The sequence below is a fragment of the Micromonospora violae genome (genome assembly GCF_004217135.1).
Taxonomy (GTDB): domain Bacteria; phylum Actinomycetota; class Actinomycetes; order Mycobacteriales; family Micromonosporaceae; genus Micromonospora; species Micromonospora violae.
The window spans coordinates 1,033,440-1,091,110 of the sequence record NZ_SHKK01000001.1 but is presented as its reverse complement, the minus strand read 5'-3'; the positions used below and the strand labels follow the sequence as shown (position 1 = coordinate 1,091,110).

Below are 57,671 nucleotides of genomic sequence, written 5' to 3'. Positions count from 1 at the left end.
ACAGCTGGCGAATCCGGGTCACCTCGGCATCACGTCCGAGTAGGCCGTGGCGCGCGTCCACGTTCGAGGCAATCATTTGCACGACCTCCCCGCGAAGACCATATCCCGACGCAAAGCCAATCACATCCGGGAACTTGTTCGTTCGCGCGCGCGATGACCGGCTTGATCCCCGCTGCACCTGGTACGGGCGTTCGAGGTGCCGCTGATCGCGGGCGACGCCAAGTTCCACGCCGGGTATGCGGACGGCGGTGGCGCGTACCTGTTCGCATTGTGTGGCCTGGCGGTGCTGCCCGCAGTGCCGTCCCTCGCGCTGATCCGGGAGACGGCCGGAGCGTTACGCCTGCTCGGCCTTGGCCAGTTCGGCGAGCTGGTCGAAGGTTCGGACGAGGTAAGCGCGCCGCTGTTCCTTGTGGTCGGGTGTGGGCTCCAGGTCGTCGATGGCCCCTTCCCAGACGGTCAGGAACTTGGTTCTCCAGTCGGCGATGGTGTCCGGGTCGGGCAGGTTGGCCCCGACGTAGTTCTGTTGCGCAATGAGGTGGAGCAGCTCGAGATTGCAGGGCACGGCGACGCCCCAGTACTCGTCGGGCTCGATCTCGACGGGGTCGCCGGACATCGCCTCGGCGACTTCGGCGATGAGTCGGTCGGTCAAGATCCCCAGATGGTCGGCCGCGGTGTCGTTGTCGAAGTTGCCGTTGCCCCAGCTTCCCATTGGCCCTCCGCCTGTCGTGCTCGCTTGTCCTGCGGATTGAACCAGGTCGGTACGACCTGTGGCAGTGGCGGAGTGGGGGCCCGCCCCTGGCCGCCTTGATCACCGGCGCACCGGCCGCCGTAATCCTGCCTCAGGCGATCGTCTCGGTCGTCGGGATGATGGTGTGAGCGCGGCGCCGGCGCGCTGTCGCACCGCCCGAACCATGGGCACGCCGAACCAGTGCTGGGTCGATCGGTGCGCACGCGAGAGATCCGCGTCGGAACTCCGTCGTCTCGCTTCTGCGATCATGCTCTTCATGCGGGACGAGAACCTTGTGGGATTCTGGGACAGCAGTCCGTACGACTACGGTGCGATGGAGTCGAGCTGGGTCTGTCTTCGGCGTGACGGCACTGGCTGGACGGCGGTCGCCAACACCGGCAGCGCTGCGGTGAGTCAACTCACCTGGGATTGCCCCCGCGACGGCGAGGTCGAGCTGCGGTACACCTGGACAGCCTCCGGGAGGTGGGCTGCCGGCACCCCGTTCATCCTCGCCGAGATCGACGAGCAGGGCCCGTACGGCGAAGTGGTGCGTACGCGATATTCGGTCGGCACCGAGACGCCGCCGATGGAGGATGCGCCAGTCACCGCCCTGCACCTGGACGAGGATGTCGAGTTCGTCCGCCGCTTCGCGCTCGCGAGCCGGGAGGCCGATCAGGCGGGCCCGGCAGCTACGCCGGCAGCCGAGGATTGAGCGGGACCGGCCAGGTTCTGACCGCCTGCTTGGGGTCATTGGCACCCGTCAAGCAGCGCGGCGACGAAGGCCCTCGGCTCGATGCTGTTGGCCGGTCGCTGACCTGACCGTCACAAGCTCATCCATCGCGCTAAGTGCTGACTCCTCGACGCCCGAGTTGAGTGCCCTCGGCCATTCCGATTGGCGAATGTGTTCGAGTTAGCGTTGCCGCATGGACACAGGGGCCGGCGCGATTGCCGCAGGAGTGCCGGACCCCGCCGACCTTCGTCGGCGGGTCGCCCGCGGCCGCGGTCTGATCGTCGTCCTCGACGAGACCGTCACGATGCCGGCTGCCACGGCCGCTGCGCGGGCGTTACGGGTTGCGCTCCAGCCCGATATGACCGTCTTCGCCTCCGCGGGACGCCAGGGGTCGATCCTCACTGTGCTGCAGCTCGTCAGCGACTCGGAAGCCGCTGCCGTACGCACGGCTCTGGAGAACCTTGTCGCCGAGTTCCGCCGGGTAGCAGCCGCGCTCGTCGCGGAGATGGAAGCTGGTTCGTCACCTGCGAGCGACATCGACGCGGATCCCCCGGAGTCTGTGCGATATCACGACGCGACCTGGTACCTGTACCCGCACGGAGAGCACTGCCAGTTCGATAATGCAGTGAGCGGCGAGGTCGTCGAGGCCAACATCTATGCCCCCGACCTCGTCGATCCGTACTTCCTGTTGCTGTACGCGAAGACCTCCGGCCGGCATGACGCTGTCGTTGATGCCTGCGCGGAGGGTTTCCACGATATGTGTCGTCTACTCGATCACGCTGGAATTGCCTACGGCTAATGGCATGGTCGACCGTCTGTCTGGAGCGCGCTCGACGCCAGCTGCACATCATGGCCACCGTCCAGCTACGCAACCCCACCGAGGGACGCGCCTACTTCGACCGCAAGAATGCCTCCGGCGAGACATCGATGGAAGTGATGCGCGCCCTGAAACGACGCCTGTCCGACATCGTCTACCAGTGCATGACCGACGACGCCACAGCCGCCATGGCAGCGGGCCCGGGAGGACAACGGGGAACGGCAACTGGCTCCAGCGCGAGCACGCCCACGATCACCGCACTTTGTCAACGGCTACTTGTTTCATTGACCTGCGACCGTGGCCCGGCCAGGCTTCGGTCGAGGCGCCCGGGCTGTGGCTCTCATTTGGCCTGCGCGGCCCGGGCGTCGCCCCAGGGCGGGGAGAGGCTCAAGAGGGGTCTGCTCGGCTCGAAGTAGCGTTGCCCTCCCGGCTCGACAACCCAGGTGGATCGAGCATCGGAGGACGCGGTGAGTGGCACGTCAGATCGTGTGGTCATCGGGATGGACCCGCACAAGCGCTCTGCCACGATCGAGGTCATGGCCGGCGACGAGACCATCGTCGGCGGCGGCCGGTTCGACACCGACCGCAACGGCTACGCGGCGATGAGGGAGTACGCCAACCAATGGCCGAACCGGATCTGGGCGATCGAGGGCTGCCAAGGGATAAGCCGGCACATCGCCAGCCGGCTCCTGGCCGACGGCGAGCAGGTCGTCGACGTCCCGCCGAGGCTGTCGGCCAGGGCGCGGGTGTTCGCCACCGGGCAGGGCCGCAAGACCGACGCCACCGACGCCCACTCCATCGCGCTGGTCGGCGCCCGCATGGCCGGGCTGCGCCCGGTGGTCAACGACGAGCAGCTCGCACTGCTGCGGATCCTGGTCGACCGGCGTCGCTCCCTCGGCGTCGACCAAACCCGGACGGTGTCCAGCTGCACCAACTGCTGCTGGAACTGATTCCCGGCGGAGCGAAGAAGAACCTGTCCGCCGCCCAGGCCAAGGCACTGCTGGCCGCGGTCCGGCCCCGTGACGCGGTCGGCAAGGCTCGACGGCGGGTCGCCGCGGAGCTGATCGGTGACCTCGAACGGATCTACCGGCGCTCCAAGGAGGCAGACAAAGAGCTAAAGCCGGCCGGTGACAGCCATCCCGGAGCAGTAGACGCCTGACCACTTCGACCTCTACTGGGAGTTCACACCGCACCGCCCGACCGCATCACCGCAGTTCAACGCTCTCGTCTCTGTCCGGCGTCGGTGAGCACTTCGGTCGCGGTGAGCTCTTCGCCAACCTGCGCCCAATCTGCTCCCAGTTGCACGGCCAAACCAACCAATGGCTTTATACCGCCAGGACCTGCGCACACTTCCCTGCCAGGCCACATAGGGCACCGTCGACTGCTGCCCAAAACCGCAGAGGTACGCTAACCGCACGCTGGATCAGATGCCGAGCGCTGCCCGCAGCCGGTGAACGCGGTAGACGGCCATGGGGTTGGCGCCCACGTCGTTCCAGGGCCATCGGGTCACCCGGCCCCGCATCAAGGCAAGGTGTGGCCTGGCCGATTTCCGGTCGCCTATGACGCTGAACCAGGCGGCGGCATAGTTGTGAGCGAGTATCTCGCCGGGCCGCTCGCAGCTTGCCAGGTTCATCCGAGTCGACGCCTGCCGGGTGCGTTCGAGAGCGTCGACGTCCTTCCGCAGGGGCGTGCCGGTGTTGTCGCGGCGCCAGCGTTCGAAATTTGCGATGTGGATCAACGCGTGAGTCGGGGAACCGATGGGATGGCCGTCGGTCCACTCCCGCGCGCACTGTGCCGTGAAGGCGGCGGAATATCCCCAGTGCGGAGTGACGGACATGACTGCTTGATAGTGCCCGCGAAAGTGGTAGGGACTGCGCTTGGCCAGCTCCTCGCGGTGTTCGCCGGTACGCTCCGGGCCGATCTCCAGCCCTCGCGCCAGCTGCAGTAGCCACACCCAGGGCGATGCGTCCGCAGGCGCCAGCGCGGCCGACGCCTGCAGCAGCTCCTGGGCACAGTGCAGACCGTGGTGGAAGCTCGACATCTGCTCGCTGCGGGTGTAGCGGGCAAGAGCCCCGCCGCGTAACAGCCAAGCCCGTTCGACTTCCAGCGCGCCCCGCAGCAGGTACGCGGTAGCGTCTGCTCCGAGCGAGGCGATGTACTGCTCGAACTGGGCCGGGACAACGGCCTTCCATCGCCCGATCAAGGTCTGCACGGCAACTTCGACGCGGTCTGACCGATCTTCGTCATCGGATACGCCGGCCGTGATCGCATCCATCAGGCCGGGCCAATCACCACCGCGGGCCGCGGTACGCACCGCCAGCAACTCAGGTCGGCCGTATGTGATGTCGAGTGCCATGTCACCTTGCCCCAGGTAGATCCACGCCCGGGATCGTGCCACATCGAACGTAGGCCGCCGAGGCCCTACCGGGCTGATTGGGGTGGGTCCGATCGAGGCGGGCGGCGGCCGTTTTTACTTCTTGCGCTAGAGACGACCCTGGTCGGCACGAGCGCGTCGTTGAGAATGCCGGTGCGGAGGAGCTTGGAGAAGAGGGGCCACACCCGCCCGCTGATGGTCGGCGCGGGCATGGGCGCGGCGTTGCGGCCGTCGAGCCAGCTGTGGACGGTTGGTTGAGCGACGCCGAGTTTCGCGGCGGTGGCGCGTTCGGACATGCCGGCGGCGGCTGCGGCGATAACCCGCCGCCAGCAGCGATGCTCCCGGTGGCGACGCCTCGACCCCGGCCGGCAAGCCCTGCTCGCCCTGGCCCACCTACGCAACGGCGACACCTGACCCGCCTGGCCGCCGGATTCGAGATCGGCGTCACGACGGCCTGGCGTTATGTCCGCGAGGCCATCGATCTGCTCGCCGCGACCGCCGACGACCTGGCCACGGCCATGACCAGGATCCGGCTGCTCGCCTACGCCATCCTCGACGGCACCCTGATCCCGATCGACCGGGTCGCCAACCAGAAGCCGTACTACTCCGGAAAACACAAGCGTCACGGAGTGAACGTTCAGGTCATCGCCGACGCGGCCGGGCGTCTCGTCTGGGCCTCGGCCGCGCTGCCCGGCTCGACGCACGACCTGACCGCCGCCCGCACCCACGGCATCATCAACGCCCTGACCAGCGCCGACGTGATGACCTTCGCGGACAAGGGCCACCAAGGCACCCACGGCAGCATGCGCACCCCGTTCAATCGGCGCCGCTTCCGACCGAAGCTGTCACGCCGACAGAAGACGGTCAACCGGGCCCACGCGAAGATCCACGCCCGAGGCGAACGCGCAATCGCCACACTCAAGACCTGGAAAAGCCTGGTCAAGCTGCGCTGCTGCCCACGCCGAGCGACCGCGATCATGCAGGCCATCCTCGTCCTGCACCACGTCGAAGCCCACCGCTACGCAGGATGAAAATGGCTCCTTGTAGGACCCGAGCGCCTTCCGCGCCCGGCTACGCGAGGTACTTCACCGGGGATCAACACTTCCCAAGATCACGGTTAGGCGTCGGGTCCGATCGGGCCGTTGACCCACCGGCGGTTCTCCCGTGTGCTGTGCGCCGGCAGCACACCCGAATCGAGGGGGCACGACAATGGAATCCACGGCTTCGGGACCGGAACCCGTTACGCCGTCGGGACCACGCCGACGTCGGCGATGGTTGGCGGTCGCGCTCACCGGGCTGCTGCTCGCCGGGGCCGCCGGGGTGACGGCCTGGCGGACGATCGCCACCCGCTCACCGGCCTCCGCCGAAGCCCCCACCCTGGAATCGGGCCCGGAACTCCTCTCCGGGCTGCCCGACCGGCTGCTGCCACCGCCCACCCCGACCGTCCTGCCCACCGACCGGGCCGTCGGACGGGGAGCCCTCCTCTACCAAATCCGCGACCCCAACAGCTTCACCGCGGCGAGCGGCGAATTACCTCAACTGCCGACCTACCTGGTGACCGCGACCGGTGACCAATTCAGCGTCGGGCCGACCACCATGGGCGAAGTCAATCAGGCGCTCTCCCCCGACGGGCAGTGGTTAGCCCAACGCCGAGACCGCCAATGGTGGATCCGCGACCTCACCGGCACCACCGACCTGGCCGTCCCGCCCGGATACGAGGTACGGCAATGGTCGTCCGACGGACAAACGATGCTGCTCGGGCAAAGCACCCGCACCAGCGAGACCTTCACGACATTCACCCTGCCCACCGGGGAGCTACACCCGCTTGCGTTACCCGCGATGCCACCCCGCCGAATGCTCGCATTCATCGACGGACGCGAAGTAGCCACCACCGAGTTCGCCCTCGGCCCGAACCACCAACCGCGCAGCCAACTCACCATCACGATCCAGGACATCGACGGCCGCAACGCCCGCTCGGTGTCGATCCCCACCACCCAACAGGCAGGACCCGGCGACATCCGCGACGCACTCGTCCCGCTCGTACGCGGCGGAGGCGATCCGCCGACCGTATGGGCTCTCGTCGCCCCTCAGGAAGACGGCCCAGCCAGCCAACCGCAGAAAGCGTCTGCGGCGCTTCCCATGACGCTGGTCGGAGTCGATCTGCGGTCCGGCAAACCAGCCGGCCGCATCGACCTCGTAACGCCCCAGGGCGACGAGGGCGAGGAATTCATCGGCCTCGCCGGCACCGCAGTCCTCCTGCAACGCTGGACCGCAGACGCCGTTGAACTGGTCGCCGCCAATCCGGCCACCGGCCAGCGTCGCGTGCTGACCTCACTACCCGACTACACGAAGGTGATCCTCCCCGGCGACTAACAACTCGAAGTCGGCGCCAGCAAATGACGGCGCAGCCAAGGGTAAGGAAGGAATCGTGGATCTAACACCCCATCCGCAGGCGGCCGAAAACCAATCCAACGAGCCCTATGGGATGCCCTGGGCCCGTCCGCCGCAATGACCCTTCACGCCGCACCACGGTGCACGTTCACCATCGGCGGTTCATGCCGCGCTGAACGGACGTCTCCACCACCGAGGCGTGCCGCGGCGTAGTCGGCGAGCCGGCTCGCTCGTAGTAAGCTCCACGACCGACGCAACCTCCGCTTAGGGCGTGTCCTGCCGATCTTGTAGTGGTTGATCGTTGACGATGTGCCGGTGGTGCGTCGTGGTGAGTTGACCGACGAGGCGTGGGCGATGATCGCGGCGCTGCTGCCGGAGCCGGGCGGAGCGCGTGGGCGGTGGCGGGATCACCGGCAGGTCATCAACGGGATCTTGTGGAAGCTGCGCACGGGTGCGCCGTGGCGGGACCTGCCGGAACGCTTCGGGCCGTGGAAGAACTGCCACGAACGGCTGCGTCGCTGGACGGCCGATGGGACGTGGGATCGGGTCCTGGCCGCGGCGCAGGTTCATGACGACGGCACACCGGTGCAGTGGACGATCAGCATCGACTCGTCGATCGTGCGGGCGCACCAGCATGCCGCTGGTGCCCGCAAAAAAGGGGCTCTGCGACAAGTGCGGCGACGCCTGGTGCGCAAGATGGTGAGGCCATCGGCCGGTCCCGAGGTGGGCTGAGCACGAAGATCCACCTCGCCGTCGACGGACGTGGCCGACCGCTGTCGATCCTGCTCACCCCCGGCCAGGCCGGCGACAACCCGCAACTGCTGGCCCTGCTCGACGCCATCCGGATCAACGAACCCGGCCCCGGCCGACCCCGCAAACGCCCCGACGTGCTGATCGCCGACAAGGACTACGCGCACGACTCGACCCGCCGGGCGCTGCGGCAACGCGGGATTCGGCACGTCATTCCGGAACGGTCGGACCAGATGGCCCGTAGGGCTGCCATGGGCAGCGCCGGCGGCCGACCACCAACCTTCGACAAGGTGGTCTACAAGAAGCGCAACGTGGTGGAGCGCTGCTTCAACCGCCTCAAGCAGTGGCGTGACCTGGCCACCCGCTACGCCAAACGTGCATCCCTCTACCGAGCCGGCCTGGTCCTGATCGCCGCGATCATGTGGCTTCCATGATCGTCACTATCTAGACTGAGTCGATGACGGACGAGAACCTGACGCTGCCTGCGGTGCTCGTCGAGGCACACACGGCGGGGTTCTTCCACGAGCACAGTGGGCATGACTTCGATCCGTACGACACGTTCATGGGGTCGGGCGAAATGATCGAGTGGTGGCAGAACTGGACGAACGACCCTATGGCCGGCGCTCCTCCATTCCGCGCCTTCGGCCAGGACGGCACCGGTGGCCTAGCCGCCTTCTGGCTCCGCAACCCAGGCCACCCTCTCGACCGCCAATCCGTCGTGTTCTTGGGCTCTGAAGGCGAGTACACCCTCATCGCGCGCGACCTTGGCGACTACCTGTGGCTGCTGGCGAACGGCGTCGGCCCGCTCGAGACGGTCGACGGCATCGAGCGCGTGCCCGAGCCCATCCCAGCGTTGACGACAATCGCACAGCGGCACACCGGCTCCGCCCGACGGTCGACCACTGAGGTGATCGCCGCCGCGCAAGCCCAGTTCCCCGCCTTTGAGGCACTGCTCAACGCGCACGCACCGGCGGAGTAACCCTGGAGTGTGACCTGTCAATGATGGAAGTCGGGTCCTCATGATCGGCAGGACAGGCCCTAGTACGGCAGCCTCCGTTTGAGATCTTGCTGGTGAAGCGGGGTGGACGCGAGGCGGCCACCGCGTGATCGTCTGTGCGTTGTGGACACATCATCAGATCTTGCGGTGGCCGCGTGGCATAGCGTAGCGGTTGGTCGGTGGGAGGGGGTGCTGGCCGAGGTGCTGGGCTGCTTCGCGGGCCGGTTTGGGCGGGTGGAGCCGCGTCGTGCGGCGGGGCAGTTCGTGACCGGGCTGCTGGCTGACCTTGAGGTCAAGACGTGTTGGCAGTTGGCGGAGGAGGCCGGGCATGCCCGGCCGGATGCGATGCAGCGATTGTTGTACCGGGCGGTGTGGGACGCCGATGCTGTGCGCGACGACCTGCGGCAGCTGATCACCGCCCGGTTCGGTGCTCCGGACGCGGTCCTGGTCGTCGACGACACCGGGGACCTGAAGAAGGGCGTGCACACGGTCGGGGTGCAACGCCAGTACACCGGCACCGCGGGGCGCATCGAGAACAGCCAGGTCGGGGTGTTCCTCGGCTACGCCGGCGTCGATGGGCACGCGCTGATCGACCGGCGGGTGTATCTGCCGGCGTCGTGGACCGACGACCGGGACCGCTGCCGAGCCGCTGGCGTGCCCGACGAGGTCGAGTTCGCCACCAAGCCCGAGCTGGCCGCCGAGATGATCACCGCCGCACTGGTCGCCGGAGTGCCGGCCGGGTGGGCCGCCGCGGACGAGGCCTACGGCAACAGCAGTGTCTTTCGCGCTGGCCTGCGCGAACACGAGATCGGCTATGTCCTGGCGGTGTCCCGCAGTCACCTGGTGCCGCTCGACGGCGGTAAGGCCCGGGTCCGGGCCGACCGGATCGCCGCTGACCTGCCGGCCTCGGCGTGGCAGCGCCGCTCAGCCGGCGCCGGGTCGAAAGGGCCGCGCTTCTACGACTGGGCCTGGCTCGATGACGTGTGCACCGACGCTGACCCCGACGACGGCGGCCGACACAGCCTTTTGATCAGAAAGAACACCACCACCGGTGAGCTGGCCTTCTACCGCTGCTGGACCCCACGCCCGGCCACTCTCGCCCAGCTCGTGCGGGTCGCGGGCATCCGCTGGACCGTCGAAGAAGCCTTTCAGGCAGCCAAGGGCCAAGTCGGCCTGGACCAGCACCAGGTCCGCCGCTGGGACTCCTGGCACCGCTTCACCACCCTCGCCCTGGCAGCCCTCGCCGTCCTGACGATCTGCGCCGCCGACGCGACCGACGACTCAACCGACAGCCGGCTGATCAAGCTGACCGTCAACGAGATCCGCCGCCTGATCAACGCCTGCCTCATCCGCCCGATCACCGATCTCGCCCACCGTTTGCACTGGTCAAGCTGGCGACGCCAGCACCAAGCCCGAGCCCGACAAGCCCACTACACACGCCGCCTCAACCTCGAACTTCAACCATGATCCCGAACGGCGGCTGCCGTACTAGGAGCCAGGCACTCGTGGGGAACGAGGGGAATTTGAACCCACGAAGACCTCTCGCCGAGCCTCGTTCGGGACTTGTCATTGCTTGTCAAAACCCCTTGTTACCGACAGTAACCGAACCAAGCTTGTCATTGCTTGGCGAAAGTGGTCGCTGAGCTGCGAAGACACCGCCAGGCGCTCATCACTCCTTGTCACCCTTCGTCAATGATTGGGCGGGGTTTTCGGGGGGTAAACGGGGGTGCCACACAGAATCCCGCCAGGTCTGATCGCCCCCGCTGGCCCTGCCACCGTGTGGCGCCTCACGGCATGGGTGCTGACCGAATCTGTGGCAGCCCTTCCTCGGTCAGCGCGACCGTCAGCGGAACCTCACGTGGCGGTGCGCTTTCGATGCTGTCCCGCAACGACCGGTGGACAGGGCACTCGCACGACGGATGCAGCGGATCCGGACATCGGGCAAGAGCAGCGTTCAGCTGTTGAACTCCGTCAACGGGGACCGGCCACGACCAGTTCATGTCCCATGGCTCCTCCCAGGGTTGGTGGAAGCAGTCATGATCGAAGTGCACGAGAAGCCCGGCCTCGCACAATGGACAGGCGGACAGGCTGGTCCAGCCGTAGGTGACCTGGTGCCCGGGAGTACCGTGCGGAACGCCCCAACTGCCGATACGAACAACGGTGCGCTGGTCCACTCGGCAGGCGACGCAGATACGCATGGCTAACCCTCCTCCGCCGTCTGACGACATCCACCGCAGAGATCGACGCAATCACGGACCCCCGGTTGCAGCAGGCCGATGGCTAGGGATCAACGCAGTACTCCGCGGCCGGGGGCGTCCGACGGTTCGCCGAGACCACCCTGCCGATCCATTGGGAAGGACTGAGTTGCATCCCCCGGGGCTTGAGCTGGCAGATCCGGCCACCAGCCAATTCGCTCGGGGCCATGCTCTCCATCCTCGGTGGATAGCCGGTCGAGGCGACGATCGCGTAGCCGTCGTTGACGCTCACCACGAGCACCGAGCGTTCCGTCTTTGCGCCAGCGTCTCCGAGGTTCATCCGCGTCAGACCGTCCACCACACGTCCGACGGCGATCCGGGACAAGCTGTAGCGGGGCCATCCGGACTCGGCGAGCCCTTCCTCGACGACCAGAGCCACGAGCACGATGATCGCGACGATCGCGATGCCCTGGCGACGCCGCGCCAGCCGCCGCCTGGCCCAGATCCACCCGAGACTCACCAGGAAGGCGATGAGCTGCAACAGCAGGTAGTTCAACGGAACGAAGATCGCGAAGCCGGCGGCGAGGCCGGCCGCCGCCCAGTTGGTGGCACGGAGGCTCCAGCCCAGCCAGCCGCGTTGCCGGGCAAGGTAGACAAGCGACGCCGCGATGGTCGGCAGGAACAGCGGCAGCAGCAGAGCCGTTAGGCCGAGCGGGTTCCCCTCCTGCACGATCGAACGGAGGAGGACGTGCTGACCGGTCAACGACAGCAGGAGCAGCACCAGCAGCAGCGGAAGCGCCGTCAGCACGGCCGGCATCAGGTCGTCAGCCACACTCGCCCGATCCGGGCCGTAGCTGACGGTACTGCTGCTGTTGCTGATGCTGCTGTCGACATACACGTCGCCGGCGGCGTGGACGTGCATCGTCCTGGACGCGTCCCCGCCCGCCTGAGCCGTGGATCCGGCTCGGCGGCGCCTGCGCCGTGGCCTGGGAGCTGGCATCACGCGAAGGTACCGAGCTTCGCCGGCAAGGTTCCTGGGGTCTGCTGCACCTATAGGTGACAGTTTCAGTCACGCGGCCTGACTGGCCGGTGGGGTCATGATGGTCTCGTACTCGATAGGGGTCAACCGGGACAGCGGTCGTTGGCGTCGACGGCGGTGGTAGGTCCGTTCGATCCAGGTCACGATCGCGGTCCTCAGCTGCTGGCGGGTCGTCCAGGTTCGGCGGTCGAGGACGTTGTTCTGCAGCAGGCCGAAGAAGGATTCCATGGCGGCGTTGTCGCCGGCGGGCGCCGGCGCGGGGTTGATGGTCGGCTGAAGTGCCTGGCATGATCTAGGCATGATCAAGAGAATCGAGTCCTCCGTCCGCCGGTGAGCGTGACACCCGAGCCTGGACTGCTCGGACCCCACATGTCGTTATTTGATCATGCGTTGCGGATGCATCGCGAGGAACCCGACGCGCCGCTTTGCCGTGACGGTGAGCCGTACCCGGATGATGGACAACACCGAGGTCGGAAGCATCCTCGCGAGCCGGAGGATCGGCGCCGCGGCGGTGCTGATGTCGCCGCCGTTTTAGACATGCATTTCGCCGATCCGTTCGCTGTTCCAGGCGATCTTGCCGGAGCGTTCCATGACATCTATGTTCCGATTCATCCCAATGAACACATCATGGCTGCGGCCTGCAGGGTGGACGCTGAACGTGTTCGAGCGACCGGTCGATGGCTTGTCCAGCACGCGACCGATCGCTGCGCTGCGACTGTTGGCCTGGCGTTGCTGACCACCGTATGGGATGACGAAGACATCGAGTTGATCAAAACGATCGGGTTGTTGTCGAACCGCTTCGGCCCACTGGCCGCCCGCGCGCTCGAACGGCGGTCGTGGCGCGGCGGCTCGGACGCATTGCTGTGGCTAGCCGAGCGGGTCACGGGCTGGGGACGGGTCTATGTCGTGGAGTCCCTGTGCACGATCGGCAGCACCGCAGCGCGTCCCTGGCTGCTGCGACGCGCCTGTGATGGCGACTACCTCAACCGCTACTTCGCCGGAAAGGTCGCCGCTGCGGCGCACCTGCAAGAGGCGATCACCGCGGCGAATCCTGACAGCGAGTTGGTCGATCACACCGGCCTGCTGCTGACCATCATGGCTGACAGCGGCGGCACGGGCATCACGCTCGAGCACTACCCGCCCGCATCCGCCGTTCTAGAGGCCCACTGCGAACATGCCGGCCGCCTAGAGCCGTCGGTAGAGCGTTTCGTCATCGCCGCGCAACTGGCTGAGCACTTGCGACATTCAGCGGCGGAACGAATAGCTTGGCCCGAGGGCGGACGAGAGCGCATTCTGAGCGGCTACCTTTCCCTGCTCGATCGCGACGACTGGTGCACGGTCGCTCGCGCTGGGCTGGCCGCTGGCGACCCCCGTGTTACCTGGCTTGTCGAAGCGCTGGCACCAAGCCTTGGGCTTCGAGCGTTCACCGTGAACGACGAGTAGCGTCCGGAGGGAAAGCCGGCGGGGAGCACGTTCGCGGTCTCCTGCCAGCCTGCCCCCGGCCGTCCTCCTGATGGTCTTGTGGTAGTTCGCTCCGGATGACGGGCCACTGGTCCTGGCGTTGATCTTGGCCGCGTCTTGCACACGAAGGTCAGACGCACTGATGTGGGGCTACAAGCGGGCGCAGGCCGCCCGCAAGCGCAAGCTACCGCTGTTGAGTCCTTCGGGCTCGCCAAAGAGGCCACCGTTCAGGAAGCCCTGCTCAGAGGTTCGCCAGTGGGATCTGGATCTCAGCTCACGGGATCCGTACCGACGCCACCGCGACGACAGCCAGAGCAGTGCATCGATGCAGACTGGCCCCGTGATTGGTGCCCCGTCGGGGCTGTGACCAACAGTTGGCATGATGGGCCCGTGACCGAGCCGGTGTTTCGATACCACCCTGACCCCTTAGCCACGGGCTCGGCGATGCCGATTGAGCACGAATGCAGCGTCTGCGGTCAACTTCGGCAAGTTCGCTACCGGGGACCGATCTACGGCGGACAACCCGAGACGCTTTGCCTGCACTGCATCTACTCCGGGGAGGCTTCCAGGGCACTCGGCGTCGTTGCCGTCGCCACGGATGGCAGCGACATCCTGGACATGCCTGCCGAGTTCAGCGACGCGGTCGACGTGCCTGACGACGTGCCGCACCACGTCATCGAAGAGATCACTCGCCGGACCCCTGGCTTCACCGGTTGGCAGCAAGAGTCATGGCTCTACCACTGCCGCGATGGCGCGGCTTTTCTCGGCCCGGCTGGGTACCGCGATGTCGAACCTCATCCGGACGCCCTGAACATGCTTCGGGCGAGCCACCGACAACTGGGCTGGTCACCCGAGGAAACCGAAGAGTTCCTGCACCGGCTCGATCGCAACGGTGAGCCCACCGCGTATCTGTTCCAATGCCTGCACTGCGGGACTCACCTCGCGTCCTGGGATATCGGCTAACCGCGGCTTATCGCCGAGACGCAGACGCACTCTCTTCGGCAAAACCGTGAGCGGCTGATCATGTTCCGGAGGCCATGTAAGCGGCGAGGATGTAGTTGGGATGCCGGTCGAGGTTCTTGCGGGCCCGGTCATAGCGCATGGTGGTCCGTGGGTCGGCGTGGCGGGCGGCGATCTGCACGTCGCGGAGGCTGACGCCAGCGTCGAGCATGGTCGTCACGAACGTGTGCCGCAGCATGTGGGGGTGCATCCTCGGCATCCGGATGCCCGCTGTGTGGGCGAGGTGCTTGAGTCTGCGGGTGGCGGCGTGCCGGTCCATCCTCCGACCATGGGTGTTGCGCAGGATCGGCCCGGCGGTGCGGTCGTCGACGGCCTGGTCGATAGCCCGAGCGACCGCGGGTGGTAGCGGGACGAGGACGACCTTGCCGCCCTTGCCACGTACGCGTAGGACCCGGTGACCGTGTTCCTCACCGAGTTCGGCGATGTTCGATCCGCAGGCTTCGAAGATCCGTAGCCCGAGCAGGCCCAGGAGCGCGACCAAGGCGAAGTCGTTCGGGTTCGAGGACTTCCGGGCGGTGGTGATCATGGCTTCGAACTGCAGGTGCCCCAGTCCGAGGGTCGGTGACTCGGACGGCACCGTGGGCCGGCGGACGTAATCGGCTGGCGAGTGCTCCAGGATGGCGTCGATGACGCAGACCCGATAGAACCCCACCACGACCGACAGCCGGCGGGATACCGTCGATGGCTGGTACCGGCGGACGTCTTGTAGCCAGCGCACGTACCGCTCGATGTCCACCCGCGCCGCCGCCAGCGGGTCCAGGTCGTGGTCGGCGCACCAGCGGAGGAAGACCCGTAGGTCGGAGTCAGTGTGGACGCGAGTCTGGCCACGGTAACGGCCCAGGAAAGCGGACACCGCGGCGCGCACAATGAGTTGATCGGTCAGTACGACAGGAGAAGCGGAAGCAGGCGAGGTAGTCATACATCACCGTGCGTCACCACCGGCGATGAACACCAGCCCACCTGGAGCGGCAGATCAGTGCGTCTCGCCGGCGCTGCCGAGGTGGAGCGGCAGGACTGCGGCAGTTGTCACGGCCAGGTCGCGGTCGAAAACCTCATCCCGCGGGACGAACACCATTGCGCGGCCCTCGCCGACCACCACATTCTGTTGCCGAGCATCGGTCCTGCCGCGGAAGACGTGAACAGTCACCGTGTGCGGGAAGCCGGCCTCGTACGGGCGTGGGCCGCTCCACAACGCACGCAACTCACCCGTTCTCAGGCCCGTCTCCTCCAATAACTCCCGGTGCGCCGCCTGTTCAGGCGTCTCGCCCGGCTCGACATGACCACCCGGCAGGCTCCACTGGTTCGGAGAAGCCGAAGTTTGATCATCGCGATGCTGCAGGAGTACCGCCTCCGAGGAATTGACGAGGAGCACCAGCGCAACTTCATAGGTGGCCATGACGAGATCGTCCCAGGCCCGCCGCCACGCAGCGCATTCATCGCGGCCATGAGCGGATGCTCAGGGTCAGAAACGCTTGAGCGGCTGCTCGCGACTGGTGCCCGGGTCGGCAGGCATGAGTGGTGTCGGTTGGCCGTGAGACCGCATCAACGCAGGTCAAACCCTCATCTCTGTCCGGCGTCGGTGAACACTTCGGGCGCGGTGACCGCTTCGCCAACCTGCACCCAATCTGCTCCCAGTTGCAAGCCCCGGCCGACCGATGGCTCCTTACCGCCTTGACCTGCGTACACCACCCCGCCAGGCGAGGTGGAGCGTCGTCGATTGCGGCGCAGAAGCGCGGAGCACTCCGCGGTGAAACAGGGCGCTGCACCCACTCTGACCTGCAGAAACGAGAAGCCGCAGGTGGGGCCAGGTGCAGTTGAGGGCCACTGTGCGCTGTCGGATGCAGTTCAACGCCGTTCAGGACACCTGTCTGCTCTCACCCTGCTCCCCCAATCCTGGGCGCGCGGCCGTGTCGTCCGGGCACCCTGAGGCTTCGCTCCGGCAGGTCTTCATCGAGCAGCACGCGGCCGACGTTTAGTCAGCGCGACCGGGCGCCGAGGCGCAGCGCGCACGGTCGGCGGCAGATGAGTGAACCGTGGAGTCGGCGGTGTTGCGAGCCCAACCTACGGGCCGGGATATTCGGCGTGCACCTCGCCGCCGAACAGCCGCCAGTAGAAGTCGTTCATCCGTGCCGCTGCGGGAGCATGTCGGGCGAGGATCTTCGCCACGGCCACGGGCACGCCGTGCGGAATGTCGCCGCTCGCGCATCGGTGCACGTACGAGTTGCGGGCGACGGGGCCGCCGCTAGCTGGCACTGGCACTCCGCACACGGTGGTGACCAGCCAGTTCACCAGCCCCATCGCCGCGTACCCGGCATCGTGGCCGACGTGGGACCCGACGAAGTCGCGCTCAGCGCCGGAGAGGTCGAACCGGGGCGATGTGGCCAGCCCGAAATCGACGAGGTAGATCCGACCACCATCGGAGCGCATATTGCCGAAGTGCCCGTCCATATGCAGCAGCTGGCGGTTACGCAGGAACGCCACAACTTCGGACAGTTGCTTTTCGGCCGTCTCTGCTCTGCCGACCGGATCTTCGTTTAGCCAGTCAAGCAGCGGATAGGGGACGTACTCGAAAAACTGCACGAGGCTGGAGGTCGCGCTGGCCAACTCCTCGAAGCGGCTACGCACGGCCGGAGTGCCGCCGAGCCGGGCGACAGCCGCGTCGATGTCGAGGTGCTCGGACGCTATCGGTGGACGGCCGGGTAGCACTCGCCAGTGGTGCAGCAGTGGAAACGCGTCCGTCTCACACGCCAGGACTCCCTCGGTAACAATCAGGTTCGCTGCCAGCTCACGCCAAACGCCGAAACTCGGCCCGCCAATGCCGTACTGACAGTAGGATGGCAGGTTGGACAGGTTCGCCGTGCTGTGCGGATTGGCCAGTTCCCGGTCGGTGATCGGGATCCGCTTGGCGAATACCGGCACGCCGTCAATGTCGAGCATGACGCACTCGCCGCCCACTCCCACAGCTATGGTGGGCGCGACGTCGAGAAACGCCGCCAGCTCGGCGTCGCTGCGGGCGGCGAGCGAGGCGGAAATACGGTCATGGCGGGAACGCCGGGCGGCCAACATCTCGCCCATCATGCCAGCAGGCTGTGACCGCTCCACCGCGACCAGTTCAAGCATTCGGGGATGTAGCCCTTCGTTCTAAAGTCTTTCGGCATCCGCACATCGGCATGACCGGACGGCTTCGGCACCACTGCCGATTACTTACCGCGACGCCCCATTCGGCATGGTCGAGTGTGTCAGCTCATCCACTACCGTCCGGCCTGTGGCAGCAATAGCAGCGGGAGTGTTTCGTCGGACGCCGATCGAGCGGTCAGACCAACGGGTCGCATGGGACCGGACAGACCAGGCCTTCTTCGCTGCCGGAGCCTGTCACATCCTCGCCTGGGTCTGCCGGGAATCCTATCCCGAAAGGTCCATCGAGATAGCTGGGGTGTGCCTCCCGGGTCAGCGGCAGGTCTTCCATACTTACGCCGCCTGGGACGGCTGGGCGTTCGACCACTCAGGCTGGAATCCCGAACCACAACTGCTGGCGGTCAACACGGACTTCGAAGGCCAACCGCTCACGCGCCTCAAGATCACCGAAGGTCTCGCTGATTTCTGCCAGAAGCACCACCACCGTATGCCGAACCAGTACTGGCGTGACCCGCGCCCCCGTGCGCGGGACTACATCGGCCGATACATCCCACCCTGGGCATAGCCCTACCCGGCACTCGCACCAGCAACGCACATCCGCCGAGCGGGCACCGGCTGTTGACGCGCCCGGTCAGCGGCAGACCAGTGCGCCGGTGGGAGCCATCGCGCTGATCCTGCGGCGACGGTGAAGAATCTGCGCGTGGATGTTGCCGAACTGCTCCGTCGAGCTGCGGCCATGGTCCCGGCGGACGTGGTCAACGAGGCCGGCGTGACGGTGATGGACGTACGCGAGTACCTCGACCACGACGAGTGGGAGATCGCGCTCGACCTCCTTGCAGACCTCCACACGGGTTGGCGACCGCCGACCGCTTGGTGGGATCTACTGATCGACAGTGCCGAGCTGATGTGGCTCCCCGACGCCGCCGCGTGGTGCCACTGGGGCCGCTGGGAGAGCATCCACGGAACTGTCCGCGCCGAGTTGCGGCTCCTGTCGGCCACCGAAGGTGGCCGACGCTCGTGTTTTGACCGTTCTGTGGGCAGGGTGGTTTGGCGGTGTGGTGGGGGTGTGTTCGTGGTGGTGTGGGTGAGGGCTGTCATTTGCCCTTGTGGACGGCGTTTTTGCGGATGATCGGGTAGCGGGTTCGGCGTTTGCGGCGTTTCCCGGCGGGGCGGCCGGGTCCGGGGTGTCCGGGTTTCGGGTTGCCTGGTGGTTGCCAGGCGTTGCGCAGAGCGGGCGAAACCTGCCGGCGTGTCTGGCCGGGGGTCGGGCTGGTGGTGGTGGCGGGTTCCCAGGGCAGTCGGTGGTGGGTGATGTGGGTGCGGGCGCAGAACAGGTGTAGGTAGGCGTAGGCGTGCAGGCGTAGCCAGGTGGTCAGGGTGCCGGGCTGGCGGGGGTGGAAGTCCGGGGCCTGGGCGGTGCTCTTGAGATATCGGAAGTAGTGCTCGATGTCGAAGCGGGCCAGGTAGGTCATGACCAGGGTGAGTAGGTCGCGGCGGCGGCCGGAGTACCAGAGAGCGAGGTCGCCGGCGCGGCGGCTGGGGCGCAGGTGTTGGACCCGGGCGAGGAGCACGCTGCCCTCGACGATCGGGAGGGTGCCCTGGCCGGTGAAGCCCCGGCTGGCGCGGGTGAGTTTGGGATGGACCTGATGCCAGGCCCGGACGGTGACGGTGCCGTAGATACCGACCGGGCCGCTGACACCGGTATCCGGGGGTAGGCCGGGCTCGCGCAGAGCGAGGCGGAACCCGTGCCGGCGGGGCCGGCCTCCGAGGGGGTGAGCGGCCCGGCGTTCGGGCCGGGTCCACATGGTCTGCGAAGTCGCCAGCCTGACTAGCACGTCCGCGGGAATCCCGCGCTCGCGCAGCAGATGGGTGATCCGGGCCGCGGGATAACCGGAGTCCAGCAGAAACAGTGACGGATCGGCCGGGCGGGCGCCGTCCTGGGCGCAGACTCGGGTGATGTGGTCCACGGTGACCTCCACCAGATCGTCGTCGGAGGCGATCCGGTCGGCCAGCACCGGCACGACCCACGAGTCCGGAGTCAGAGACAGCCGCACGACATGCTGATACCGCCACCCCGTCTTGATCAGCGCCGTGCCGCGGGGCCCGCCGGGGGTGTACTGCGGCTGCCGGTCCGGGCTGGTGGCTGCGGTCGGCCGCGGCCACGCGGTGGTGTCAACGGCATACACCCGCGGCAGACCGGACCGCGTGGCGATCTCGCACGCCGCCCGTAACGCCCGGCCGGTGTCGATCTCGCCGTCACGTAACGCCCGGTACGCCGCAGCGTGCCCGGTGACCGTGCTCAGCGATAGATGCGCCGGGCAACCACACCGGCCCTGATCAGCGGCCAACTCGTCGACCAGCGAGAACAACGTCCGTGACCGGGACGCGAGAACGCCCTCGTACAACTCCCGCCGCCACGCATCCAACAAGATCCGGCCCAGCTCGCTGTCACCGGCACCGGTAGCCGTTACGCTTCTCATCGAGGACCCTGCCCATTGATGATCTTTGTGTGAGAACTCAGATCATGGACAGGGTCCTCCCCATTCCGCTAGACCTCGACCACCACGAATCCCCTCGATGGTCAAAACACGAGTGTCGGCCACCGAAGGTGGCCGACGAACACCGATCCCGGGCAAGGGCATCCTCCGACCGCTGTGGAACCTCGGCCGGCGTACGGCCGCGGGCGGTCCCGATCTGCTCGTGGCACGTGTCTGGGTGGAGTCCGCGCCAGCGTTGCCACCCGGCGCAACCGGGTCGGTCCGCCTGGGCCCGCTGTCCCCCGCCCTCTGGCGTCACCTGCAGCCGGGCATGACGATCACCATGCACGAGGGCCGACCCGCGGTAGGAACGGCCACCATCACCGAGGTGTCGATTGCGCGTTGACATCGGCGATGAGCGGACGCTGCCTCCTGTCATCGCGGGCAAGATCCGGTCCGTCGCTGTATCCCCGAGGTACTGATGAGGTACCGGGACGAGCGCGGTGCCGGCAACCAGAAACGATCTGAGCGGCAGGAAGCTCCGACTGCGAGGCAATCGGTGCAGCGGAGGTCGATCGCGGCGGCCCGGCAGGAGGGCGGAGGCCAGCACGGTGGCGGTTTCGACGGTTTACCGGAGTGCCGACGCGCAGACGGTACGAGGTCCAGCCAACGGACCGGGCCGTCCGGACGGCTATCCGTGACTGGCAGCGGCCGATCCCCGGTAAGCCTGGACCACGGCACAGCGGCGATCTGCCGGACGTCGTTGACCTGATGCTCGCCACCGGTGCCCGCATCGGCGAGATCCTCGCCCTGCGGTGGGAGGACCTCGACCTCGTCGCCGTACGCCCCACCCTGACGATCTGCGGCACGCTCGTCTCCGTCAAAGGCCAGGGCTTCTTCCGCCAACCCTGGACCAAAAGCGACGCCGGCTGGCGGATGGTCGTCCTCCCCCGGTTCGCCGTCGGCATGATCATGGCCCGCAAGCTCGTCACCGCCGACAACCCCCACGACGCGATCTTCGCCTCCCGACGCGGCACCTGGCTCTCACCCAACAACGTCCGCCGCCAGTGGCGCGAAGCCCGCGCCGACACCGACCTCGCCTGGGTAACCCCCACACCTTCCGCAAAACCGTCGCCACCCTCATCGAAGAAGAGACAGACACGAAAAGCGCCGCAGCACAGCTCGGACACTCCAGCGAGGAAGTCACCGCCACCTACTACATCGCCAAACCCGCCCAAGCCCCCGACGTCTCCGACATCCTCGAGCGACTCGGCACCGACCACGGGACGCGGCAAGATCCCCCAGCCGGCTTGCCCAACGATGCACAGGGATGACGAACCTGGTTACCGACCCCCGGTAAACGGGGGGTTTTCGGGGGACGGCTCAAAACCATATAGACAAACTTAAAGCCCTGACCAGCGTTTCCGCTGGTCAGGGCTTTTTGTCTGTCGGGACGGCCGGATTCGAACCGACGACCCCTTGACCCCCAGGACGCTTCGCCACACGTCCACACACGTCACGCACGCTTTCCCCAAGATCAGGTCGTGCGGTCGACGTCGTGCCGCGCACCATCGCGCAGGCCGTGTGGTCCCTACTTGGTCCCCGGGAGGCTGACACGCTCGATGACCGCAGCGCACGGTTGAGGAAGTGTGGATACGGCCGGGGGTCGTTCGGCAATGACCTGGCTTGACCTGCGCCGGCCATGCTGGCTCCCACGTCCAGGGGCTGATCGCCGTTGACCCTCGGCTCCCCCTATCGAGCACGCAACGGGCACGCCGCGATCCCCTGCCTTGCGTAAAGACCGCGCGCCCGGTCGGCTGGCGTCCGTGATGGTGGCTGACCTGCATCGGGAGTCGACGGCTGCCGCCCTCCGCCGGCAGCCGTCGACCGGCCTGGCTGTAGAAATGGCTGTACGGTGGCGCTGCCGCCGGAGCGGCTGCGGCATCATTAACGGATGAGCGAGCCCGAGATGCAGGTGCGAGCACGGGTGCGGCACGAGCCTGACCGCTCATACGCCGTACTGGTCGAGGGTCCGGACGGCGAGGTGGAGGTAGGCTGCACGGGCAAGACGGCAGATCTCTGGGCACTGGCCCAAGCCGGTGCAGCTCGTCTGTTCGGTGAAAACCTTGGCGCGGACAACCTCACCCTGCACGTCCCGCAACCGCCCTACGGCCAGGACGGGCAGTGGGTTCGTATCAGCGCCGTGGCGAACCGGGATGACCCCTCAGAGAGCGCCGACATCGGCGTCCTGGCGCAGGCGCACTGGTTCGGCCACGAAGGCGCCTGGTTCGTGACAGTCACCGGTACGGGTACCGGCATCGTTCCGAGCGAGCACCTGGACTTCGAACCGGTTGTCACGGATGAAGAAGTGGCGGCGTTCCACACCTATATCACCGCTACGGCCGCAAGCTGAGGCCGTGCGACCTGCCCGCGGCGCCATCCCCGAAGCCTGAGCGCTCCCACCGGAGGCAGCCTGGGAACCCCGCCGGTGGGTGCGGACCGCCGCGCCGGCCGCCAGCAGGCCGAGCGCGAGCGGTCGCGATCCGCCGCGCTCGCGCGGCGCTTGACTACAGCGAGAGAAGAATTCGGCAATCAACCGCACTGGGCGCTGAAGCTTGACCAGCGGTCAAGCAACGCTAAGCACGCTCCAACTTGACTGATCTTGGTCCCCACAACGGCGAAAGGGCCGACCCAATTTCCGGATCAGCCCTTTGACCTGCGTCGGGACGGCCGGATTCGAACCGACGACCCCTTGACCCCCAGTCAAGTGCGCTACCAAGCTGCGCCACGTCCCGCCCCCGCGTGGTTTCCCCCGCGGCAGCCGATACAGCTTAGCGCAGCAGCTTCGCCCCCTCCGCACAGGCCCCACCGGCACCGCGAGGCAGCCGAACCACCGCACACCCCCTAGAGCGTCCTAGGAGGGTGGGGTAGAAGAAATGCCGGATGGGCGGGAGGGCCCATCCGGCATTTCAACAGAACAGGGTGGGTCAGCCGTGCGCCTTGCCTCGGCCGCCGGGGCCGAGCTTCTTGCGCGGGCGGACGGAGATCTCGATCGGGCTGCCCTCGTACCCGAATTCCTCGCGGAGCTTGCGCTCGACGAAGCGCTGGTAGCCGGCGTCCAGTGGGCCGGTGGTGAAGAGCACGAACCGTGGCGGCGCCACACCGGCCTGCGTGGCGAACAGGATCCGTGGCGCGCGTCCACCGCGTACCGGGTGGGGGGTGGCCTGCACCAGCGCGGTCAGCCACTGGTTGAGGTGCGCGGTCGGCACGCGGGTTTCCCAGCTGGCCAGCGCCTTGTTCAGGGCCGGGGCGAGCTTGTCCACGGCGCGGCCGGTCATCGCCGACAGGTTCAGCCGGATCGCCCAGGGGATGCGGCGCAACTCCCGGTCGATCTCCTTGTCCAGGTAGTAGCGGCGGTCGGCGTCGACCAGGTCCCACTTGTTGAACGCGATGACCAGGGCCCGACCCGACTCGGTCACCATCGACAGGATCCGCTGGTCCTGCTCGCTGATCGGTTCGCTGGAGTCCAGCAGCACCACGGCCACCTCGGCGGCCTCGATGGCGCCGGCGGTCCGCAGGCTGGCGTAGTACTCGGTGCCGCTGGCCTTGCCGACCCGCTTGCGCAGCCCGGCCGTGTCGACCAGTTGCCAGGTCTGACCACCGATCTCGACCAGGCTGTCGACCGGGTCCACTGTGGTGCCGGCAACCGAGTCGACGACTGCCCGCTCCTCGCCGGAGAACCGGTTGAGCAGGCTGGACTTGCCGACGTTGGGCCGGCCGACCAGCGCCACCCGGCGCGGTCCGCGCGGACGGTTCTCCACGATCGCCGGTGCCTCCGGCAGCGCGCCGAGGATGGCGTCGAGCAGGTCGCCGGAGCCGCGTCCGTGCAGCGCGGACACCGGGAACGGCTCACCAAGGCCGAGTGACCACAGCGAGGTGGCCTCCATCTCGATGGAGTTGTTGTCCGCCTTGTTGGCCACCAGGATCACCGGCTTGGCGCTGCGCCGCAGCATCTTCACCGCGGCCTCGTCCACGTCGGTGGAGCCCACCATCGCGTCGACGACGAAGAGCACCACGTCGGCGGTGACGACCGCCGTCTCGGCCTGCGCCGCGATGGCCGCGGCCCGGTCCTTCGCGTCCGGCTCCCAGCCGCCGGTGTCGACCACGGTGAACGCCCGGCCGTTCCACTGCGCGTCGTACGGGACCCGGTCGCGGGTCACGCCAGGGACGTCCTCGACGACCGCCTGCCGGCGGCCGATGATCCGGTTGACCAACGTCGACTTGCCCACGTTGGGACGACCGACCACGGCCACCACCGGCTGCGGGCCGGCCTGTTCCTCAACGGCGACGTCGGGCTCACGCAGCTCGACCCACCCACCGCCATCGCTACTCATGCCACTCCTCCGCTTCGCTCCGGAGCGTCATGAGACACCACGGCACTGCACCACATGATTCGCTCGCTCATGCCACGCCCCGCTCGGTGAGCAGCTCGCGCATCCGCGCCACGACCTCGTCGATGCCCAGCTCGGTGGTGTCCAGCACCACCGCGTCGGGCGCCTGGGCCAGTGGGTTGACCTTGCGGGTGGAGTCGAGACGGTCCCGCCGGGCCAGGTCGGCAGCGGTGGCCGCTACGTCGGCGGCGTCCTCGGCGCTGCGCCGGGCGGCACGGGCCGCCTCGGAGGCGGTCAGGAAGACCTTCAGGTCGGCGTCCGGCGCGACGACGGAGCCGATGTCCCGCCCCTCGACCACCATCCGACCAGCGTTGGCGATCATCTCGCGCTGCCGGCTGACGAGCAGCTCACGGACGGCCGGCACGGCGGCGACGGCGGAGACCGCTCCGGTCACCTCAGCACCGCGGATCTCCGCGTCCACGCCGACACCGTCGACGGTCACGCCGTACCCCTGCGGGTCGGTGCCGATGCGCAGATCGGCCTCGCCGGCGACCTTCGCCACCGACGCGGCGTCGGTGAGGTCCACGCCGGAGCGCAGCACGGCCCACGTGATCGCCCGGTACATCGCCCCGGTGTCCAGGTAGCGCGCACCGATGGCGGCGGCGAGCCGCCGCGACACGGTGGACTTCCCCGAACCGGACGGCCCGTCCACAGCGACCACACATCGTCCGAACCGTACGTTTTCCTGCACCGTGTCCTCCTCAGCCCGTACCTCACGGATCGCCCGGTGAGCTGGCGCCGCAAGCGGTTGTTCAATCGTCATCAATCATGCCCGGGTCGTCTGGCGAACCCGTGCGCGACGCCGCTGGAGGCGACCCACGCCACCCGGGCGACCGCGTCCCGGCCGTCGGTGGAGCCTACCGGCTGCCGTACCCCGAACTCGGGGGTCAGTCACCCACCGCCTGGAACAGGGCCGCGACCTCCGCGTTGGTCAGGCGCCGCAGACGCCCGGTGCGCAGGTCGCCCAACCGGATCGGACCGATGGAGGTACGCACCAGACGGGTGACCGGGTGCCCGACCTCGTCCATCAACCGCCGGACGATGTGCTTGCGCCCTTCGTGCAGGCTCAGCTCCACCTGGGCGCTCTTGCCCAGGGTGCCGACCACCTTGAACGAGTCGACCTTGACCGGCCCGTCCTCCAGCTCGACGCCCGCGAGGAGCCGCTTGCTCAGGTTGCGCGGGATCGGCCCGACCACCTCGGCCAGGTACGTCTTCAGCACCTCGTACGAGGGGTGCATGAGCTTGTGCGCGAGGGTGCCGTCGTTGGTGAGCAGCAGCAGGCCCTCGCTGTCCGCGTCGAGCCGCCCGACGTGGTACACCCGCTGGTCCAGCCGCCTGCCGATGAAGTCGGCCAGCTCGTTGCGGCCCTTGTCGTCCGCCATGGTGGTGACCACCCCGCGCGGCTTGTTCATCGCCACGTAGACCAGCCGGGTGTCGACCTGGAGGCGCTCTCCGTCGACGTGGATCACGGCCTTGGCCGGGTCGACCTTGTCGCCGAGCTTGGCGACCCGCCCGTCCACCGTGACCCGGCGGCGGAAGATCAGATCCTCGCAGGCGCGTCGGGAACCCACGCCGGCGGCGGCGAGCACCTTCTGCAGGCGCTCAGCCCCCTCGAACACGGGGGCGTTGGGTTTGGGGGCACGGTTATCGGGTCGCATCAGCAAGCTCTTCTACGTCGTCGGGCAGGAAGGGTGCGAGGGGCGGCAGCTCGTCGACGGTGTTCAGCCCGAGCTTCTCCAGGAACAACGTGGTGGTCCGGTAGAGGAACGCCCCGCTGTCCTGTTCGGTGCCGCACTCCTCGACGAGGCCACGGGTAACCAGCGTACGGATGACTCCGTCGCAGTTCACACCCCGGATGGCTGAGATTCGCGAACGGGTCACCGGCTGCTTGTAGGCGACCACGGCGAGCGTCTCCAGCGCCGCCTGGGTCAGCCGCACGGACTGCCCGTCCAGCACGAACCGCTCAACGTACGTAGCGTATTCCGGCCGGGTGTACAGCCGCCACCCGCCGGCCGCCCGGCGCAGCTCGAACCCGTGCCCGGCCGCGGTGTAGCCGGCGGCGATCTCGTCGAGCATCGGCCCGACCCGCTCGGCGGGCTGCTCCAGCACCTGGGCGAGGACCAGCTCGCTGACCGGCTCGTCGACGACCAGCAGGATCGCCTCCAACGCGCCGCGCAGCTCGGCGTCGGACAGGTCGGGCGCGGGCTCCGGCGTGGCCGTCGCCCGCCGCCGCCCCGCCGGCTGTCTCCGGGGTACGTCCCCAGCGCCGCCCGACTCCCCCGCCGTGTCCTCCGTCACCGCGCCGACGTCCGGCCCCGCCCGATCCGGCGTCAACGCGCCGAGATCCGGTCCGGCCGTGGGCGGCGTCACCGCACCCAGGTCCGGTCCCACCCGGTCCGGCGGCGCCGCGCCGGGTTCCCGCTCGGCCGTGGGCGGCGTCACCGCACCGAACTCCGTCGCCGCAGGGTCCACCTCGCCCGAGGCCACCCCGTCCGGGTCTGGCTCAGAGGGGCCCAGGTCCGGTTCGCCGGGGCCGGCGGCGGATTCGGCGTCCGGTCGGGGCGGTGCCGCTCGGGGTTCGTCGGTGTCCGGTGCCGGCTCGTCCGGCGACGCGGACGGGTCAGCGGCGGGCGGGCGAGGGCGGGCCCAGGGGGGCACCCAGGCGGCGGCCTGGTCGGCCAGCGAATCCCGGCGTTCCTCGTCACTCATCCCGCGCACCCTCCGTCGTCTCCGTCCCGTCCGGCCCGCCGGCCTCCCCCACCGACCCGAACCCAATGCCCGCCGGTTCAGGCGCAATCCGCGCCGGCGCGGGCCCACCCGCCGCCGGCGCAACCGCAACCCCCGCCGGCTCCGGGTCGTCGGCCGGGGTTCCGGCGTACTCGTCGACGTGCAGCTCGGTGTCGCCGTCGGCCGGGCCGGTCCAGCGGACGGTCAGCTCCTCCAGGGCCTGCTCCTGCACGAAGGAGACCAGACCCTCCCGGTACAGCTCCAGCAGGGCGAGGAACCGGGCCACCACCTCCAGGGTGGCCTCGCAGTCGGCGCAGAGCAGCGAGAACGTGGCCGTGCCGGCCCGGCGCAGCCGGGCGGTGAGGATGGCCGCGTGTTCCCGGACACTGACCCGGACCATGTGCACGTGGGCGATGGAGACCTCCGGCACCGGCTTCGGGGTCATCGCCTTCACGGCCAGCTTCAGCAGCCGCTGGGGGCCGATGCCGAGCACCAGGTCGGGCAGCGCCTCGGCGTAGCGGGGCTCCAGGCTGACCGCGCGCGGGTAACGCCGGCCACCGACGGCTTCCAGCTCGGCGATGTGCGCCGCCGCCTCCTTGTACGCCTTGTACTGCAACAGGCGGGCGAAGAGCAGGTCCCGTGCCTCCAGCAGGGCGAGGTCCGCCTCGTCCTCCACATCGGCGGCGGGCAGCAGCCGGGCCGCCTTCAAGTCGAGCAGGGTCGCGGCGATGAGCAGGAACTCGCTGGCCTCGTCCAGGTCCCAGTTGTCGCCCATGGCCCGGATGTAGGCGATGAACTCGTCGGTGACCGTGTGCAGGGCCACCTCGGTGACGTCGAGTTTGTGCTTGCCGATCAGTTGCAGCAGCAGGTCGAACGGGCCGGTGAAGTTGGCCAGCCGAACCGTGAACCCGGTGGCAGCGGGGTCGGCGGGCTGCACACCGTCGACCACGGCCGCGGCGGCGGTCTCGGGTGGGTCGAGGGGTGGCGCGGTCACCGGACGACCGTAGTCCACGAGGCGGGCACCGGGCGTTCCGGCTACCGCTCCGACTGGGCGGCGATCACCTCGCGGGCCAGCTGACGGTAGTTACGTGCCCCGGAGGACGCCGGGTCCATCGTCGTGATGGGGGCACCGGCCACGGTGGACTCGGGGAACTTCACCGTCTTGGTGATGACCGTCTGGTAGACCTTGTCGCCGAACGCCTCCACCACCCGCTGCAACACCTGGCGGCAGTGCGTGGTGCGGCTGTCGTACATGGTGGCGAGGATGCCTTCGAGTTCCAGGTCGAAGTTGAGCCGCTCGCGGACCTTGTCGATGGTGTCCAGCAGCAGCGCCACACCGCGCAGGCTGAAAAACTCGCATTCGAGGGGGATGAGCACACCGTGCGCGACGGTCAGCGCGTTGATCGCCAGCAGGCCGAGTGACGGCTGGCAGTCGATCAGGATGTAGTCGTACTCCTTGCGGACCGTGCGCAGGACCCGGGCCAGGGCCATCTCCCGGGCGACCTCGTTGACGAGCTGGATCTCGGCGGCGGAGAGGTCGATGTTGGCGGGCAGCAGGTGCAGACCCGCCACGTCGGTCTTGATCAGGACGTCCTCGGCGGTCACGTCGTCCTGCATGAGCAGGTTGTAGACGGACAGGTCGAGGTTGTGCGGGTTGACTCCCAGCCCCACCGAGAGGGCGCCCTGCGGGTCGAAGTCGACCAGCAGCACCTTGCGGCCGTATTCGGCGAGGGCCGCGCCCAGGTTGATGGTGGTGGTGGTCTTGCCGACGCCGCCCTTCTGGTTGGCCATCGCGATGATGCGTGCGGGGCCGTGCCGGTCGGTGGGCATCGGCTCGGGAATGGGCTTGCGCATCGTGTAGGCAGCCGGGTCCGCAGGACCCAGGTCCGCACCGAGCGTGGCCTGCTGCTCGCGGAGCTCCGACGTCCAGGTCTCGGCACGGTCACCGTTGCCAGCCATGTGCTCGTTGCCCCCTCCCGACGACCCACCCGGCGTCGGAGCCGTCCGACGTCCTTCGCGGCGCCGCTGCGCACCCCGGTCGTGTCGCTCCAGGAGGTCCGCGCCGATGCCGACTGTACGCCACCGACCAGCAGGGGGTTCGGCACCCGGCCGGCGTGTCGGCACCGACCCCGACCGGTTCAGCCCCGCGCGCGTGGATGGGCGGTGGCGTACACCTCGCGCAGCCGCTCGACGGTGACCAGGGTGTAGACCTGGGTGGTGGTCACCGAGGCGTGCCCGAGCAGTTCCTGGACCACCCGGACGTCGGCGCCGCCGTCGAGCAGGTGGGTGGCGTACGAGTGGCGCAGGGTGTGCGGGGAGACGGCGGCGGGCCCGTCGACGGGCAGCCCGGCCCCGGCGGCGGCACGGCGCAGGATGCCCCAGGCGCCCTGGCGGGACAGCGCGCCGCCGCGGGCGTTGAGGAACACCGCCGGGGTGCCCCGGCCGGTGGCGGCCAGCCCGGGGCGGGCCCGGACCAGGTAGGCGCGGACGGCGTCGACGGCGTACCCGCCGATGGGCACCAGCCGCACCCGGCCGCCCTTGCCGCGCAGCAGCACCGTGCCCTCGTCGGTGTCGAGGTCGTCCACGGCGGCGCCGGTCGCTTCGGAGATGCGCGCGCCGGTGCCGTACAGGAATTCCAGCAGCGCCCGGTCGCGCAGCGCGAGGGGCGCGTCGTCGCCGGTCGCGGTGATCGGGCCGGCGGTCTCCAGGAGCCGGACCACGTCGTCGACCGGTAGCGCCCGGGGCAGCCGCCGGGGTGGGGTGGGCGGGCGGACGTCGCGGCTCGGGTCGGCGCTGGCCAGGCCCTCGCGCAGCGCGAAGCGGTGCAGGCCGCGAACGGCGCTGGCCGCGCGGGCGGCGGAGGAGACGGCGAGGGGTGGGTGTCCGTCGTCGCCGGCGCGCAGCCGCGCCAGGTAAGACTCGACGAGGCCGGCACCGACCGACGCGAGGTCGGCGACGCCGGCGTCGACCAGGGTCGCCAGGTAGCGGTCCAGATCCCGACGGTACGAGGCGAGCGTGTTCGCCGACAGGCCACGTTCGACGGTCAGGTGGTCGAGGTAGCCGCGAACGGCACGGCGCAGCGCCGGCGTGGGTGCGCCACCCACGCCGGCGGAGTCCGTGCCGCCGGTCAGCCCGCCACCGTTCAGGCCAGTGCGTCGGACAGCGGGAGCACGTCCATGCCGTGCGCCTCGGCGACCGGGCCGTAGGTGACCTGACCGGCGTGGGTGTTGAGGCCCAGGGCGAGGGCCGGGTCGTTGCGCAGCGCCTCGCGCCAGCCCTGGTTGGCCAGCTCCAGGGCGTACGGCAGGGTGACGTTGGTCAGCGCGTACGTGCTGGTGTTCGGCACCGCGCCGGGCATGTTCGCGACGCAGTAGAAGATCGAGTCGTGCACCTTGTAGACCGGGTCGGCGTGCGTGGTGGGGCGCGAGTCCTCGAAGCAGCCGCCCTGGTCGATGGCGATGTCGACCAGCACACTGCCCGGCTTCATCCGGGAGACCAACTCGTTGGAGATCAGCGTCGGGGCCTTCGCGCCGGGCACCAGCACCGCGCCGATGACCAGGTCGGCGTCGAGCACGGCCCGCTCGACCTCGTACGCGTTGGAGGCGACGGTCTGCAGGTGGCCCCGGTAGATCGCGTCGGCCTGCCGTAGCCGGGCGACGTTCTTGTCCAGCAGCAGCACCTCGGACTGCAGACCCAGCGCGATCGCGGCGGCGTTCATGCCGGAGACGCCGGCGCCGATGACCACGGTCTTGGCGGCGTACACGCCGGAGACACCGCCGGGCAGCACACCGCGGCCACCGCCGGTACGCATCATGTAGAAGGCGCCCACCTGCGGGGCGAGCCGGCCGGCCACCTCGGACATCGGGGCGAGCAGCGGCAGCGACCGGTCGGGCAGCTCGACGGTCTCGTACGCGATGCCGGTGACCTTGCGGTCGATCAGCGCGTCGGTGCACTCCTTGGAGGCGGCCAGGTGCAGGTAGGTGAAGAGCACCTGCCCCTCGCGCATCCGGTGGTACTCCTCGGCGATCGGCTCCTTGACCTTGAGCACCAGCTCGGCGGTCTCCCAGACCTCGTCGGCGGTGGCGAGGATCTTCGCGCCGGCGGCGGCGAACTCCTCGTCGGTGATGCTGGAGCCAACCCCGGCGCCGGACTCGACGAAGACCTGGTGGCCGCTGCGGGTGAACTCGTTGACGCCCGCTGGCGTGATCGCCACGCGGTACTCGTGGTTCTTGACCTCGCGTGGGATTCCGACCTTCACGATGCAGACACCTCTCTTCGGGGCTGCTCACCCCCGACTGCTCAGTGCCGCGGCGGCCCCTTTGCCACCGCGGTACACCCGTCCCGCGGCGGCAGTCTAGGCGCGCCCAGCGCCGCCGTGAGCCAGCACAGTGACATCCGCTGCGCGGCTGTCCTGACGATCTGTCAGGGCACCCGGCCGGGGTCGGCGGTGCATGGTCGCCTCAGCCGTCAGGACAATGTTCCACCTCTATCGTCCCATCTGCCGGGTACCGGTGCGGACAGCCGGCGAGTGGATCACTAATGTGTCCGCCCATGACCACTCCTCCGTACCAGCCCGGGTACCCCCAGCCGGGGTATCCCCAGGGCGTTTCCGACAAGACCAAGATCGTTGCGGGTCTCCTCGGCATTCTGCTCGGCACCTTCGGCGCCGGTCGGTTCTATACCGGACACACCAAGATCGCCGTTCTCCAGCTCATCGTGAGCCTGGCGACCTGCGGCTTCGGCGCTCTCTGGGGCGTCATCGACGGCATCCTCATCCTGGTCAACGGCGGCACGGACGCGCAGGGCCGTCCGCTGCGCGACTCCTAGACCAGACAGCGAAAGGGGCCCCGCGGTTGACCGCGGGGCCCCTTCGCGCGTACTCCCTCGCCGGCGGGACCGGCGTCGACGCTCAGCGCGGCAGCGGCGCGTCCGCCCGGCGCAGGGACGTGAAACCGGTGTCCCGGGCGCGGGCCGCGGCCAGCAGCCCGGCCACCGCGGACGCGTTGGTGATCTCACCGGCCAGGACCATGGCGACCGCCTCGTCCAGGTCGATCCGGACGACCTGGAGGTCGGCCTCCTCGTCGTGGCGCTCGTGCCGCTCGTCGACCGGCACGTCGGCGAGATCCCGGGCCAGGAACACCCGGACGATCTCGTTGGTGAACCCCGGCGAGCTGTGCAGGTCGACCAGCACGTCGACCCGCCCGGCGGTGAGGTCGGCCTCCTCGGCCAACTCCCGCAGCGCCGCCGCCGGCAACTCCTCGCCGGAGACGTCCATCAGGCCGGCCGGCAGCTCCCACAGGTGCCGCCCCACCGGGTGCCGGTACTGCCGGATCAGCACCACCTGACCGGCGTCGTCGAGCGCCACCACGGCCACCGCCCCGACGTGCCGGACGAGGTCACGCAGCCCGGTCCCACCGCCCGGCATGGTCACCTCATCGGTGACCACGTCGAAGATCCGCCCCCGGTACCGCTCCTGTCGGGACCGCACCTCGTAGCGGTGCTCCCGCTCGCTCACGCCGCCGCCTCGCCGCGCTCGGCGACGACGCGGGACGCCGCACCGAGCCTGCCGGTCCGCCCGCCGCGCTCGCTCACGAGGCCGACGCGGCCTTCGTCGCGGCCCCGTTGCGGGCGGCCTTGCGCGTCGGCGGGGCCTCCGCCGCCGCGTCCAGGTCGACCGGCAGCTGATCGGCCTGCGAGTACGTCACCGCGGCCTTGACGAACGAGGCGAACAGCGGGTGCGGGCGGGTCGGGCGGCTCTTCAACTCGGGGTGCGCCTGGGTGGCCACGAAGAACGGGTGCAGGCTCCGGTCCAACTCGATGAACTCGACCAGCCGGCCGTCCGGCGAGGTGCCGGAGAAGTGCAGACCCGCCTTGGTCAGCGCGTCCCGGTAGGCGTTGTTCACCTCGTAGCGGTGCCGGTGCCGTTCGCTGATCTCGGTGCTGCCGTACGCCTCGGCGACGATCGAGCCCTCGGTCAGCTTTGCCGGGTACGCGCCCAGCCGCATGGTGCCGCCCAGGTCGCCCCGACCGGCGACGATGTCCTCCTGATCGGCCATCGTGGCGATCACCGGGTGGGCCGCCTGCTCGTCGAACTCCACCGAGTTCGCGCCGTCCAGGCCCGCCAGGTGCCGGGCCACGTCGATGGTCATGCACTGCAGGCCGAGGCAGAGGCCGAGCAGCGGGATACCGGCCTCGCGGGCGTACCGGGCGGTGCCGATCTTGCCCTCGATGCCGCGTACGCCGAAGCCGCCGGGGATGAGGATGCCGTCCACGCCGGCCAACGCCGCGGCGGCACCGGCGGGGGTGACGCACTCGTCACTGGGCACCCACTTGAGCTGCACCCGGGCCCGGTGGCCGAAGCCGGCCGCCCGGATCGCCTCGCTCACCGACAGGTACGCGTCGGGCAGGTCGACGTACTTGCCGACCACCGCGACGGTGACCGTGTGCCGGGGGCGGTGCACCCGCTCCAGCAGGTCGTCCCAGCTGGCCCAGTCCACGTCCCGGAAGGAGAGGCCGAGGCGGCGCACCACGTACGCGTCGAGCCCCTCCCGGTGCAGCACCTTCGGAATGTCGTAGATGCTCGGGGCGTCCGGGGCGGCGACGACCGCCTCGGCGTCCACGTCGCAGTAGAGCGACAGCTTCTCCTTGAGCTTCACCGGGATCTCCCGGTCGCAGCGGAGCACGATCGCGTCCGGCTGGATACCGATGTTGCGCAGCTGCGCCACCGAGTGCTGGGTCGGCTTGGTCTTCAGCTCACCCGAGGGCGCCAGGTACGGCACCAGCGACACGTGCAGGTAGAAGCAGTTGTCGCGGCCCAGGTCGTGGCGGACCTGGCGGATCGCCTCCAGGAACGGCAGCGACTCGATGTCGCCGACCGTGCCACCGACCTCGGTGATCACCACGTCGGGGAGTTGGCCGTCCTCGTCCGGGTCGGCCATCGCCAGGATCCGCGACTTGATCTCGTTGGTGATGTGCGGGATCACCTGGACGGTGTCGCCCAGGTACTCGCCGCGCCGCTCCTTGGCGATCACGTCGGAGTAGATCTGGCCGGTGGTGACGTTCGCCTTCCCGGACAGCGCCCGGTCGAGGAACCGCTCGTAGTGCCCGACGTCGAGGTCGGTCTCGGCACCGTCGTCAGTGACGAAGACCTCACCGTGCTGGAACGGGTTCATCGTTCCCGGGTCGACGTTCAGGTAGGGGTCGAGCTTCTGCATCACCACGCGCAGCCCGCGCGCGGTCAGCAGGTTGCCGAGGCTGGAGGCGGTGAGGCCCTTACCCAGCGAGGAGGCGACGCCCCCGGTGACGAAAATGTGCCTGGTCGTCCGTGCTGATGGGGCCAAGGCCTGCTCCCGTGTCGTCTGTCGCGGTCATGCAGACCGCCGTGCTTGATCAGCAACGTGATCACGCGATCCACGGGATTCGACGGTAACACCTCCCGGGCGGGTACCCGCAGGCCGCACCCCGGCTACGACACCTCCGGGCCATCCGGACGAGGCCCGGCGCTCAGGACGCGGCAACCTCCGTCGATGATCGGGAGACCTGCCGGGGCGGTACGGGCGCCGTCGGCGCGGCGTCCGACGTCGACCGGCTCGCCGTCGGGTCGGCCGGTTCGTCGGCGTCCCCGGGGCGGTCGCCCGGCGTCTCGGGTGCCGGTTGCGCGAGCTTCGCCGGTGCGCTCGCGGGCGGACCGCTGATCGGACGTGGGTGCACCGCGCCCGGTGGCCCACCGCCGTCGGTCGGGCCGTCATCCCCGGCGACCGGGCCGACCCCGCCCGACCCCGAGTCGTCGTCGGCGCCGTTGACGCGCGAGCGGCCCGCTACCGGGCGGGTCCGGTCCGCGGCGTGCCCGAGCACCCGCAGCGACGCCAGGGCGGCCAGCGGCACCACCAGGGCGGCGGCAGCGCCCATCACGTCCAGTGCCGCGCCGTCGAGGACCCCACCGAGCACCGCGGCGACCACCGTGCCGGCCAGCGCGGCCCGGATCGCCGGGTAGATGCCGCACAGCCGCATCAGCCCACCCCACGGCTGCAACAGGGCGAACCACACCAGCAACCCGCTGGCCACCGCCAGCACCGTCAGCGGGCTGTTGACCAGCGTCTCGAAGTTCTCCGTACTGGACCGGTGCACGGCGAACCCGCCGGTGCCGTCACCGAACGCGGAGAGGAACCGGCCCAGGCTGCCCCGCTCGGCCGGCGGACGCCGCAGGTCCACCACGGCGAACCCGATGCCGACCGCCAACGCGGCCATGGTGGCCCAGGCGAGCCGGCTGATCGTCAACCAGCCGCCGGCGCTGATCACAGCGGCGACGCTCACCCCGGCGGTGAGCGCGATCGCGCCGACCGGATCGGCACCCAGGTACGGGCTGCCGACCACCACCACGGCGAGACCACCCACCGCCACCATCACCGCCGGCCGCCAGCCGCGGTGCACCCGTTGCGCCAACCAACCGCCGGTGAGCAGCGCGCCGGCGAGGAACACGCCCAGCCCCACCGTGCTCAGCCCGGCGTACCGGCCGCCCTGCAACGCGGAGTAGCCGACCACGCTGTTGATCTGAAGGCGGGCCCCGGTGAGCACGTCCAGCCCGACCACGAGCGTGGTGAGGCCGGCCACCGCGCCGACCGGCCCGAGAGTGCCCGCGTAGCCGGGCGTGAACCGCACCGCCGCGGTGCCGGCGGCCACCAGCAGCGCGGTCACACCCGCGAAGATCCACCCGGGGTGCTCGCCGCGCCACCAGGGCACCGCCTCGGCCAGCAGCGCCGCCGGCACCGTCAACGCCGCGGCGACCAGCAGCAGCTCCGTCACCGTCAGGATCCGCTCGGGAACCTTCGTCGGGCCGGTCGGGCCGGCGTGTGGGCGGGCCCGGCGCAGCAGCGGCAGGATCGCGAGCGCCAGCAGCACCTGCACCCCGGCGAGCAACGCGAAGAACGTACCGGAGACAGAGCGCTGGGCGGCCGCCTCCCGGTCGGCGTTGGCCGGCGCGTTGATGGCCTCGGCCAGGTCGGTCGGACGGCCGCCGGTGCTGAGCGCCGGACGGCCGAGGAAGAGCCGCTCCGGCATCGGCCGGCCCAGCGCGGCGAGAGCGGTCGGCGCGAGGTCGACCAGTTGCAGGTACCCGTCGCGGCCGGTGCTGGCCGAGGTGAGCCACCCCCGCTCCCAGCCCGGCCCGTCGGCCACGGCCACGTGCAGCCGGGCCGGTTGGGTGGTGTCGGAGATCCCCGCGACCAGCACCAACGACCGCGGTGGGCGCGCCGCCAACACCCGGGCCAGCTCGGCGTCCGCCGCGCGGGCCTGCTCGGCCCGGGTCGCCGGATCGTCCCCCTCGACCGTGCCGAGGTCGACGATGCTCAGCACGCAGGAGCCGAGCAGCGGCCGCGGGTCGGCCGGCAGCGCCGAGGCGTACCGGTCGACGCGGCCGAACGGCCGGGCGGCGGCCACGGCCGCGCCCGGACCCACCGCAACCGAGCACCGCACCGACTCCGACAGCGAACCGGGCAGGGCACCCCAGGGCAGCCGCTGCTGGTTGTACTGGACCACGCTCTCCTGGTCGGGCAGGTTCGCGCCGATGCCGTCCGGTTGTTCCACCGTCACCGCCGTCGCCGGGCAACCATCGCCCGACCGGCTGCCGTTCCACGCGGCGAAGCTGCCCGCGCCCAGTGTCAACCAGCCGTCCACCGGGCAGGTGGGCCGGTGCGCGGAGCGCACCGACAGGGAGCCGATCGACCCGTCCTGGGCCATCCGCCACAGCGTCGGGGTGCGCTGCGCGTCCACGTCGTCCCAGCGCAGCCCGGCGATCCCGGCGAGCACCACGAAGTCGGCGGTGCGTTGCGGGGCGCCCTGGGGTGGGCGGGCGGCGAGCGCGGTGACACCCAACGCCACCACGAGCACGGTCAGCAGGGCGGGGGCGATTCGGCGCAGCATCACCGGTGTCCCGTTCTCGGGGCGTCGGAGTCCGGGATGGCCGCCGGACCGCCCGGGTGCCCGGCCAGTTCGGCGTAGAGGGTGACGAGCGCGGCGACGGTGTCCGCCTCGGTCGGCCACGTCGCCGCCCGTTCGGCGCCCCGCCGGCCCAACTCCGCCCGCGCCGCCGGGTCGTCCAGCAACGCGCGTACCGCCGCGTCGACCGCGTCCACGTCGCCGGCGGGGACGAGCCTGGCGGCATCGCCGACCAGATCCGGGAGCCCGCCCACCGCGGTGGCCACCAGCGGCACGCCGGCGCGCAACGCCTCCTGGGCGAAGAGCTGCCGCGCCTCCCAGTCGCTGGTCACCACCGCCAGGTCGGCGCCGGCGAGCAGGTCAGCCACGTCGGTACGGTGCCCCAGCAGGGTCACCGGCGCGCGGGCGGCCGAGGTCCGTGCGGCGAGCGGCAGATAGGCCGGCCCGCTGCCCGCGATCACCACGACCGGCGGCGGGGTACGCGTCCGCCAGCGGGCCGCCGCGTCGATCAGCACGTCGTAGCGCTTCTGCGGGTGCAGCCGACCGACCGAGACGATCAACTGCTGGTCCGGGCGGACGCCGAACTCGGCGCGTACCGCGGCGGGGCGTCGACGTGGCGCGGGCAGCGTCGGGGCGGCGACCGGGGCGAGCCGGGCGTCGGCCGCGCCCACCTCGGTGGCCCGTCGCACCAGGTCCGCGGAAGCGCCGAGCGCCACCCGGACGCCCCGGGCCACCACCCGCTCGACGAGCCGGGACACCCCGCCCCGCAAACCCCCGGCGAGCACCGCGTTGTGCCAGGTGACGATCAGCGGAGCGGTGGGGCGGGCCAGCACGGCGACCAGACCGGCCCGCAGGCCGTGCGCGTGCACCACGTCGACCGCGATGGCGGTCAGCACCCGACGCAGGGCGACCACCGCCCGGGCGTCGGCCGGCGTCGGGCTGGCCGGGATCTCCACCGGCTCGAACCGCGCACCGACACCGACGAAGTCGAACTGCTCCTGGGTCGCCGCCGGCCCGCAGACCAGGACGGTGGCACCGCCCGCGACGAGGCCCCGGGCCACCGAGCGGACGTGCTGGCCGACCCCGCCGGTGCTGGACGCGAGCACCAACGCGACGGTGCCCGACCACCCGGCGGGCAGAGCTGGCTCATTTTCCGCGCTCACTGGCCCACCGTCTCCTTCCCGTCGCCCCGCTGCGGGGAGCCCGCCTCCGGCGACGCACCGCCGGACGGCCCCCGCCGGCCCAGACGCCGCAGCGCCCCGGCGAGCAGTGGCTGTACGTCCCGCCGGTCGACGAACCAGACCACGGCGAGGAACACGACCCCAACCAGAACCCCGGACAGCATGCCCTGACCTAACGCCGCCGCCATCGTCGGGGTGGTGCCGCCCGGCGCGTCGAGCCACCGGGTGAGGCCCCACCCGGCGAGCCCGGCGAGCACAGCGGCGAGGCCACCGGCCGCCCCGGCCCGGGCCGCGCCCGCGAGGGCGGGACGGCCGGCGCTGCGCAGCACCGCCAGGAGCAGCAGCCCGCCGAGCACCAGCATCCCCACCGAGTTGGCGGACGTCACCGCGAGCACCCGGTCGGCGGTGGGGAGCAGTCCCGTCAACGGCAGCGCCACAGCCGGAACGACTAGCCAGCCGAACGTGATCGCCACGGTCGCCGACCGGGTGTCGCCGCGCGCGTACAGCGCGCGGGACAGGATCGCGAACAAGCCGTAGCCGAGCAGACCCGGCGCGAACCCGCTGATGGCTGCCGCGGTGGACGCTGGATTGTCCGGGTAGAAGAGAGCAGCGACCGGCCGTGCGGTACCGATCAACGCCGCGGCGCCCAGGAAGCTGAAGAGCAGCACGCCCCGCACCGCACTGGAGAGGGTCCGTCGGTAACCGTCCTCGTCACCGGCGGCGCTGGCCGTGGCCAGGGTGGGATAGGACGCCACCGCCAGCGGCACGGCGAGGACCGCCCACGGCAGCAGGTAGATCGCCTGGGCCAGGTTGAACACCTGCGGGGAGCCGGTGGGGCCGCCCGAGACCCGGTTCAGGACCACCAGGAGCGCCACCTGCTGCGCGGCCACCGTCACCGCGCCGGCCGTCGCGAGCCCGCCGATCCGCGCCCGGGCGTCAGCGGTGAAGGCGTACCCGAACCGGGGCTGTAGCCGCAACCGGCGCAGCGGGATCAGCAGCGAGAGCGACAGCACGACCACGCCCAGGGTGGTGCCGCCGGACAGGAGCAGTTCGCCGCTGCGGCCCACCTGGGCCACCGAAACGCCCCGCCCCTGAGCAGCGCCGAAGGCCACGTAGACGACGACCACCGTGAGGCTGGACAGCAGCGGGGCGATGACCGGCCAGGCGAAGCGTCGATGTGCCTGCAGGACGCCGGTGAGCACGATGCCGATCCCGTAGAGCGGCAGCTGCGGGGCGAACACGCGCAGCATCCGGGCGCCGGCGGCGAGTTCCGCCGCCGATCGTCCCTCGCTGATCAGCGAGATGATCGGGTCGGCGAACAGGACGACGAGCACGGCGAGGGGAACCAGCAGGCTCACCGTCCAGGTGAGCAGGGCGCCGGTGGTCGCTGCCACCGCCCGCCGGTCCTCCGCCGCGACCGCCCCCGCCAGCAGCGGCACGACCAGGCTGGCCAACGCGCCACCCGCGACGATCTCGAAGACGATGTTCGGCACCGTGTTGGCGATGACGTACATACCGCCGAGGTCGCTCTGCTCGACCACCCAGGTGAACACGGCGGTACGGCCGAAGCCGGCGAGTCGGCTGGCCACGGTGAGGACGGCGATGAGCGCGGCTGCCCCGGCCAGCCGGCCGGCGCCGGCGAGGGGTGCCGGTCTGTTCACGTCAGTCGGCGCGCCGGCCCAGTGCGTCGAGCTCGCGCAGCCCCGGGGTCCGCTGGATCACCGCCGTGAAGCTGACCTTCTCGCTGGCGGCGGTGAGCCCGGCGAGAACGGCGAGCAGGCCGGCCCGGCCGAGCGGGCCGGTGCGGGCGGCGAGGGCGACGCCGAGCACCGCCCCGAGCGCGTTCGCGCCACTGTCGCCGAGCATCACATCCTCGGCCAGGTCGTCGCGGAGCAGGCCGGCGGCGGCCCCGGCCGCACCAGCGGCGATCCCGCCCTGCGGGCCGCCGGTCAGCGGCGCGGCGAGCAGCAGCCCGGACTTGATCGCCCGGCCCGGCCGCAGGTCGAGCAGGTTCAGCAGGTTGGCCGTTCCGGCGATCACTCCGGCGCCGAGCAGCACGTCGACGCCCCGACCGAACGCCCGGTGACGCTGCCGGCGCGGGTGCGCGGCGACCCGGGGATCGGCGGCGAGCAGCGCGGCGGCGCCCAACCCGGCGGCACCCACCCCGACGACCTTGACCAGGCCGGCGGTGATCCGCCCCTCCCGCAGGGCGGCGAGGTGCCCGGCGAAGCCCTTGGCCGCCTTCTGCGCCGGTCGCGCGCCGACCACGTCGTCGTACAGCCCGACGCCGCCCGCGCCGAGACCGGCGACCAGGGCGGCCCCGCCGGCGGCGCCGCCGGTGGCACCGAACGCGCCGGCGGCGGCCGCACCGGCGGCGAGCGCCGGCCCGGCGGCCAGGCTCACCGGACGGCCGCGGAAGTTGGTGCGCTGCAACGCGGGCCCGGCCGGCGAGGTACGCGCCTCACGCAACACGTACCGGGCCGCGGCGGCACCCGCGCCGGCGATCAACAGCCGGCCCAGCGCGCTCACGCCAGCACCTCGTCGGTTTCGGACACGGGGGTACGTCGTTCGCTCACTGGGGCAGTCTAGGCAGCAGCGACGGGGCGTTGTCGCCGACGCCGTACTGCCCGGCCTTCTTCTCGGTGAGTTGCTCCACCAGGGCGAGGGTGGTGACCAGTTGGCCCTGCACGGTGTTGGCGTTGTCGACCGTGGAGATGGTCTGGGCGAGCACCGGGTCGCCGCGCACCACGCCGACCAGGTTGCCGCCGACCGACCCGTTGCCGGCCACCACGATCGACCCGGTGCGGTCGAACTGTTCGGCGATCTTGACGACCGACTCGTCGCGCTTGTCGGAGTCCTTGTCGACGTACGGCTGGCCGCTGACCACGACGACGGCCTCCGCCGAGGCGGTGACCTTGTTGCTGTCGGTGGTCAGGTAGCCGGCGTTGTTGTAGGCGGCGAGCACGGCCCGCCGGTCGGCGTCACTGACCGGTGCGACGCCCTGGGCCCGGTCCAGCAGGACGCTGGCCAGCAACGCGCTGGAGGTCTCCACGCCGTGCCCGTTGCCGGGCAGTCCGGTGGTCTGCGCGGTCGGACGGGCCGCGGTGACGGCCAACTCCAGCAGGTTGGAGTTGTTGTCCGGGTTGATGAACTTGTCCTGCAGGTCCACCTGGCCGGTGATGGTCGCCCCAGCCTGCTGAAGCTTCTTGAGCACGCCCTCGGTGTGGTCGCGCCCGTTGGGCAGGCTGAGCACCACGACCCGACGCCCGGTGAGGGTGCCGGGCAGGACGACCTGGGAGATCTCCTCGGCGAACTCCTCCTCCAGCGCCAGCTGCTTCTCCATGTTGCTGACCGTCTGGCGCCAGTGCTGGTTGTCCTTGCGCAGCCCGGTGACCTGCCCCTCGAGCGAGTCGGCGACCGGGCCGTTGAGGGCGGCTGTGCCGACCACCAGACCGATCGCCAGAGCCAGGAAGACCGCGGTGAGGGACACCACGTGGTAGCGGAAGTTGATCACGCTTGCAGCCTCTTGATCGGTCGGGAACTAGAAGAGCCGGTACAGCTGGAACACGAAATTGTCCCACCACTCGGCGACGACACCCAGGTACGCCTTCCCGACTGTCGACACGGCCACCGCGGACGCCATCGCCGCGATCGCCGACAGCACCAGCAACAGCAACGAGGAGCCGGAGATGCTCTGCCGGTAGAGCCGACTCACCCCCTTGGCGTCGACCAGCTTGCCGCCGACCTTCAGCCGGGTCAGGAACGTCGAGGCCATCCCGCCGCGGCCCTTGTCCAGGAACTCGACGAGAGTGGCGTGGGTGCCGACCGCGACCAGCAGCGAGGCTCCCTTCTCGTCGGCGAGCAGCATGGCCAGGTCCTCGCTGGTCGCCGCCGCCGGGAAGGTGATCGCCGGCACACCGAGGCCGTTGACCCGGGGCAGGCCGGGCGCACGACCGTCCGGGTACGCGTGCACGATCACCTCGGCGCCGCAGCGCAGCACGTCGTCGGTGACCGAATCCATGTCCCCGATGATCATGTCGGGGGTGTAACCGGCCTCGACCAGGGCGTCCGCGCCGCCGTCGACGCCGATGAGCACCGGCTTGAACTCCCGGATGTACGGGCGCAGCACGTCCAGGTCGGCCTTGTAGTCGTAACCGCGCACCACGATCAGGCAGTGCCGACCCTGGATCTGGGTCTCGATCTCCGGCACCCCGACACCGTCGAGCAGCAGGTCCCGTTCCTGGCGCAGGTAGTCCATCGTGTTGGCGGCGAACGCCTCCAACTGCACCGACAGCCCCTCCCGGGCGTCGGCCATCGCCTTGGCGACCGACTCGGCGTCCTGAAGGCTGCCGTGCGCCACCGGCTCGTCACCGGCGAAGACCGTGTTGCCCTCGATGCGCACCTGGTCGCCCTCGCGGATCCGCTCGAAGACACCCTCACCCAGGTCGTCGAGGAGCGGAATGCCGGCGGCGATCAACACCTCCGGGCCGAGGTTCGGGTAACGGCCGGAGACCGACGGCTTGGCGTTGAGCACCGCCGCGACCCCGACGGCGACGAGCGAGTCGGCCGCCACCCGGTCCAAGTCGACGTGGTCGATGACCGCGATGTCACCGGGGCGCAGCCGACCGACCAGGCGTTTCGTCCGGCGATCAAGGCGCGCGGTGCCGAGGACTCTGCCCGGTTCGGAGTTCCGGTTCCGGCGCAACGTGGGTAGACGCATCGTGACCATCCTGGCATGTGAGGCAGGCTTTTCTGTCGCGACATGCCTGAGCAGGGCCGCCTACCCAGGGAAGCACACACCGGCACAAGCCGGTGTGCTTGCGCTCACAATACGCGGCGTCACAACCGCCTTTCCTTGGCGGCCACGGCCAGAAGCTCCTCGGCATGGGCGATACCCAGATCTGAATCGGGCAAACCCGCCAGCATGCGCGCCAGTTCCCGGGCCCGCTCGGTGTCCTCCACCACCCGCACCCCACTGGTCGTCACCGCGCCGCCGGTGTCCTTCGCCACTACCAGGTGCCGGTCAGCGAACGCGGCCACCTGCGGCAGGTGCGTGACGACCAACACCTGGTGGCTGCGGGCCAACCGGGCCAACCGGCGGCCGATCTCCACCGCCGCCTGACCGCCGACCCCCGCGTCGACCTCGTCGAAGACCAACGTGGGCGGCCCGCCCGAGCCGGCGAACACCACCTCGATGGCGAGCATCACCCGGGACAGCTCACCGCCGGAGGCACCGCGCTGCAACGGCAGCGACGGCGCACCCGGGTGGGCCAGCAACCGCAGCTCCACCTCGTCACCGCCGTCCGGGGTGACACCCACCTCGACGCCGTTGACCGCCAGTGTCGGCTCCGCACGCCCGACCGGACGGGGCAGCACCGCCACCTCGATCCGCGCGTGCGGCATGGCCAGCCCGGCCAGCTCGACCGTGACCTGGTCGGCGAAGCGGACCGCCGCCTCCTGCCGGGAGGTGGACACCCGCCCGGCGAGGTCGGCCACCTCGACGGCGAGCCGCTGACCCTCCCGCTCCAACTCGTCGAGCAGGTCGTCGGACGTGTCCAGGTCGGACAGTCGGGTACGCGCCCGATCAGCCCAGGCGATCACCCCGTCGACGTCGTCGGCGTACTTGCGGGTCAGCGCGCGCAGCGCCGCCCGCCGCTCGTAGAGGTGCTGCAACCGGGCCGGGTCCGCGTCCAGCGTCGCCAGGTACGCCGACAGCTCCGCGGACACGTCGGTGACCAACGTGGCCGCCTCCTCCAGACGGGCCGCCAACTCACCGAGCGCCGGATCGGTGCCGGACTGCGCCTCCAGAGTCCGCCGGGCGGTGCCGAGCAGCGCCGCCGCGTCCGGGGTCTCGTCGGTGGCCTCCGCGCCGCCGGCCACACACTGCTGGGCGATCTGCGCGGCCGTCCGCAGGCCCTCGGCGTGCTCCAGCCGCTGCGCCTCGGTCTTCAGCTCGTCATCCTCACCGGGCTGCGGATCGACCCGGGTGATCTCGTCGAGGCCCAGCCGCAGCAGATCGGCCTCCTGGTTGCGCTCGCGGGCGTTGCGCCGCCGGTCGGCCAGATCGTCGACCACCCGCCGCCACCCCGTGTACGCCTCACGCAGCGCGTCGAGCAGCTTCTCGTGGGCCGGGCCGGCGAACCGGTCCAGGGCGGCCCGCTGCTCGGCCGGGCGCAGCAGCCGCAGCTGGTCGGACTGGCCGTGCACGGCGACCGACTGCTCGCCGACCTCACTGAGCATCGACACCGGCATGCTCCGGCCGCCGACGTGGGCGCGCGAGCGCCCCTCCACCGTCACCGTGCGGCTCAGCAGCACCGAGCCGTCCTCGTCAGGCTCACCACCAGCGTCGGTGATCCGCGCCTGCACGGCGTCGGCGGCCCGCCCGTGCAGCCGCAGCCGCCCCTCCACCACCGCCCGGCCGGGTTGGGCACGGACCCGCCCGGCGTCGGCCCGGCCGCCGAAGAGCAGCCCGAGGCCGGTGACCACCATCGTCTTGCCCGCACCGGTCTCGCCGGTGATGACGTTCATGCCGCCGGTCAACGGCAGCGTGGTGTCTTCGATGACGCCCAGTCCGGTGATGCGCAGCTCTTCCAGCACAGCCACCGACAGTAGACGCGAGCCCCGACACTTGACCAGCCGACGGGCCCGGGCAGGCCCCGTACCCGGCCGACGTACAGTTCTGCCCCGTGTTGGACGTGATCGGCCTGACCTCGGCTGAGGAGGAGCTCTACCGCTGCCTGCTCCAGCTCACCACGGCCCGCATCGACGAGTTGGTCCGTCGCCTGAACCGCCCCCGTGAGCAGGTCGTCGCCCAGATCGAGGCGCTGCGCGGCAAGGGTCTCGTACAGCCCACCGACAACGATCCGGACGCCCCGCTGCGCCCGACCGCCCCGGATGTCGCCCTCGGCGGGACGCTGCTGCGCCGCCAGGAGGACCTGGAGACGGCCCGCCGGCACGTCACCCAACTGGCCGAGGAGTACCGGTCCGGGCTGCGCCGACACCACGTCGACCACCTCGTGGAGGTGATCACCGGCGCCCGGGTTCTTCGGGACCGTCTGCGCGACCTGCAGAATTCGGCGCGTACCGAGGTGCTCTGGTTCTGCCGGGCCAACCCCCTGGCCATGGCCGGCCCGGAGAATGTCGAGGAGTTCGACGCGCTGGCCCGTGGGGTGAGCTACCGGGCCATCTACGAACGGGACCTGCTGCTGGCGCCGGGCGCGTTGGCCGACCTGGCCAAGGGCGTCGCCGCCGGTGAGCAGGCCCGCGTCCTGGACCGGCTGCCGGTCCGACTGGCCATCGTGGACGCCCGCACGGCCATCTGCCCGCTGGTTCCGGACCGCGACGGCGGCGAACCGAGCGCCGCCGTGATCGGGCGCAGTCAACTGCTCGACGCGCTGCTCGCCCTCTTCGAGAGTCACTGGCGGGTGGCCACCCGACTGCGGCTCGACGACCCCCTCGCCGCCGCGACACCCGAACCTCGCCGGCCCGAGCCCGAGGATCAACCGGGCGACGGTTACCGGCCCGACGCCGACGAGGCGCGGTTGCTGTCGCTGTTCGTGGCCGGCGTACCGGACAAGTCCATCGCCTCCCAGCTCGGGGTGAGCCGGCGGACCGTGCAACGGCGCATCGCCGACCTGATGGCCGTCGCCGGGGTGGACACCCGGCCCGGGTTGGCGTTCCAGGTCGCCCGCCGCGGCTGGCTCTGACGCCCGTCGTCGCACCGGCCCACCCGAGGGTGGGGTGGGCCGACGCCCGGCCGGCCCACCCCACCCCTCGGATCAGCGCAACCCGTACGCCTGGAGCACGGTCTGGTCGACGGTGTTCCCGGCCCGGTCGGCGGCGTGCACCCGCAGCGACACCGTTCCGCGCCCCGCCGGCACTGTCGCGGTGTACCGGGTGCCCGACCCCTTCGTCGGCGCGTTGCGCCAGGTGACGCCCCCGTCGAAGGAGACCTGCACCCGGACGCTGGTGCCGGTCGGCGCGGGCACCCCGGCCGGCTGCCGCAGGGTCAGCCCCAGCTGGTGCGACCGGTTGCCGCGGACCGTGCCGGACAGGTCGGCCGGCACCCGGTAGTCCACCTGCAACAGCGACAACGGCGTGGTGGCGCCGCCCGCCGGTCGGGCCGAGGTGAACTCCCAGGCGGTGTCGGTCCGCGTGCCGTAGCGCCACTCGTCCGAGGACCGCTGCGTCGTCAGGTCCAGCCGGTAGCGGGCCGACTTCGCGGTGGTGGGCACCGCCGCCCACCCGCCGGAGAGGTCGGCGATCTGCTGCCCGTCGCGGCTGACCCGGATCGCGACGGTGTCCGACTCGTCGCTGCCGCCGGCCTCCCTGAAGTTCCCGTCGGCGTCGACGAACTCGGCCACCCGCAGGTTCAAGGTGTCCCCGCTACGGGTCGGTACCGGGACACCGCCGCCGGCCGGCACCGCCGGTCGGATCACCGGAGCGTGCCACGTCTCGGCGACCCGGTCGTCGGCGGCGTACTGCCGGGGCTGCTGGGTGAGCCCGCCGAGCAGCCGCCCCCAGGACCAGGTGACCTTGTGCAGGACCTGGTGCTGCCACCAGTTGTCCCCGGCGCTGACGAACTCCTGCCGGGTGGTGCCGGTACGCACCAAGCGCTGGTCGTCGTTCCAGGAGGTCTCCTGCCACGGACGCCAGCCGAACCGCTGCTCGCTGGCCCACGGCGTACCGCCGACGTCGCCGTAGCTGGCGGTCACCTCGGCCGTGTTCTTCCCGGTGACCGTGTGCGTGATCCGCTCCGGCACGCGACCCTTCGACACCTGCCACACGTCGTACAGGTACGGGCTGTCCACCGTCAACGTCAGGTCCAGCGTCGCCCGGCCCTTCCTGGCCGCCGCGATCAGCCGCTGCCCGTCGTCGTAGGCCACCACCATCGACGGGATCGGCAGCCGCTCCCCGAGCGGTTGCCACACCGTCCACGCGCTGAAGTCCGCCGGCCGGACGATCAACACCACGGCAGCGCCCGCGGCGGCCGCCGCCGCGATCTGCTCCTCCTCCGACGCGTCCGGACTGGCGGTGAGCAGCGCCGCGGCGCCACGCACCCGGGTCAGCTCGGCGGGGGTGCCGGTGCCGGCCCAGACCAGCGGCAGCTTGCGTCGGTCGGCCGGTGCCGGCGAGTAGCCCAGCAGGTTGATGTCCAGCGGACCGGACACCCCGCTGATCGTCGCGTCCACCATCGGCGCGACCAGTTGCCAGCGGGACGCGAACTCGAACTCGCCCTGGCGGACCGGGCGGGTCGGCGTGACGTTGACCTGTTGGATGGTGCTGTACGTCATCACCCCGTGGTCGACCTGCCGGCCGTTGCCGAAGACCCGGTGCTCGTAGAAGCTGATCGTCGACCGCTGCTCGGTCGGCTTCGGTGTCTCGATCCGTACCGGTGTGCCCTTGCGCGGGTCGAGCACCACGGTGAGGTCCCGGTCGACCAGCAGCTCCGGGTCGGTGACCAGGGTGATCTGCTCGTCCAGCGGGGCACCGTGCTCGATCAACGCCTGGACCAGGTAGGGGCCCTCCTCGACCTGGAGTTGCACCTCGCCGCCGACCCAGCCGAGCCAGTCGGATTCGGGCTGCTCACCGAAGAGGGTCAGCACCGACGCGAGACCCGGCTGACCTTTCATGTCCAGCGCCTTCACGGTGACGGTGCGCAGCGGGCCGCTGAGGGTCAGCGCGACGGCGGTACGCACCGCGACGCCGTCCGCGCCGGTGGCCACCAGCCACCCGCCGTGCACCCCCCGGTCCAGCTTGGCCGGGTCCGCCCGCAGCGGCACCGCGACGCTGCCGCCGGCCGGCACTGTCACCTCGGCGCCGCCGACCGCCACCCCGTCGGTCTCGGCCGCGCGGGTGTCCAGGTTGCGCAGTTCCAGGGCCAACCGCACGGTCTGCGGGGCCGTGCCGCCGTTGGTGTACGTCACGCTCCGCTCGACCGTCGCACCACCGGTACTGAGCCGGCCGAAGTCGGCGGTCGCGGAGCCGTACACCCGCTGGCCGAGCGCGCGGGCCACGTCGACCCGGCCGGCGCCCTGCTCGAAGACGGTCAACGCCGGGTTCGCCTTGGTGGTGCTGACCAGCGCGTCCTTGAGTTTCGCGGCAGCCCAGTCGGGGTGTTCCTGGGCGAGGATCGCCGCCGCTCCGGCCACGTGCGGAGTGGCCATCGAGGTGCCGGACGCGGTCGTGTAGGCGTCGTCCACCGGCGTACCCATGGCAGTGCCGGCGGCCCGGGCGGCGACGATGCCGACGCCCGGCGCGGTGATCTCGGGCTTGAGGCCGTTGTCGCCGAGGCGCGGGCCCCGGCTGGAGAACTCCGCCAGGTTGTCGGCGCGGTCCACCGCGCCGACGGTGAGCGCCGCCGCGGCCGCGCCGGGCGCGCCGACGGTACGCGCGGCACCCGCGTTGCCGGCGGCGACCACGAAGAGCGCGCCGGTCTCGGCGGTCAGGTCGTTCACCGCCTGGCTCATCGGGTCGGTGCCGTCGGTCGGGTCGCCGCCGAGGCTCATGCTGACGACCTTCGCGCCGGAGTGGGCGGCCCACTCCATGCCCGCGATGATGGACGAGCTGTAGCCGGAGCCGGCGTCGTCGAGCACCTTGCCGACCAGCAACCGCGCGCCCGGGGCGACGCCCTTGCGTCTCCCGTCGGACGCCGCACCGCTGCCGGCGATGGTGGCGGCCACGTGGGTGCCGTGGCCGTGCCCGTCGCGGGCGCTGCCGCTGCCGGAGAAGTCCTGCGCCTCGGCGATCCGACCGGCCAGGTCGGGGTGGGTGGCGTCGACGCCGGTGTCGAGCACCGCCACCGTCACGCCGGCACCGTCGCGGCCCGCCGCCCAGGCGGTCGGGGCACCGATCTGCGGCACGCTGTGCTCCAGCGTCGGGCGGACCTTCCCATCCAGCCAGACCCGGGCGACACCGGCGCCGAGCCGGGCCGGCGAGCCGGCGCTGACCCGCTGACCGGGCCCGCCGCGCAGCGACGTCCACAGACCGGCGAGGTCCCCCTTGCCGACCCGCAACGCGGCGCCGTTGATGCTCTCCAGGGGACGCGCGTCGGTGGCGCCGGCCAGCGGCCTGACCCGCCCGGCGGCCGGCTCCTGGTAGCGGACGATCAGCGGCAACGCGCCCTGCGCGGCGTCACCGTAGCCGTCGGCCGCCAACTCCTGAACGTCGAACAGGTCGGGGTCGAGCACCCCCGCGGAGAGGTACGGCACGACGTCGCTGGGCAGCACCCGCAACCCGCCGTCGGCCTCGACGGTCTGGAAGGTGATCCGGTTGCGCCCCGGACCGGGGCGGACGGTGGCGGCGACCCGACCGGGTGCCGCCTGCACCAGGTCGACCTGGTCGCCGGTGATCAGGGTGACGCGGACGGGTGCGGTGTGCGGGGCGGGCGTACCCGATGGGCCGGTGGGCCGGGCGGGCGGGTCGGCGGACGCCGGTGCGGCGACGCCGACCACCAACGCGCCGACCGCGCCGACGGCGAGCCAGCGTGGGGACCAGTGCATGCGATGCGCTCCTCTACTCCTGAGGGCCCACCATCCGTAGATGAGGGCCGATCGGAGTCTGCGACGGAGCGCGTCACCGGGTCACTAGTCGCCCGCCGCCGCAGCGGCGACATGTCGTCAGGTGGACAACCCGTGTCCACCGTCAGTGGGTGCCACGGTCACCGACGGCTGCCGCGCCACCCGTGCACGGGGAGACCGAACTTGGCCACCAGGCGGTCGGTGAACGGGCGGGGACGCAGCCGCACGATGCGTACTGGCAGGGCACCTCGGCGCACCGTCACCCGCGCACCGGGAGGCAGGTCGTAGACCCGCCGGCCGTCGCAGGAGAGCACCGCGAGGGTGGTGAACGGGTCAACGGTGATCACGAAGGTGGACGTCGGGGCGGTGACCAGTGGACGGCTGAACAACGCGTGCGCGCTGATCGGCACCAGCAGCAACGCCTCCACCTCCGGCCAGACCACCGGGCCGCCACCGGAGAACGCGTACGCGGTGGAGCCGGTCGGCGTGGCGCAGACGACACCGTCGCAGCCGTAACGTGACAGCGGCCGGCCGTCCACGTCGACGAGCAGCTCGAGCATCTGGGCCCGCTCGCCCTTCTCGATGCTGATCTCGTTGAGCGCCCAGGACTCGATGGTCGGGCCACCGTCGAACTCGGCCGTCACATCCAGGGTGAGCCGCTCGTCGACCGTGTAGTTACGGCCGACGACGTCGCGGACGGCGGTGTCCAGGTCGTCGATTTCCGCCTCCGCCAGGAAGCCGACCTTGCCGAGGTTGATGCCGAGCAGCGGTGCCTTCGCCGGCCGGGCCAGCTCGGCGGCGCGCAGGAAGGTGCCGTCCCCACCGAGCGCGAAGACGATCTCGGCGCCCTCGGCGGCCTGCGGGCCGGCGACCGGCACCACACCGGGCAGGTCGAGGTCGTCGGCCTCGTCGGCGACCACCCGTACCTCGAACCCCGCGTCGATCAGGTCGGCGGCGACCGACCGGGCATGCTCGGTGCTGCGTCGACGGCCGGTGTGGGTCACCAACAGCGCGGTCCGGCTCACCGGGCGGCCCGCCCATCCCGGACCGGGCGGCGGCGCGCCACCGGCACCGTCGCCGTGCCACGGCCGCGTGTCACCGCGCGGCCCGGTGCGGCGCCCTCGCTGTGCACGTTCACCCTGCGACCTCCTCCGCCGCCGCCGCGTCCGGCACGTCGCCGGCCGTCGTCAAGCCGTCCGGCCCGGCCGCCACCACGGCCCGCACCCGCTGCGGGTCGGCCGCCGGTGCGCCCCGGCGCAACCATACGAAGAACTCCACGTTGCCGCTCGGCCCGGGCAGCGGACTGGCCGCCACGTCGGCCAGCCCGAGGCCGAGCCCGGCGGCCGTCGCGGCCACATCCAGCACCGCTTCGGCGCGCAACTCCGGATCGCGGACCACGCCGCCGGCGCCGACTCGTTCCTTGCCGACCTCGAACTGCGGCTTCACCATCAGTGCCAGGTCACCGTCGTCGCGGGTGCAGCCGGCCAGCGCCGGCAGCACCAGCCGCAGCGAGATGAACGACAGGTCGGCCACCGTGAGGTCGACCTGGCCGCCGATCGCGTCCGCGTCGAGGGTACGAACATTGGTGCGCTCCAGAACCCGCACCCGCTCGTTCGTACGCAGCGGCCAGGCGAGCTGCCCGTAGCCGACGTCCACGGCCACCACCTCGGCGGCGTCGGCGCGCAGCAGCACGTCGGTGAACCCACCGGTCGACGCTCCCGCGTCCAGGCATCGCCGCCCGGCGACGCGCAGCCCACCGGGGGCGAACGCGGCCAGCGCACCGGCGAGCTTGTGCCCGCCCCGGGAGACGTACTCCTCGGCCGGGTCCGCACCGGTCACCAGGAGCGGGTCGGCGGGGTCGACCATCGCGGCCGCCTTGCGGGCGACCACGCCCCGCAGTTGGACCCTGCCAGCCTCCACCAACGCGGCGGCCTGCTCACGAGAGCGGGCCAGACCGCGGCGGACGAGTTCGGCGTCCAGCCGGTTACGACGTGCCATGGGGTGGTTCTCCGGTCTGTTCAGGCCTGGTCGTCCCGCTCAGGTCTGGTCGATGGTGGCGAGGGTTTCCCGCAGTGTCTCGTAGGCCGCCTCGTACTGGGCGATCTGGTCGGCGGGGGCGAGCGTCGCCGCGTTGGCGATGGCCCGCACGGCGGCGTCCACCGCCGGGTGCCGCGTCTCGTCGTCGCCGAAATCCGGCGGCGGCCCGGGGCGGGCGTCCGGTGGCGGACCAGGGCGGGCCGGAAACGACCCGCCAGCCGGCGGACCGGGCCGGGCCGGAAACGACCCGCCAGCCGGCGGACCGGGCCGGGCCGGGAAGGACGCGCCGGGCGGTGGAGTGGGCCGGCTCATTCGGCGTCGTCCGGTCGCCGCTTGCGGACCGCCTTCTTGGCGGGCATCGCCGCCGGCGTCGGGACGTCCTCGTCGGCGCTGCGGCTGATCGTCGCCGGCGGCTTCCTGGCGATGGCCTTCTTCGCCACCGCCTTCTTCGCGACGGCCTTCTTCGCGACGGCCTTCTTCGCCACCGGCGCGGAGACGGGGGCACCCGCCGGGGCGTCGGACGGCACGAGAGCGTCGCCGGGCCGCGCGGCGGCGGTCGGGTCGGGTTGTGCCGTGGGCGGGGCGCTCGGCGCGCCGGCCGGTTCGGCGGACCGGGCCTCCCGCAGCTGTCGCTCCAGGTCGTGTACTCGCCGGGTCAGCTCGGCCACCTCGTCGGCGGTGGCCAGACCGACCGCGCCGAGGGCCCGGTCGACCTCGAAGCGGACCAGCTTGGTCAGCGCCTCCCGGTTGGCCGCGCCGGTGGTGACCAGTTCCTCGCCGAGGGCCTGGAGTTGAGCGGCGGTCGCACCGCCGGAGCCGACGAGGCGACGTGCCACGTCCTGAGCCTTCTTCCGAGGCGCCTCCGCAAGGCCCATGGCCAGCTCGAGGTAGGCGCGCCACGCGTCCTGCATGCCTGAGTCCTTCCACGGGGCGGGGTGTGCAGGTGTCACGCTACCGGGCACCTCGGACCGACCCGTGCGGTACGGTGCCGAGGACGGCGTGGCGATCAGCGAGGAGGCGATGTGGCCAGCGTGGACGAGTGCCGGCAGGCGTTGCAGGAGCTGGCCGCCCGGTTGGATCGCAACGCCGAGACGGTACGCGAACGGATCGACCTGGACCGGACACTGGCCTGCCGGATCACCGACCTGGAGACCGCCTTCCACGGGCGGATCACGGGCGGCCGGCTGGTCGAGCTGGCCGACGGTGACGACCCGAAGGCGAAAATCGCGCTGAGCGCCTCCAGCGACGACCTGCTCGCCCTGGTCCGCGGCGACCTGGACGTCACCAGCGCGGTGACCTCCCGCCGGGTGTCGATCAAGGCGAACCCGTTCGACCTGCTCAAGCTGCGCAAGCTGCTCTGACGACCACCTCGGCTCAGGCCGACGCGCTCAGACCGAAACTCTCCACCGCGTGCGCCGCGTCCGGGCCCACCGGGCGGATCTTCGGCAGCTTCGGCACCGGCGCAGCCCAGGCCACCGCGCAGAGCGCGGCCAGGGCATCCAGCGCCCGACCCGACCCGGTCAGCTCCAACGTGCCGTCCCGGTCGGTCACGGACCAACCGCCAGCGTCCGCCGGGCCCGGGACCCGCACCGCAGCAGCCGGGTCGAAGAGCCCCGCCAGGTCCCTCGCGACGTACGTAGGACGACGCTGCGGCTCGGCGGCCAGCAGCTCCGGTACGCCGCTGACGCCGGTGAGCACGAGCAGGCTGTCCAGCCCGGCCCGGCGGGCACCCTCGATGTCGGTGTCCAGCCGGTCACCGACCACCAGGCTCCGCCCACCGCCGCTGCGCCGGGCGGCGGTTTCGAACAGCGCTGGCTCCGGCTTGCCGACGACCACGTCGGGATCCCGCTCCAGCGCCGTACGCAGCACGGCGACCAGCGAACCATTGCCGGGCAGCGGTCCCCGCCCACTGGGCAGGGTCCGATCGGTGTTGGTGGCGATCCAGATCGCACCCGCCCGCACCGCGATGGACGCTTCGGCCAGGTCAGCCCAACCGACCTGCGGGCCGTACCCCTGCACCACCGCCGCCGGCTTCTCGTCGGCCTGGGTGACCGGGGTCAGACCGACCGCGCGCAGTTCCGCGCGCAGCGCCTCCGCGCCGACCACCAGCACCGACGCGCCGGCGGGCAGCCGGTCGCGCAGCAACTCGGCCGAAGCGGCGGCGGAGGTGAGCACCTCCTCCGGCCGGGCCGGCACACCCATCCCGGTCAGCAGGTCCGCGACCTCGCTGGACCGGCGGGACGCGTTGTTGGTGGCGTACGCCACCCCACGCCCCTCGGCGTGCAGCCGGGCCACCGCCTCGACGGCGCCGGGGATCGGCCGGTCGATCAGGTAGATAACGCCGTCCAGGTCGAAGACGACCAGGGTGTACCCGTCGACCAGCCGCTCCCCCACGCCCGCGCTCACCGCTGCGTCGACCCTGACTCGTCATCCCGGGCCGGCGCGGTCGGGTCGGCGTCCGCCGCGTCCCCGTCCGCCGTCGTGCCGGACGTCACGCCGCTGTCGCCAGCGGTGTCCGCGTCGGCGTCGCCGCTCCCGCTGGGGTGCCGGTCCTCGTCCTCGTCGTCGAAGCCTTCGTCGTCGCCGGGACGCCCGACTGCGGCGTCCTCCTCGTCGTCGTCGAAGTCCTCGTCCTCGTCTTCGTCGTCTTCGTCGTCTTCGTCGTCTTCGTCGTCTTCGGCGTCGTCTTCGTCGAAGTCGTCGGCGTCCTCGTCGGTCTCGGTGCCGGCCAGGTCGGCATCGGGGCGGGCCGGCACCGCGCCGGGAGCGCCCGGGCCGGCCGCGACCTCCTCGGCCGCCTCGTCCTCGTCGTCACCCTCGATGACCACACCGTCGAGCTCAAGCAGCCGCTCGGCGGCGTCGGTCTCGCCCTCGGTGTCCACGTCGGCAGCGCGGGAGAACCATTCGCGGGCCTCATCGCGCCGACCCACCGCGAGCAGCGCGTCGGCGTACGCGTACCGCAGCCGGGCCGTCCACGGCGCGGTGGCCTCGCTGGTGAGGTCCGGGACCTGGAGCATCGCGACCGCGGCGTCCTTCTGCCCGAGGTCACCCCGCGCGCCGGCGGCGACGATCAGCAGCTCGATCGCCACGGCCTGGTCGAGCTTCTCCCGGTCCGCGCCGCGGAACAGGTCGATGGCCCGCTCCGGCCGGCCGAGGGCCCGCTCGCAGTCCGCGAGCACGGCCAGGTGGCTCTGCAACCCGCTCATCCGGTGGTACGTGCGCAGCTCGGCGATCGCCGACTGCCACTCCCCCGCGTGGTACGCGGCCAGGCCGACCGCCTCACGGACAGCGGAGATGCGCGACGCGAGCCGCCGGGCGGCCAGCGCGTGCGCCAACGCCTCGGCCGGGTCCTCGTCGATCAGCTGTCCGGTGGCGACCAGGTGCCGGGCCACCGTCTCGGCGACCGGCTTGTTCAGCGAGAGCAGCTCAGCGCGAACGTCCTTGTCGAGGTCGGTCGCGACGATGTCGTCCGGTAGTGCCGGGGCCGAACTACGCCCGCCCTCAAACGACTCGGAGCCACCCGCGCGGTCGTCGCGACGGAACTCCCCCTCGCGACGCGGCCGCTCGTCGGCCCGGAAGCCCCCGCTGCGCTCTCCGCCCCGGTAGCCACCCTCACGGCGGTCGCCACCCTCACGGCGGTCACCGCCCCGGAAGCCGCCCTCGCGCGGAGCGCTGGACCGCGAACCGTCCCGGTCGCCACCACGGAAACCGCCCTCGCGGCGGTCGCCGCCCCGGAAGCCACCCTCGCGGGGAGCACCCGAGCGCGAACCGTCCCGGTCGCCACCACGGAAACCGCCTTCACGCCGGTCGCCGCCCCGGAAGCCACCGTCACGGTCGCCGCTGCGGAAGCCACCCTCACGCGGCGGCCCGGAGCGAGTCCGGTCGCCACCCTGGTAACCACCCTCACGGCGGTCACCACCACGGAAACCACCGTCCCGGTCGCCGCCTCGGAAACCGCCCTCACGCGGAGCACCCGAGCGCGAACCGTCCCGGTCGCCACCACGGAAACCGCCTTCACGCCGGTCGCCGCCCCGGAAGCCACCGTCACGGTCGCCGCTGCGGAAGCCACCCTCACGCGGCGGCCCGGAGCGAGTCCGGTCGCCACCCTGGTAACCACCCTCACGGCGGTCACCACCACGGAAACCACCATCGCGGTCACCGCCCCGGAAACCACCCTCGCGGCGGTCACCACCCCGGAAGCCACCGTCCCGGTCGCCGCCCCGGAAACCGCCCTCACGGCGGTCACCGCCCCGGAAGCCACCGTCACGGTCGCCGCTGCGGAAGCCACCCTCACGCGGCGGCCCGGAGCGAGTCCGGTCGCCACCCTGGTAACCACCCTCACGGCGGTCACCACCACGGAAACCACCATCGCGGTCACCGCCCCGGAAACCACCCTCGCGGCGGTCACCACCCCGGAAACCACCGTCCCGGTCGCCGCCCCGGAAACCACCCTCACGGCGGTCACCGCCCCGGGAACCGCCATCGCGGTCACCGCTACGGAAGCCACCCTCGCGGGGAGCGCCCGAACGCGAACCGTCCCGGTCGCCACCGCGGAAACCACCCTCACGACGGTCACCACCACGGAAACCACCATCGCGGTCACCGCCACGGAAGCCACCCTCACGCGGCGCGCCCGAGCGGTCGCCACCACGGAAACCACCCTCGCGGCGATCGCCTCCGCGGAAACCACCGTCGCGGTCGCCGCCACGGAACCCGCCTTCGCGCGGGCCGCCCGAGCGCGCCCCATCACGGTCGCCGCCACGGAAGCCACCCTCGCGGGGAGCGCCGGACCGGAACCCACCGTCGCGGGGAGCGCCCGAGCGGTCGCCGCCCCGGAAACCGCCCTCACGCGGAGCACCGGAACGCGAACCGTCGCGGTCGCCGCCCCGGAAACCACCCTCACGGCGGTCGCCGCCGCGGTAGCCGCCCTCACGGGGGGCGCCGTAGCGCGAGCTGTCCCGGTCACCACCACGGGAGCCAGAGTCCCGGCCGCCGGCGTATCCGCCTCGAGCGCCGCCGCTGTCGCGGTCTCCCCGGGGTCGGTCTCGGTCATCGCGGCGCGGGCCGCGGTCGCGTCCGCCCGCACCGTCAGTACGGTCTTCGTAACGACGGGGACGATCTCCGCCCTGCGGTCCTGAACTCACAGGTACATCCTTCCTGATTGCGCCACCAATGGCGCTACGCAGTCGAGGGCCGACCCGGATGGGGCGGCCCTCGACTGGAAGATTGTCCGGCGGCGTCCTACTCTCCCACACCCTCACGAGTGCAGTACCATCGGCGCTGGAGGGCTTAGCTTCCGGGTTCGGAATGTAACCGGGCGTTTCCCCTCCGCCATGACCGCCGTAACTCTATGAACATATCAAACAACCCCGGGCACACATCACGTGGGTGTTCGCTCGTTCAGAGTTGCACAGTGGACGCGTAGCAGCTTAGTAGTCAAGTCCTCGGCCTATTAGTACCGGTCAACTGAACCCGTTACCGGGCTTACATTTCCGGCCTATCAACCCAGTCGTCTAGCTGGGGGCCTTACCCCACCAAGGTGGGTGGGATACCTCATCTTGAAGCAGGCTTCCCGCTTAGATGCTTTCAGCGGTTATCCCTTCCGAACGTAGCTAACCAGCCGTGCCCTTGGCAGGACAACTGGCACACCAGAGGTTCGTCCGTCCCGGTCCTCTCGTACTAGGGACAGCCCTTCTCAAGTATCCTACGC

At 70.8% G+C, this 57,671-nt stretch carries 47 protein-coding genes, 1 tRNA gene, 2 rRNA genes and 3 pseudogenes (2 of these 53 cut by a window edge); 16 read left to right on the top strand and 37 right to left on the bottom strand.

From position 1 onward, the window contains the following. Window positions 1–229 carry the 5' portion of an AAA family ATPase gene (locus tag EV382_RS04885; protein ID WP_130400419.1) on the bottom strand. It extends 275 nt beyond the left edge of the window, so only the first 229 of its 504 coding nucleotides appear in the window; its start codon is at window positions 227–229; its stop codon lies beyond the left edge, outside the window. Window positions 230–334: 105 nt separating this feature from the next. Next, window positions 335–709, bottom strand: a complete 375-nt coding sequence (locus tag EV382_RS04880; protein WP_130400418.1) for a DUF4259 domain-containing protein — start codon at window positions 707–709, stop codon at window positions 335–337. A gap of 295 nt (window positions 710–1,004) precedes the next feature. Between EV382_RS04880 and EV382_RS04875 the strand changes: the two genes are divergently transcribed. From EV382_RS04875 to EV382_RS33235, 3 genes are all read left to right on the top strand, one after another. Beyond that, a complete protein-coding gene (locus EV382_RS04875) occupies window positions 1,005–1,439 on the top strand; it encodes a hypothetical protein (RefSeq protein WP_130400417.1) in 435 nt (144 codons plus the stop codon). A 211-nt stretch (window positions 1,440–1,650) separates the two neighbouring features. Further along, on the top strand, window positions 1,651–2,256 hold the full coding sequence (locus EV382_RS04870) for a hypothetical protein (protein WP_130400416.1): 606 nt from the start codon (window positions 1,651–1,653) through the stop codon (window positions 2,254–2,256). Window positions 2,257–2,774: 518 nt separating this feature from the next. After that, on the top strand, window positions 2,775–3,224 hold the full coding sequence (locus tag EV382_RS33235; RefSeq protein WP_425271865.1) for an IS110 family transposase: 450 nt from the start codon (window positions 2,775–2,777) through the stop codon (window positions 3,222–3,224). Between the two features lie 473 nt (window positions 3,225–3,697). Here the strand turns inward: EV382_RS33235 and EV382_RS04855 are convergent, their stop codons facing one another. Then, window positions 3,698–4,630: a hypothetical protein gene (locus EV382_RS04855; RefSeq protein ID WP_130400415.1), complete on the bottom strand. Its 933-nt coding sequence runs from the start codon at window positions 4,628–4,630 to the stop codon at window positions 3,698–3,700. A gap of 312 nt (window positions 4,631–4,942) precedes the next feature. On the opposite strand from EV382_RS04855, the pseudogene EV382_RS04850 reads away from it, so the two are divergent. The 5 genes and pseudogenes from EV382_RS04850 to EV382_RS04830 all read left to right on the top strand — a co-directional run bounded on the left by EV382_RS04850 (window position 4,943) and on the right by EV382_RS04830 (window position 10,253). Continuing rightward, window positions 4,943–5,679 (top strand): annotated as a pseudogene (locus tag EV382_RS04850) (transposase family protein). 244 nt (window positions 5,680–5,923) lie between these two features. Next, entirely contained in the window at window positions 5,924–7,021 is a 1,098-nt protein-coding gene (locus EV382_RS04845; RefSeq protein WP_130400414.1) for a hypothetical protein, read from the top strand. Window positions 7,022–7,357: 336 nt separating this feature from the next. After that, a protein-coding gene (locus EV382_RS04840; RefSeq protein WP_208758564.1) for an IS5 family transposase occupies window positions 7,358–8,223 on the top strand; the annotation gives its coding sequence in 2 pieces (ribosomal slippage) (window positions 7,358–7,697 and window positions 7,697–8,223; 867 coding nt in all). A 23-nt stretch (window positions 8,224–8,246) separates the two neighbouring features. Further along, window positions 8,247–8,768: an SMI1/KNR4 family protein gene (locus EV382_RS04835; RefSeq protein WP_208758308.1), complete on the top strand. Its 522-nt coding sequence runs from the start codon at window positions 8,247–8,249 to the stop codon at window positions 8,766–8,768. A gap of 222 nt (window positions 8,769–8,990) precedes the next feature. Further along, a complete protein-coding gene (locus EV382_RS04830; protein WP_130408456.1) occupies window positions 8,991–10,253 on the top strand; it encodes an IS701 family transposase in 1,263 nt (420 codons plus the stop codon). An 813-nt stretch (window positions 10,254–11,066) separates the two neighbouring features. Here the strand turns inward: EV382_RS04830 and EV382_RS04825 are convergent. Together EV382_RS04825 and EV382_RS04820 are read right to left on the bottom strand one after the other, a co-directional pair. Beyond that, window positions 11,067–11,903, bottom strand: coding sequence for a hypothetical protein (locus tag EV382_RS04825; RefSeq protein WP_130400413.1), 837 nt, complete (start codon window positions 11,901–11,903; stop codon window positions 11,067–11,069). A gap of 147 nt (window positions 11,904–12,050) precedes the next feature. Beyond that, window positions 12,051–12,263 (bottom strand): annotated as a pseudogene (locus tag EV382_RS04820) (IS3 family transposase); the annotation flags it as partial. 87 nt (window positions 12,264–12,350) lie between these two features. Between EV382_RS04820 and EV382_RS04815 the strand changes: the two are divergent. Together EV382_RS04815 and EV382_RS04810 are read left to right on the top strand one after the other, a co-directional pair. Further along, window positions 12,351–13,463: a hypothetical protein gene (locus EV382_RS04815; RefSeq protein ID WP_208758307.1), complete on the top strand. Its 1,113-nt coding sequence runs from the start codon at window positions 12,351–12,353 to the stop codon at window positions 13,461–13,463. 408 nt (window positions 13,464–13,871) lie between these two features. Next, window positions 13,872–14,444, top strand: coding sequence for a CbrC family protein (locus EV382_RS04810; RefSeq protein WP_244236537.1), 573 nt, complete (start codon window positions 13,872–13,874; stop codon window positions 14,442–14,444). 58 nt (window positions 14,445–14,502) lie between these two features. On the opposite strand, the gene EV382_RS04805 is transcribed toward EV382_RS04810, so the two are convergent. The 3 genes from EV382_RS04805 to EV382_RS04795 all read right to left on the bottom strand — a co-directional run bounded on the left by EV382_RS04805 (window position 14,503) and on the right by EV382_RS04795 (window position 17,621). Continuing rightward, window positions 14,503–15,354 carry a tyrosine-type recombinase/integrase gene (locus tag EV382_RS04805; protein ID WP_208758306.1) on the bottom strand — a complete coding sequence of 284 codons (852 nt, stop codon included), beginning with the start codon at window positions 15,352–15,354 and terminating at the stop codon, window positions 14,503–14,505. Between the two features lie 120 nt (window positions 15,355–15,474). Continuing rightward, the gene (locus EV382_RS04800; protein WP_130400411.1) at window positions 15,475–15,897 is read right to left on the bottom strand and encodes an NUDIX hydrolase; all 423 of its coding nucleotides are present in this window, start codon (window positions 15,895–15,897) and stop codon (window positions 15,475–15,477) included. Window positions 15,898–16,562: 665 nt separating this feature from the next. Continuing rightward, the gene (locus EV382_RS04795) at window positions 16,563–17,621 is read right to left on the bottom strand and encodes a serine/threonine protein phosphatase (protein ID WP_244236536.1); all 1,059 of its coding nucleotides are present in this window, start codon (window positions 17,619–17,621) and stop codon (window positions 16,563–16,565) included. A gap of 715 nt (window positions 17,622–18,336) precedes the next feature. On the opposite strand from EV382_RS04795, the gene EV382_RS04785 reads away from it, so the two are divergent. After that, window positions 18,337–18,765, top strand: coding sequence for a hypothetical protein (locus EV382_RS04785; protein ID WP_244236535.1), 429 nt, complete (start codon window positions 18,337–18,339; stop codon window positions 18,763–18,765). Here the strand turns inward: EV382_RS04785 and EV382_RS33230 are convergent. Beyond that, window positions 18,731–20,116 (bottom strand): transposase, encoded by a 1,386-nt coding sequence (locus EV382_RS33230; RefSeq protein ID WP_244236484.1) that lies wholly within the window; start codon window positions 20,114–20,116, stop codon window positions 18,731–18,733. The two genes, EV382_RS04785 and EV382_RS33230, sit on opposite strands and share 35 nt — an antisense overlap. A gap of 645 nt (window positions 20,117–20,761) precedes the next feature. Between EV382_RS33230 and EV382_RS04770 the strand changes: the two are divergent. Further along, a pseudogene (locus EV382_RS04770) lies at window positions 20,762–21,447 on the top strand (tyrosine-type recombinase/integrase); the annotation flags it as partial. Between the two features lie 620 nt (window positions 21,448–22,067). After that, window positions 22,068–22,526 carry a hypothetical protein gene (locus tag EV382_RS04765; RefSeq protein WP_130400409.1) on the top strand — a complete coding sequence of 153 codons (459 nt, stop codon included), beginning with the start codon at window positions 22,068–22,070 and terminating at the stop codon, window positions 22,524–22,526. A 308-nt stretch (window positions 22,527–22,834) separates the two neighbouring features. Here EV382_RS04765 and EV382_RS04760 read toward each other — a convergent pair. From EV382_RS04760 to ald, 9 genes are all read right to left on the bottom strand, one after another. Further along, window positions 22,835–22,908: transfer RNA gene (locus EV382_RS04760), tRNA-Pro, on the bottom strand. Between the two features lie 192 nt (window positions 22,909–23,100). Further along, the gene (gene der, locus EV382_RS04755) at window positions 23,101–24,507 is read right to left on the bottom strand and encodes a ribosome biogenesis GTPase Der (protein WP_130400408.1); all 1,407 of its coding nucleotides are present in this window, start codon (window positions 24,505–24,507) and stop codon (window positions 23,101–23,103) included. Window positions 24,508–24,574: 67 nt separating this feature from the next. Beyond that, window positions 24,575–25,255, bottom strand: a complete 681-nt coding sequence (cmk, locus tag EV382_RS04750) for a (d)CMP kinase (protein WP_130400407.1) — start codon at window positions 25,253–25,255, stop codon at window positions 24,575–24,577. A gap of 196 nt (window positions 25,256–25,451) precedes the next feature. Beyond that, on the bottom strand, window positions 25,452–26,222 hold the full coding sequence (locus EV382_RS04745) for a pseudouridine synthase (protein ID WP_130400406.1): 771 nt from the start codon (window positions 26,220–26,222) through the stop codon (window positions 25,452–25,454). Continuing rightward, on the bottom strand, window positions 26,209–27,273 hold the full coding sequence (scpB, locus tag EV382_RS04740; protein WP_130400405.1) for an SMC-Scp complex subunit ScpB: 1,065 nt from the start codon (window positions 27,271–27,273) through the stop codon (window positions 26,209–26,211). Before scpB ends, EV382_RS04745 begins: the two co-directional genes overlap by 14 nt. Continuing rightward, on the bottom strand, window positions 27,266–28,285 hold the full coding sequence (locus EV382_RS04735; protein WP_425271864.1) for a segregation and condensation protein A: 1,020 nt from the start codon (window positions 28,283–28,285) through the stop codon (window positions 27,266–27,268). Before EV382_RS04735 ends, scpB begins: the two co-directional genes overlap by 8 nt. A 41-nt stretch (window positions 28,286–28,326) precedes the next feature. Then, window positions 28,327–29,250 (bottom strand): ParA family protein, encoded by a 924-nt coding sequence (locus tag EV382_RS04730; RefSeq protein ID WP_030334877.1) that lies wholly within the window; start codon window positions 29,248–29,250, stop codon window positions 28,327–28,329. Between the two features lie 179 nt (window positions 29,251–29,429). Then, the gene (locus tag EV382_RS04725) at window positions 29,430–30,395 is read right to left on the bottom strand and encodes a site-specific tyrosine recombinase XerD (protein WP_130400403.1); all 966 of its coding nucleotides are present in this window, start codon (window positions 30,393–30,395) and stop codon (window positions 29,430–29,432) included. 38 nt (window positions 30,396–30,433) lie between these two features. Next, the gene (gene ald / locus EV382_RS04720; RefSeq protein WP_130400402.1) at window positions 30,434–31,549 is read right to left on the bottom strand and encodes an alanine dehydrogenase; all 1,116 of its coding nucleotides are present in this window, start codon (window positions 31,547–31,549) and stop codon (window positions 30,434–30,436) included. 230 nt (window positions 31,550–31,779) lie between these two features. On the opposite strand from ald, the gene EV382_RS04715 reads away from it, so the two are divergent. Further along, window positions 31,780–32,118 (top strand): TM2 domain-containing protein, encoded by a 339-nt coding sequence (locus EV382_RS04715; RefSeq protein ID WP_425271970.1) that lies wholly within the window; start codon window positions 31,780–31,782, stop codon window positions 32,116–32,118. A gap of 82 nt (window positions 32,119–32,200) precedes the next feature. Here EV382_RS04715 and EV382_RS04710 read toward each other — a convergent pair whose 3' ends face one another. The 9 genes from EV382_RS04710 to recN all read right to left on the bottom strand — a co-directional run bounded on the left by EV382_RS04710 (window position 32,201) and on the right by recN (window position 45,002). After that, a complete protein-coding gene (locus tag EV382_RS04710) occupies window positions 32,201–32,806 on the bottom strand; it encodes an NUDIX domain-containing protein (protein ID WP_130400400.1) in 606 nt (201 codons plus the stop codon). A gap of 73 nt (window positions 32,807–32,879) precedes the next feature. Continuing rightward, window positions 32,880–34,631, bottom strand: coding sequence for a CTP synthase (locus EV382_RS04705; RefSeq protein ID WP_130400399.1), 1,752 nt, complete (start codon window positions 34,629–34,631; stop codon window positions 32,880–32,882). A 163-nt stretch (window positions 34,632–34,794) separates the two neighbouring features. After that, complete coding sequence (locus EV382_RS04700; RefSeq protein ID WP_244236534.1) at window positions 34,795–37,209, bottom strand: hypothetical protein; 2,415 nt, start codon at window positions 37,207–37,209, stop codon at window positions 34,795–34,797. After that, entirely contained in the window at window positions 37,209–38,387 is a 1,179-nt protein-coding gene (locus EV382_RS04695) for a glycosyltransferase family 4 protein (RefSeq protein ID WP_130400398.1), read from the bottom strand. The genes EV382_RS04700 and EV382_RS04695 overlap by 1 nt, the downstream gene beginning before the upstream one ends. Then, window positions 38,384–40,066 (bottom strand): murein biosynthesis integral membrane protein MurJ, encoded by a 1,683-nt coding sequence (gene murJ / locus EV382_RS04690; protein ID WP_130400397.1) that lies wholly within the window; start codon window positions 40,064–40,066, stop codon window positions 38,384–38,386. Before murJ ends, EV382_RS04695 begins: the two co-directional genes overlap by 4 nt. A 1-nt stretch (window position 40,067) precedes the next feature. Next, a complete protein-coding gene (locus EV382_RS04685; protein WP_130400396.1) occupies window positions 40,068–40,934 on the bottom strand; it encodes a hypothetical protein in 867 nt (288 codons plus the stop codon). 43 nt (window positions 40,935–40,977) lie between these two features. Then, a complete protein-coding gene (locus EV382_RS04680; protein ID WP_130400395.1) occupies window positions 40,978–41,919 on the bottom strand; it encodes a copper transporter in 942 nt (313 codons plus the stop codon). A gap of 27 nt (window positions 41,920–41,946) precedes the next feature. After that, window positions 41,947–43,125, bottom strand: coding sequence for a putative cytokinetic ring protein SteA (steA, locus tag EV382_RS04675; RefSeq protein WP_130400394.1), 1,179 nt, complete (start codon window positions 43,123–43,125; stop codon window positions 41,947–41,949). Window positions 43,126–43,244: 119 nt separating this feature from the next. Further along, window positions 43,245–45,002, bottom strand: coding sequence for a DNA repair protein RecN (recN, locus tag EV382_RS04670; protein WP_130408448.1), 1,758 nt, complete (start codon window positions 45,000–45,002; stop codon window positions 43,245–43,247). Window positions 45,003–45,091: 89 nt separating this feature from the next. Between recN and EV382_RS04665 the strand changes: the two genes are divergently transcribed. Beyond that, window positions 45,092–46,111: a helix-turn-helix domain-containing protein gene (locus EV382_RS04665; protein ID WP_130400393.1), complete on the top strand. Its 1,020-nt coding sequence runs from the start codon at window positions 45,092–45,094 to the stop codon at window positions 46,109–46,111. 72 nt (window positions 46,112–46,183) lie between these two features. Here EV382_RS04665 and EV382_RS04660 read toward each other — a convergent pair whose 3' ends face one another. The 5 genes from EV382_RS04660 to EV382_RS04640 all read right to left on the bottom strand — a co-directional run bounded on the left by EV382_RS04660 (window position 46,184) and on the right by EV382_RS04640 (window position 52,872). After that, on the bottom strand, window positions 46,184–49,906 hold the full coding sequence (locus EV382_RS04660) for a S8 family serine peptidase (protein WP_130400392.1): 3,723 nt from the start codon (window positions 49,904–49,906) through the stop codon (window positions 46,184–46,186). A gap of 158 nt (window positions 49,907–50,064) precedes the next feature. Then, window positions 50,065–50,949 (bottom strand): NAD kinase, encoded by an 885-nt coding sequence (locus EV382_RS04655; RefSeq protein WP_091407282.1) that lies wholly within the window; start codon window positions 50,947–50,949, stop codon window positions 50,065–50,067. 109 nt (window positions 50,950–51,058) lie between these two features. Beyond that, window positions 51,059–51,922: a TlyA family RNA methyltransferase gene (locus EV382_RS04650; protein WP_130400391.1), complete on the bottom strand. Its 864-nt coding sequence runs from the start codon at window positions 51,920–51,922 to the stop codon at window positions 51,059–51,061. Between the two features lie 39 nt (window positions 51,923–51,961). Beyond that, a complete protein-coding gene (locus EV382_RS04645; protein WP_130400390.1) occupies window positions 51,962–52,273 on the bottom strand; it encodes a hypothetical protein in 312 nt (103 codons plus the stop codon). After that, a complete protein-coding gene (locus EV382_RS04640; RefSeq protein ID WP_130400389.1) occupies window positions 52,270–52,872 on the bottom strand; it encodes a phasin family protein in 603 nt (200 codons plus the stop codon). Before EV382_RS04640 ends, EV382_RS04645 begins: the two co-directional genes overlap by 4 nt. A 111-nt stretch (window positions 52,873–52,983) precedes the next feature. Here EV382_RS04640 and EV382_RS04635 point away from each other — a divergent pair, with 111 nt between their 5' ends. Next, window positions 52,984–53,322 carry an SCP2 sterol-binding domain-containing protein gene (locus tag EV382_RS04635; protein ID WP_130400388.1) on the top strand — a complete coding sequence of 113 codons (339 nt, stop codon included), beginning with the start codon at window positions 52,984–52,986 and terminating at the stop codon, window positions 53,320–53,322. Between the two features lie 13 nt (window positions 53,323–53,335). Here EV382_RS04635 and EV382_RS04630 read toward each other — a convergent pair whose 3' ends face one another. The 5 genes from EV382_RS04630 to EV382_RS04615 all read right to left on the bottom strand — a co-directional run. Then, window positions 53,336–54,367, bottom strand: a complete 1,032-nt coding sequence (locus EV382_RS04630; RefSeq protein WP_130400387.1) for an HAD-IIA family hydrolase — start codon at window positions 54,365–54,367, stop codon at window positions 53,336–53,338. Then, complete coding sequence (locus tag EV382_RS04625; RefSeq protein ID WP_244236533.1) at window positions 54,364–55,353, bottom strand: tetratricopeptide repeat protein; 990 nt, start codon at window positions 55,351–55,353, stop codon at window positions 54,364–54,366. The genes EV382_RS04630 and EV382_RS04625 overlap by 4 nt, the downstream gene beginning before the upstream one ends. A gap of 20 nt (window positions 55,354–55,373) precedes the next feature. Beyond that, window positions 55,374–57,047, bottom strand: a complete 1,674-nt coding sequence (locus EV382_RS32565; protein WP_165435683.1) for a hypothetical protein — start codon at window positions 57,045–57,047, stop codon at window positions 55,374–55,376. Window positions 57,048–57,189: 142 nt separating this feature from the next. Next, window positions 57,190–57,306, bottom strand: a 5S ribosomal RNA gene (gene rrf, locus EV382_RS04620). An 87-nt stretch (window positions 57,307–57,393) separates the two neighbouring features. Next, window positions 57,394–57,671: ribosomal RNA gene (locus EV382_RS04615) — 23S ribosomal RNA — on the bottom strand (it continues 2,832 nt past the right edge of the window).

What these genes read in the sequence shown, in the direction of transcription:
- EV382_RS04880 (WP_130400418.1), bottom strand. Translation starts at nt 709, where the DNA reads ATGGGAAGCTGGGGCAACGGCAACTTCGACAACGACACCGCGGCCGAC.
- EV382_RS04875 (WP_130400417.1), top strand. Translation starts at nt 1,005, where the DNA reads ATGCGGGACGAGAACCTTGTGGGATTCTGGGACAGCAGTCCGTACGAC.
- EV382_RS04870 (WP_130400416.1), top strand. Translation starts at nt 1,651, where the DNA reads ATGGACACAGGGGCCGGCGCGATTGCCGCAGGAGTGCCGGACCCCGCC.
- EV382_RS33235 (WP_425271865.1), top strand. Translation starts at nt 2,775, where the DNA reads ATGGACCCGCACAAGCGCTCTGCCACGATCGAGGTCATGGCCGGCGAC.
- EV382_RS04855 (WP_130400415.1), bottom strand. Translation starts at nt 4,630, where the DNA reads ATGGCACTCGACATCACATACGGCCGACCTGAGTTGCTGGCGGTGCGT.
- EV382_RS04835 (WP_208758308.1), top strand. Translation starts at nt 8,247, where the DNA reads ATGACGGACGAGAACCTGACGCTGCCTGCGGTGCTCGTCGAGGCACAC.
- EV382_RS04825 (WP_130400413.1), bottom strand. Translation starts at nt 11,903, where the DNA reads ATGCACGTCCACGCCGCCGGCGACGTGTATGTCGACAGCAGCATCAGC.
- EV382_RS04800 (WP_130400411.1), bottom strand. Translation starts at nt 15,897, where the DNA reads ATGGCCACCTATGAAGTTGCGCTGGTGCTCCTCGTCAATTCCTCGGAG.
- EV382_RS04795 (WP_244236536.1), bottom strand. Translation starts at nt 17,621, where the DNA reads ATGCTTGAACTGGTCGCGGTGGAGCGGTCACAGCCTGCTGGCATGATG.
- EV382_RS33230 (WP_244236484.1), bottom strand. Translation starts at nt 20,116, where the DNA reads ATGAGAAGCGTAACGGCTACCGGTGCCGGTGACAGCGAGCTGGGCCGG.
- EV382_RS04765 (WP_130400409.1), top strand. Translation starts at nt 22,068, where the DNA reads ATGAGCGAGCCCGAGATGCAGGTGCGAGCACGGGTGCGGCACGAGCCT.
- der (WP_130400408.1), bottom strand. Translation starts at nt 24,507, where the DNA reads ATGAGTAGCGATGGCGGTGGGTGGGTCGAGCTGCGTGAGCCCGACGTC.
- EV382_RS04745 (WP_130400406.1), bottom strand. Translation starts at nt 26,222, where the DNA reads ATGCGACCCGATAACCGTGCCCCCAAACCCAACGCCCCCGTGTTCGAG.
- scpB (WP_130400405.1), bottom strand. Translation starts at nt 27,273, where the DNA reads ATGAGTGACGAGGAACGCCGGGATTCGCTGGCCGACCAGGCCGCCGCC.
- EV382_RS04730 (WP_030334877.1), bottom strand. Translation starts at nt 29,250, where the DNA reads ATGGCTGGCAACGGTGACCGTGCCGAGACCTGGACGTCGGAGCTCCGC.
- EV382_RS04700 (WP_244236534.1), bottom strand. Translation starts at nt 37,209, where the DNA reads ATGCTGCGCCGAATCGCCCCCGCCCTGCTGACCGTGCTCGTGGTGGCG.
- steA (WP_130400394.1), bottom strand. Translation starts at nt 43,125, where the DNA reads ATGCGTCTACCCACGTTGCGCCGGAACCGGAACTCCGAACCGGGCAGA.
- EV382_RS04660 (WP_130400392.1), bottom strand. Translation starts at nt 49,906, where the DNA reads ATGCACTGGTCCCCACGCTGGCTCGCCGTCGGCGCGGTCGGCGCGTTG.
- EV382_RS04650 (WP_130400391.1), bottom strand. Translation starts at nt 51,922, where the DNA reads ATGGCACGTCGTAACCGGCTGGACGCCGAACTCGTCCGCCGCGGTCTG.
- EV382_RS04645 (WP_130400390.1), bottom strand. Translation starts at nt 52,273, where the DNA reads ATGAGCCGGCCCACTCCACCGCCCGGCGCGTCCTTCCCGGCCCGGCCC.
- EV382_RS04640 (WP_130400389.1), bottom strand. Translation starts at nt 52,872, where the DNA reads ATGCAGGACGCGTGGCGCGCCTACCTCGAGCTGGCCATGGGCCTTGCG.